This window comes from Geodermatophilus sp. SYSU D01105, assembly GCF_054050095.1.
Genome location: NZ_JBJGYR010000017.1, coordinates 1 through 55,775 on the forward strand (window position 1 = coordinate 1; position 55,775 = coordinate 55,775).

The 55,775-nt window shown below is 74.5% G+C and carries 54 protein-coding genes and 1 riboswitch (1 of these 55 running past the window's edge); of the genes, 22 read left to right on the plus strand and 32 right to left on the minus strand.

Features of this window, described 5'->3' with window-relative positions:
- Positions 1–113 precede the first annotated feature (113 nt).
- The 3 genes from ACI79I_RS16495 to ACI79I_RS16505 form a co-directional block, all read right to left on the minus strand.
- Positions 114–971 carry a DUF4191 domain-containing protein gene (locus ACI79I_RS16495; RefSeq protein ID WP_456993406.1) on the minus strand — a complete coding sequence of 286 codons (858 nt, stop codon included), beginning with the start codon at positions 969–971 and terminating at the stop codon, positions 114–116.
- Positions 972–1,027: 56 nt separating this feature from the next.
- A complete protein-coding gene (gene lipA / locus ACI79I_RS16500) occupies positions 1,028–2,002 on the minus strand; it encodes a lipoyl synthase (protein WP_456993407.1) in 975 nt (324 codons plus the stop codon).
- A 72-nt stretch (positions 2,003–2,074) separates the two neighbouring features.
- A complete protein-coding gene (locus tag ACI79I_RS16505; protein ID WP_456993408.1) occupies positions 2,075–3,187 on the minus strand; it encodes a hypothetical protein in 1,113 nt (370 codons plus the stop codon).
- A gap of 81 nt (positions 3,188–3,268) precedes the next feature.
- Between ACI79I_RS16505 and ACI79I_RS16510 the strand changes: the two genes are divergently transcribed.
- From ACI79I_RS16510 to leuS, 3 genes are all read left to right on the plus strand, one after another.
- Positions 3,269–4,198: an LLM class F420-dependent oxidoreductase gene (locus ACI79I_RS16510; RefSeq protein ID WP_456993409.1), complete on the plus strand. Its 930-nt coding sequence runs from the start codon at positions 3,269–3,271 to the stop codon at positions 4,196–4,198.
- A gap of 161 nt (positions 4,199–4,359) precedes the next feature.
- Entirely contained in the window at positions 4,360–6,063 is a 1,704-nt protein-coding gene (locus tag ACI79I_RS16515) for a glycoside hydrolase family 5 protein (protein ID WP_456993410.1), read from the plus strand.
- A gap of 165 nt (positions 6,064–6,228) precedes the next feature.
- Positions 6,229–9,120 (plus strand): leucine--tRNA ligase, encoded by a 2,892-nt coding sequence (leuS, locus tag ACI79I_RS16520; RefSeq protein ID WP_456993411.1) that lies wholly within the window; start codon positions 6,229–6,231, stop codon positions 9,118–9,120.
- 84 nt (positions 9,121–9,204) lie between these two features.
- Here leuS and lipB read toward each other — a convergent pair whose 3' ends face one another.
- Positions 9,205–9,852, minus strand: coding sequence for a lipoyl(octanoyl) transferase LipB (gene lipB / locus ACI79I_RS16525; protein ID WP_456993412.1), 648 nt, complete (start codon positions 9,850–9,852; stop codon positions 9,205–9,207).
- A 22-nt stretch (positions 9,853–9,874) separates the two neighbouring features.
- Positions 9,875–10,609: a Type 1 glutamine amidotransferase-like domain-containing protein gene (locus ACI79I_RS16530; RefSeq protein ID WP_456993413.1), complete on the minus strand. Its 735-nt coding sequence runs from the start codon at positions 10,607–10,609 to the stop codon at positions 9,875–9,877.
- Positions 10,610–10,772: 163 nt separating this feature from the next.
- Here ACI79I_RS16530 and ACI79I_RS16535 point away from each other — a divergent pair, with 163 nt between their 5' ends.
- The gene (locus ACI79I_RS16535; protein ID WP_456993415.1) at positions 10,773–12,398 is read left to right on the plus strand and encodes a protein kinase domain-containing protein; all 1,626 of its coding nucleotides are present in this window, start codon (positions 10,773–10,775) and stop codon (positions 12,396–12,398) included.
- Positions 12,399–12,400: 2 nt separating this feature from the next.
- On the opposite strand, the gene ACI79I_RS16540 is transcribed toward ACI79I_RS16535, so the two are convergent.
- The 3 genes from ACI79I_RS16540 to lpdA form a co-directional block, all read right to left on the minus strand.
- A complete protein-coding gene (locus tag ACI79I_RS16540; protein WP_456993416.1) occupies positions 12,401–13,309 on the minus strand; it encodes a TIGR01777 family oxidoreductase in 909 nt (302 codons plus the stop codon).
- A gap of 72 nt (positions 13,310–13,381) precedes the next feature.
- Positions 13,382–15,274: a 2-oxoglutarate dehydrogenase, E2 component, dihydrolipoamide succinyltransferase gene (sucB, locus tag ACI79I_RS16545; protein ID WP_456993417.1), complete on the minus strand. Its 1,893-nt coding sequence runs from the start codon at positions 15,272–15,274 to the stop codon at positions 13,382–13,384.
- 48 nt (positions 15,275–15,322) lie between these two features.
- Positions 15,323–16,702, minus strand: coding sequence for a dihydrolipoyl dehydrogenase (lpdA, locus tag ACI79I_RS16550; protein ID WP_456993418.1), 1,380 nt, complete (start codon positions 16,700–16,702; stop codon positions 15,323–15,325).
- Positions 16,703–16,860: 158 nt separating this feature from the next.
- Here lpdA and ACI79I_RS16555 point away from each other — a divergent pair, with 158 nt between their 5' ends.
- Positions 16,861–17,205 (plus strand): oxidoreductase, encoded by a 345-nt coding sequence (locus tag ACI79I_RS16555; protein WP_456993419.1) that lies wholly within the window; start codon positions 16,861–16,863, stop codon positions 17,203–17,205.
- A gap of 60 nt (positions 17,206–17,265) precedes the next feature.
- Here the strand turns inward: ACI79I_RS16555 and ACI79I_RS16560 are convergent, their stop codons facing one another.
- Positions 17,266–18,774: a leucyl aminopeptidase gene (locus tag ACI79I_RS16560; protein ID WP_456993420.1), complete on the minus strand. Its 1,509-nt coding sequence runs from the start codon at positions 18,772–18,774 to the stop codon at positions 17,266–17,268.
- Between the two features lie 179 nt (positions 18,775–18,953).
- On the opposite strand from ACI79I_RS16560, the gene gcvT reads away from it, so the two are divergent.
- A complete protein-coding gene (gene gcvT, locus ACI79I_RS16565; protein WP_456993421.1) occupies positions 18,954–20,072 on the plus strand; it encodes a glycine cleavage system aminomethyltransferase GcvT in 1,119 nt (372 codons plus the stop codon).
- Positions 20,073–20,161: 89 nt separating this feature from the next.
- Here gcvT and ACI79I_RS16570 read toward each other — a convergent pair whose 3' ends face one another.
- The 4 genes from ACI79I_RS16570 to ACI79I_RS16585 are packed head-to-tail and all read right to left on the minus strand — an operon-like array spanning position 20,162 to position 22,458.
- The gene (locus ACI79I_RS16570; RefSeq protein ID WP_456993422.1) at positions 20,162–21,292 is read right to left on the minus strand and encodes a YihY/virulence factor BrkB family protein; all 1,131 of its coding nucleotides are present in this window, start codon (positions 21,290–21,292) and stop codon (positions 20,162–20,164) included.
- Position 21,293: 1 nt separating this feature from the next.
- A complete protein-coding gene (locus ACI79I_RS16575; protein ID WP_456993423.1) occupies positions 21,294–21,569 on the minus strand; it encodes a DUF4235 domain-containing protein in 276 nt (91 codons plus the stop codon).
- Positions 21,566–22,024 (minus strand): DUF3618 domain-containing protein, encoded by a 459-nt coding sequence (locus tag ACI79I_RS16580; RefSeq protein ID WP_456993424.1) that lies wholly within the window; start codon positions 22,022–22,024, stop codon positions 21,566–21,568. The genes ACI79I_RS16575 and ACI79I_RS16580 overlap by 4 nt, the downstream gene beginning before the upstream one ends.
- Complete coding sequence (locus ACI79I_RS16585) at positions 22,021–22,458, minus strand: phage holin family protein (protein WP_456993425.1); 438 nt, start codon at positions 22,456–22,458, stop codon at positions 22,021–22,023. Before ACI79I_RS16585 ends, ACI79I_RS16580 begins: the two co-directional genes overlap by 4 nt.
- A 117-nt stretch (positions 22,459–22,575) precedes the next feature.
- Here ACI79I_RS16585 and ACI79I_RS16590 point away from each other — a divergent pair, with 117 nt between their 5' ends.
- The gene (locus tag ACI79I_RS16590) at positions 22,576–22,788 is read left to right on the plus strand and encodes a hypothetical protein (RefSeq protein WP_456993426.1); all 213 of its coding nucleotides are present in this window, start codon (positions 22,576–22,578) and stop codon (positions 22,786–22,788) included.
- 84 nt (positions 22,789–22,872) lie between these two features.
- On the opposite strand, the gene ACI79I_RS16595 is transcribed toward ACI79I_RS16590, so the two are convergent.
- On the minus strand, positions 22,873–23,856 hold the full coding sequence (locus ACI79I_RS16595; protein ID WP_456993427.1) for an aldo/keto reductase family protein: 984 nt from the start codon (positions 23,854–23,856) through the stop codon (positions 22,873–22,875).
- A 59-nt stretch (positions 23,857–23,915) separates the two neighbouring features.
- Positions 23,916–24,524: a DUF3043 domain-containing protein gene (locus ACI79I_RS16600; protein WP_456993429.1), complete on the minus strand. Its 609-nt coding sequence runs from the start codon at positions 24,522–24,524 to the stop codon at positions 23,916–23,918.
- Between the two features lie 145 nt (positions 24,525–24,669).
- Here ACI79I_RS16600 and ACI79I_RS16605 point away from each other — a divergent pair, with 145 nt between their 5' ends.
- Positions 24,670–25,017, plus strand: a complete 348-nt coding sequence (locus ACI79I_RS16605) for a HesB/IscA family protein (RefSeq protein ID WP_456948428.1) — start codon at positions 24,670–24,672, stop codon at positions 25,015–25,017.
- Between the two features lie 84 nt (positions 25,018–25,101).
- Here ACI79I_RS16605 and asnB read toward each other — a convergent pair whose 3' ends face one another.
- The 3 genes from asnB to ACI79I_RS16620 are packed head-to-tail and all read right to left on the minus strand — an operon-like array spanning position 25,102 to position 27,849.
- Positions 25,102–27,051: an asparagine synthase (glutamine-hydrolyzing) gene (asnB, locus tag ACI79I_RS16610; protein WP_456993430.1), complete on the minus strand. Its 1,950-nt coding sequence runs from the start codon at positions 27,049–27,051 to the stop codon at positions 25,102–25,104.
- A 56-nt stretch (positions 27,052–27,107) separates the two neighbouring features.
- On the minus strand, positions 27,108–27,494 hold the full coding sequence (locus ACI79I_RS16615; protein ID WP_456993431.1) for a DUF3817 domain-containing protein: 387 nt from the start codon (positions 27,492–27,494) through the stop codon (positions 27,108–27,110).
- Entirely contained in the window at positions 27,484–27,849 is a 366-nt protein-coding gene (locus ACI79I_RS16620) for a metalloprotease (RefSeq protein WP_456993433.1), read from the minus strand. The genes ACI79I_RS16615 and ACI79I_RS16620 overlap by 11 nt, the downstream gene beginning before the upstream one ends.
- 280 nt (positions 27,850–28,129) lie before the next feature.
- On the opposite strand from ACI79I_RS16620, the gene ctaC reads away from it, so the two are divergent.
- Positions 28,130–28,999, plus strand: a complete 870-nt coding sequence (gene ctaC / locus ACI79I_RS16625; RefSeq protein ID WP_456993434.1) for an aa3-type cytochrome oxidase subunit II — start codon at positions 28,130–28,132, stop codon at positions 28,997–28,999.
- 45 nt (positions 29,000–29,044) lie between these two features.
- A complete protein-coding gene (locus ACI79I_RS16630; protein WP_456948131.1) occupies positions 29,045–29,446 on the plus strand; it encodes a cytochrome c oxidase subunit 4 in 402 nt (133 codons plus the stop codon).
- 738 nt (positions 29,447–30,184) lie between these two features.
- On the opposite strand, the gene qcrB is transcribed toward ACI79I_RS16630, so the two are convergent.
- The 4 genes from qcrB to ctaE form a co-directional block, all read right to left on the minus strand.
- Positions 30,185–31,849 carry a cytochrome bc1 complex cytochrome b subunit gene (gene qcrB / locus ACI79I_RS16635; RefSeq protein ID WP_456993435.1) on the minus strand — a complete coding sequence of 555 codons (1,665 nt, stop codon included), beginning with the start codon at positions 31,847–31,849 and terminating at the stop codon, positions 30,185–30,187.
- Entirely contained in the window at positions 31,849–32,961 is a 1,113-nt protein-coding gene (qcrA, locus tag ACI79I_RS16640; protein WP_456993436.1) for a cytochrome bc1 complex Rieske iron-sulfur subunit, read from the minus strand. The genes qcrB and qcrA overlap by 1 nt, the downstream gene beginning before the upstream one ends.
- Before the next feature lie 70 nt (positions 32,962–33,031).
- Positions 33,032–33,919, minus strand: coding sequence for a cytochrome bc1 complex diheme cytochrome c subunit (gene qcrC / locus ACI79I_RS16645; RefSeq protein ID WP_456993437.1), 888 nt, complete (start codon positions 33,917–33,919; stop codon positions 33,032–33,034).
- Between the two features lie 7 nt (positions 33,920–33,926).
- Entirely contained in the window at positions 33,927–34,541 is a 615-nt protein-coding gene (gene ctaE / locus ACI79I_RS16650) for an aa3-type cytochrome oxidase subunit III (protein ID WP_456948127.1), read from the minus strand.
- A 131-nt stretch (positions 34,542–34,672) separates the two neighbouring features.
- On the opposite strand from ctaE, the gene ACI79I_RS16655 reads away from it, so the two are divergent.
- Together ACI79I_RS16655 and trpD are read left to right on the plus strand one after the other, a co-directional pair.
- On the plus strand, positions 34,673–35,089 hold the full coding sequence (locus ACI79I_RS16655; protein ID WP_456993438.1) for a hypothetical protein: 417 nt from the start codon (positions 34,673–34,675) through the stop codon (positions 35,087–35,089).
- Positions 35,086–36,141, plus strand: a complete 1,056-nt coding sequence (trpD, locus tag ACI79I_RS16660) for an anthranilate phosphoribosyltransferase (protein ID WP_456993439.1) — start codon at positions 35,086–35,088, stop codon at positions 36,139–36,141. Before ACI79I_RS16655 ends, trpD begins: the two co-directional genes overlap by 4 nt.
- A 57-nt stretch (positions 36,142–36,198) precedes the next feature.
- Here the strand turns inward: trpD and ACI79I_RS16665 are convergent, their stop codons facing one another.
- Positions 36,199–36,486, minus strand: coding sequence for an Lrp/AsnC family transcriptional regulator (locus tag ACI79I_RS16665; RefSeq protein WP_456948124.1), 288 nt, complete (start codon positions 36,484–36,486; stop codon positions 36,199–36,201).
- Positions 36,483–38,369, minus strand: coding sequence for a DEDD exonuclease domain-containing protein (locus ACI79I_RS16670; RefSeq protein WP_456993440.1), 1,887 nt, complete (start codon positions 38,367–38,369; stop codon positions 36,483–36,485). Before ACI79I_RS16670 ends, ACI79I_RS16665 begins: the two co-directional genes overlap by 4 nt.
- A 273-nt stretch (positions 38,370–38,642) precedes the next feature.
- Here ACI79I_RS16670 and ACI79I_RS16675 point away from each other — a divergent pair, with 273 nt between their 5' ends.
- The 4 genes from ACI79I_RS16675 (at position 38,643) to ACI79I_RS16690 (ending at position 42,997) form a co-directional block, all read left to right on the plus strand.
- Entirely contained in the window at positions 38,643–38,957 is a 315-nt protein-coding gene (locus ACI79I_RS16675; protein ID WP_456993441.1) for a hypothetical protein, read from the plus strand.
- A 187-nt stretch (positions 38,958–39,144) separates the two neighbouring features.
- Positions 39,145–39,343, plus strand: a riboswitch (cyclic di-AMP (ydaO/yuaA leader).
- Positions 39,344–39,359: 16 nt separating this feature from the next.
- Positions 39,360–40,445, plus strand: a complete 1,086-nt coding sequence (locus ACI79I_RS16680; RefSeq protein WP_456993442.1) for a C40 family peptidase — start codon at positions 39,360–39,362, stop codon at positions 40,443–40,445.
- A 156-nt stretch (positions 40,446–40,601) separates the two neighbouring features.
- Complete coding sequence (locus tag ACI79I_RS16685) at positions 40,602–41,870, plus strand: M48 family metallopeptidase (protein WP_456993443.1); 1,269 nt, start codon at positions 40,602–40,604, stop codon at positions 41,868–41,870.
- Positions 41,867–42,997 (plus strand): glycosyltransferase family 4 protein, encoded by a 1,131-nt coding sequence (locus ACI79I_RS16690; protein WP_456993444.1) that lies wholly within the window; start codon positions 41,867–41,869, stop codon positions 42,995–42,997. Before ACI79I_RS16685 ends, ACI79I_RS16690 begins: the two co-directional genes overlap by 4 nt.
- 39 nt (positions 42,998–43,036) lie before the next feature.
- On the opposite strand, the gene ACI79I_RS16695 is transcribed toward ACI79I_RS16690, so the two are convergent.
- Complete coding sequence (locus ACI79I_RS16695) at positions 43,037–44,830, minus strand: AMP-dependent synthetase/ligase (protein ID WP_456993445.1); 1,794 nt, start codon at positions 44,828–44,830, stop codon at positions 43,037–43,039.
- A 153-nt stretch (positions 44,831–44,983) separates the two neighbouring features.
- Between ACI79I_RS16695 and ACI79I_RS16700 the strand changes: the two genes are divergently transcribed.
- The 4 genes from ACI79I_RS16700 to ACI79I_RS16715 are packed head-to-tail and all read left to right on the plus strand — an operon-like array spanning position 44,984 to position 47,971.
- On the plus strand, positions 44,984–45,415 hold the full coding sequence (locus ACI79I_RS16700) for an SRPBCC family protein (protein ID WP_456993446.1): 432 nt from the start codon (positions 44,984–44,986) through the stop codon (positions 45,413–45,415).
- A gap of 7 nt (positions 45,416–45,422) precedes the next feature.
- Positions 45,423–46,583: an ArsA family ATPase gene (locus ACI79I_RS16705; RefSeq protein ID WP_456993447.1), complete on the plus strand. Its 1,161-nt coding sequence runs from the start codon at positions 45,423–45,425 to the stop codon at positions 46,581–46,583.
- Complete coding sequence (locus ACI79I_RS16710; protein WP_456993448.1) at positions 46,580–46,966, plus strand: hypothetical protein; 387 nt, start codon at positions 46,580–46,582, stop codon at positions 46,964–46,966. The genes ACI79I_RS16705 and ACI79I_RS16710 overlap by 4 nt, the downstream gene beginning before the upstream one ends.
- Complete coding sequence (locus ACI79I_RS16715) at positions 46,967–47,971, plus strand: ROK family glucokinase (RefSeq protein ID WP_456993449.1); 1,005 nt, start codon at positions 46,967–46,969, stop codon at positions 47,969–47,971.
- A gap of 19 nt (positions 47,972–47,990) precedes the next feature.
- On the opposite strand, the gene ACI79I_RS16720 is transcribed toward ACI79I_RS16715, so the two are convergent.
- The 3 genes from ACI79I_RS16720 to ACI79I_RS16730 all read right to left on the minus strand — a co-directional run bounded on the left by ACI79I_RS16720 (position 47,991) and on the right by ACI79I_RS16730 (position 50,869).
- On the minus strand, positions 47,991–49,229 hold the full coding sequence (locus ACI79I_RS16720; protein WP_456993450.1) for an ornithine cyclodeaminase, nickel-pincer nucleotide-dependent: 1,239 nt from the start codon (positions 49,227–49,229) through the stop codon (positions 47,991–47,993).
- Positions 49,230–49,382: 153 nt separating this feature from the next.
- Positions 49,383–50,060, minus strand: coding sequence for a hypothetical protein (locus tag ACI79I_RS16725; RefSeq protein WP_456993451.1), 678 nt, complete (start codon positions 50,058–50,060; stop codon positions 49,383–49,385).
- Positions 50,057–50,869: an alpha/beta hydrolase gene (locus tag ACI79I_RS16730; RefSeq protein ID WP_456993452.1), complete on the minus strand. Its 813-nt coding sequence runs from the start codon at positions 50,867–50,869 to the stop codon at positions 50,057–50,059. Before ACI79I_RS16730 ends, ACI79I_RS16725 begins: the two co-directional genes overlap by 4 nt.
- Positions 50,870–50,994: 125 nt before the next feature.
- On the opposite strand from ACI79I_RS16730, the gene ACI79I_RS16735 reads away from it, so the two are divergent.
- The gene (locus ACI79I_RS16735; RefSeq protein WP_456993453.1) at positions 50,995–51,759 is read left to right on the plus strand and encodes a lysophospholipid acyltransferase family protein; all 765 of its coding nucleotides are present in this window, start codon (positions 50,995–50,997) and stop codon (positions 51,757–51,759) included.
- 13 nt (positions 51,760–51,772) lie between these two features.
- Here ACI79I_RS16735 and ACI79I_RS16740 read toward each other — a convergent pair whose 3' ends face one another.
- Positions 51,773–52,081, minus strand: a complete 309-nt coding sequence (locus ACI79I_RS16740) for a DUF6221 family protein (RefSeq protein WP_456948109.1) — start codon at positions 52,079–52,081, stop codon at positions 51,773–51,775.
- Positions 52,078–53,553 (minus strand): glycerol kinase GlpK, encoded by a 1,476-nt coding sequence (gene glpK / locus ACI79I_RS16745; RefSeq protein ID WP_456993454.1) that lies wholly within the window; start codon positions 53,551–53,553, stop codon positions 52,078–52,080. Before glpK ends, ACI79I_RS16740 begins: the two co-directional genes overlap by 4 nt.
- Positions 53,554–53,628: 75 nt before the next feature.
- On the opposite strand from glpK, the gene ACI79I_RS16750 reads away from it, so the two are divergent.
- Positions 53,629–54,114: a polyadenylate-specific 3'-exoribonuclease AS gene (locus ACI79I_RS16750; RefSeq protein ID WP_456993455.1), complete on the plus strand. Its 486-nt coding sequence runs from the start codon at positions 53,629–53,631 to the stop codon at positions 54,112–54,114.
- 10 nt (positions 54,115–54,124) lie between these two features.
- Here the strand turns inward: ACI79I_RS16750 and ACI79I_RS16755 are convergent, their stop codons facing one another.
- Both ACI79I_RS16755 and ACI79I_RS16760 read right to left on the minus strand, forming a co-directional pair.
- Positions 54,125–55,333, minus strand: a complete 1,209-nt coding sequence (locus ACI79I_RS16755) for a cytochrome P450 family protein (RefSeq protein WP_456993456.1) — start codon at positions 55,331–55,333, stop codon at positions 54,125–54,127.
- Between the two features lie 131 nt (positions 55,334–55,464).
- Positions 55,465–55,775, minus strand: partial view of an MBL fold metallo-hydrolase gene (locus tag ACI79I_RS16760; protein WP_456993457.1) — the 3' portion only. 550 nt of this gene lie beyond the right edge of the window; only the last 311 of its 861 coding nucleotides appear in the window; the start codon falls outside the window, past its right edge; it ends in the stop codon at positions 55,465–55,467.

The window sequence follows — 55,775 nt, forward strand, 5'->3', positions numbered from 1 at the left end:
TCCCCCCCCCCAGCCCCCCCCCCCCCCCCCCCCGCCCCGCCCCCGCCCCCCCCCCCCCCCCCCCCCCCCGCCCCCCCCCCCCCCCCCCCCCCCCCCCCCCCCCCGTCGCCGTCCTACCTGCGGCGGACCTGGCGCTGGCTGACCGTCATCTGCCGGCCGCCGGGCAGCGGGCCGCCGGGGACCGGCATGCGTGCGCCGCCCAGGGCCGACAGCCGCTTGCGCAGGGCGTTGAGCTGGCCGCCGTCGAGGTTGCGGGGCAGCTTCATCACGTGCGCGCTGAGCTTGCGCAGCGGCACCTGCCCCTCCTCGTCGCCGACGAGGATGTCGTAGATCGGGGCGTCGCCGGCGATCCGCGCGACCTTCTTCTTCTCCTGCGCCAGCAGCGGGCGCACGCGGGCGGCAGCGCCCTCGCCGACCAGGATCACGCCGGGGCGGCCGATCACCCGGTGGACGGCGTCCAGCTGCGTGGTGCCGGCGACACCCGAGCTGACCTGCCAGTCGCCGCGCATGCCCTCCAGCACCCAGGCCGCCGCGCCGGGCTGGCCCTCGACCTGCCGGTACGCCGACCCCTGCGCGCGCCGGCCGAAGACGATCAGCGCGGCCAGCGCGCCGAGGATGACCGCCAGCGGGATGAAGACGAACGGGGAGCTCAGCAGGATGCCGATCAGCTCGACGACCGCGGCGACCGCCACGAAGGCGATCAGCATCACCCAGGGCAGCTTGGGGTCGTTCTTCCGGGTCAGCGAGTAGGCCTGCTTGATCATGCGGACCTGGTTGCCGAACTTCTTCAGCCGCCCGACCTTCGGCTGCCCGTCCTTGCCGAGCTTGCCGCCGCGGCCCTTCGGAGCCGACGCGGAGCCGGACGACGTCGCGCCGGCGGCCGTCGACCCGCCCCGGCCCCGGGCGGCGCTCGGCCCGCGACCGGCCTTGCCGGTCGGGGCGGGGGAGTCGGTGGACCTGCTGCGTGCCATACCCAGAGGATAGGGCGCGCCGCGGCCGGCCCCGGCGGAACCGGCCGGGACGTCCCTCAGACGGAGCGGCTCAGGCCCCGGGCCTCGACGGCCTGCTGGTAGAGGCGGCCGGCCCGGTAGGAGCTGCGGACCAGCGGGCCCGCGAGCACCCCCGGGAAGCCGATCTCCTCGGCCTGCTGCTGGAACGCCACGAACTCGTCGGGCTTGACCCAGCGGACCACCGGGTGGTGCCGCGGCGAGGGGCGCAGGTACTGGGTGATCGTCAGCAGGTCGCAGCCGGCCTCGTGCAGGGCCCGCATGGTCTCCACGACCTCGTCGGGCTCCTCGCCCATGCCCAGGATCAGGTTGGACTTGGTGACCAGCCCGGCCTCGCGGGCGGCGGTGAGCACCGACAGGGAGCGCTCGAAGCGGAACCCGGGCCGGATCCGCTTGAAGATGCGCGGCACCGTCTCGACGTTGTGCGCGAGCACCTCGGGCCGGGAGGAGAAGACCTCGGCGAGCTGGCCGGGGTCGGCGTTGAAGTCGGGGATGAGCAGCTCGACACCGCAGCCGGGGACGGCGGCGTGGATCTGCCGGACGGTCTCGGCGTAGAGCCAGGCGCCGCCGTCGGGCAGGTCGTCGCGGGCGACGCCGGTCACCGTCGCGTACTTCAGCTGCATCGTGGCGACGCTCTCGGCGACCCGGCGCGGCTCGTCGGCGTCGAACTCGGCGGGCTTGCCGGTGTCGATCTGGCAGAAGTCGCACCGCCGGGTGCACTGGTCCCCGCCGATGAGGAAGGTGGCCTCCCGGTCCTCCCAGCACTCGTAGATGTTGGGACAGCCGGCCTCTTCGCAGACGGTGTGCAGGCCCTCGCGGCGGACCAGCGACTTCAGCTCGGTGTACTCGGGGCCGGTCTTCAGCCGGGTCTTGATCCACTCGGGCTTGCGCTCGATCGGCACCTGGCTGTTGCGGACCTCCAGGCGCAGCAACTTGCGGCCGGACGGCGCGATCGGGGAGTCCGAGGAGGGGGTCGGGGCCACCGTCTCACTCATGATCGCCCACGGTACTCCGAACGACCGCCGCCCCCGCCGCGGGAGCGGCGGGGGCGGCGTGCACGGCTGGGGTCAGACCTGCTTGTCGGCGGGGCCGGCGGTCGGGCCCTGGTCGGAACCGCCGCGGCTCGAGAACGGCTCGGGCGTGGTGTCCTCCGGCGCCGTGTCCGTGTCGGGGCCGTCGCCCTCGACGAGCTGCGCGTCGCGCATCCCCATGTCGGCCTCGTTGGGGGCGGAGTCGCCGGCGACGAACTGGGCGTCGGAGACGGTCTTGCCGGAGTTGCTGGGTGAGCTGGGCACGGGGTCCTCCCGGTAGCTGGGCACGGGACCGTCGCCGGTGGGGGCGGGGGTCCACAGGTCGTCGTTCTTCCGCCGCCGGAGGACGGCGAAGGCGGCTGCGCCGATCGTGAGCACGGCCAGCAGCCACGGCCAGCGGCGGGGCGCGGAGTCCAGGCCCACCTCCCGCTTGGCCTTCGTCGTGGTCCGCGCCGCCTTCCTCTCCAGGGTGCGCCGCTTCTTGGCCGCCTGCTTCCTGGCCTCGGCGGTGGTCGCGGTGAGCTCCTCCCGCCGGGCGTCGAGCTGCTCGAGGGCGTTGTGCAGGCCCGCGGTGATGGACTCGCGGGTGTGCTCCAGCACGGGGGTGACCGACTCCCGGGCGGCGAGCACCTTCGGCGCGGCGTAGGCCAGGGCGGCCGCCTGGGCGGCGGTCAGCCTCGGGACGACGTCCTTCTCCAGCGTGTCCAGCGTCTTCTGCGCCGCCTCGCGGGCGGCCTCCACGCGCGGGCCGAGGTCGGCCGCGGCCCGGGTGGCCGCGGCCTGGGCGGCGGCCACCGCCGAGGTGACGTGGGGGACGGCGGACTCGTACCGCGGGCTCAGGGCGTCGCGGGCGACCTCGACGCGGGGCGCGATGGCCTCGCGGGCGGTCGTGACGGCCGGTGCGGCCGCGGCCACGGCGGCGGCGACCTTCGGCACGACGGCGAGCTTCGCGGCGTCGAGCGCCGGTCCGGTCGCCTCGCGGGCCGCCTCGACCCGCGGTGCGAGTTGTTCCGCCGCCGCCCGTCCGGCCTCCGCCACCGCCGTCCCGATGTGGGCGAGGCCCTCCTGGAGCTCCTCGCCGATGATCTGGCCGTGCGTCTTCTTGCGGAACACGGGATGCACCTCCGGGTTGATCGTCTCGGCGGTCATCCTGCCCGCTCGCCGCGACGGGCACACCCCGAGTGCGATCTCCCGACGACGACCGGCGGAGGGCCTCGATAGCGTCGCCGCGTGCAGTTGCGCATCTTCACCGAGCCCCAGCAGGGAGCCACCTACGACGACCTGCTGGCCGTCGCCCGGCGGACCGAGGAGACCGGCTTCGACGCCTTCTTCCGCTCCGACCACTACCTCGCGATGGGCGGCGACGGCCTCCCCGGTCCCACCGACGCGTGGGTGACCCTGGCCGGGCTGGCCCGCGAGACCAGTCGCATCCGGCTGGGGACGCTGGTGTCGGCGGCGACGTTCCGCCTGCCCGGCCCGCTGGCCGTCGCGGTGGCGCAGGTCGACCAGATGAGCGGCGGCCGCGTGGAGCTGGGCATCGGCGCCGGCTGGTTCGAGGCCGAGCACCGCGCCTACGGCATCCCGTTCCCGGAGGTCGGGGAGCGCTTCGACCGGTACGAGGAACAGCTCGCCGTGATCGCGGGCCTGTGGGGGACGCCGCCGGGGGAGACGTTCGACTTCCCCGGCCGGCACTACCGGCTCAGCGACTCACCGGCGCTGCCCAAGCCGGTGCAGGGGGGCGGCGTCCCGATCGTCGTCGGTGGCCGGGGCAGGCGGCGCACGCCGCGGCTGGCGGCCCGGTACGCGGCGGAGTTCAACGTGCCCTTCGCCCCGGTGGAGGACAACGCGCAGCTGTTCGCGGGGGTCCGCGCGGCCTGCCAGGAGGCCGGGCGGGACCCCGGCTCCATGGTCTTCAGCTCCGCCCTGGTCCTCTGCGTCGGGCGGGACGAGGCCGAGCTGGCCCGCCGCGCCGCCGCGATGGGCCGCGACGTCGGCGAGCTGCGCGAGCACGGTGCGGCCGGCACCCCGGCGGAGGTCGTCGACGTGCTGGGCCGCTACGCCGAGGCGGGCGCGACGCGGTTCTACCTGCAGGTGCTCGACCTCGCCGACCTCGACCACCTGGACCTCGTGGCCGCCGAGGTGGCCCCGCAGCTGGGCTGACCCGCCCGGTCAGGCGCTGGACCCCGGCCCGCCGGCCCGCATCCACCTCGACCTGAGGTCGAGCCTCGCCGGTCGCGGTTCCCCCGGGTCAGCGACTCCCCGGTGGGCGCCGCGGCGGCTACCGTCGCCCCCGGACAACGCCGAGTACCAGGAGGTCCGCTGTGCGGAGCACGACCCGACGCCGTCCCGGCCGTCGCAGGGCGGGGTGGGTGGTCGTCCCGCTGCTGCTGGCCGGTGCCTGCACCGCGGAGCGGGAGCAGGAGCCGGGGCCGGGGTCCTTCGTGCGGGCGCAGGGCAGCGGGCTGGTCCTGGACGGCGAGCCGGTGCGGCTCCAGGCGGTGAACTTCTCCAACGACTACCACCGCGACCTCGACGCCTCGCAGCTGCTGGACTCCCCGCACCACGCGGAGGAGGACTTCGCGCGGGTCGCGGAGATGGGCTTCACCGACGTCCGCTTCGCCTTCGACGGAGACTGGTACGCCCAGGACCGCGAGGTCTTCTTCGAGTGGCTGGACCGGAACGTCGGCTGGGCCCGCGAGAACGGGGTCCGGCTCGTCCTGGACCTGCACACCCCGATCGGCGGGTTCTGGCTGGACCCCACCAGCGACGCGGTCAGCTTCGACGTCTGGACCGACCCGGCGGTGCGCGAGCGGAACGTCGACATGTGGCGCGACATCGCCGAGCGGTACGCCGACGAGCCCGCCGTGGCCGCCTACGACCTGTTCAACGAGCCGGTCACCGTGGACTCCGACGGTCAGCAGTGGCGGGACATGGCCGCGGACCTGGTCGACGCCGTCCGCTCGGTCGACCCCAACCACCTGCTCGTGATCAGCTCCCTCTACGGCGTCGAGGGGCGCTACGGCACCGCGGGGGTCGAGCCCCACTTCCTCGTCGACGACGACAACGCCGTCTACGACTTCCACTTCTACGAGCCGATCGACTACACGCACCAGTACGCCGCATGGGTGGAGGGGCCCATCCAGGACGGCGGCTCCTACCCCGACCCCGAGACGATCCTGCCGACCGGCGAGCGGGTGCAGCTGCCCGACGCGGGCCTGTCCACGCCGCCGCTGGCTGCCGGGACCACGGACTGGCGGCTCTACGACAGCGGCATCGTCCCCATCGACGACCCGGCGGCCGTGGCGGCCATGCCGCTGGTCCTCGCGGGCGGGGGCATGACCGGCACCGCGGTGTTCGACGCCATCACCGTCACCGAGCACGGTCCCGACGGGGCGGTGCTGCGCGAGATCGTGACCGATCCCCTCGACCCCAACGGCACGCTGGACTGGTACTCGTGGACCAGCGGCGGCGACGGGACGGCGACCCGCTTCGACCGGCCCCAGAACGGTGTGGACGACGGCGCCAGCCTCGCCGTCACCGACCCTCCGGCCGGTGACGCCGCGGTCGCCGGCTGGAGCAACGACGGCCACCTCTTCCCGGTCACCCCCGGCAACAGCTACCGCGTCCAGGGCTGGATGCGGGGGGAGGGCGTCGGCGGTGACGGCGCGGCCACCATCGCGCTGGACGTGTACGGGCAGTCGCCCGGTGCCGCGGGTGGGGGCTTCCTCGGCCGCGACCGGACCTACCTCGAGCACGCGATGGAGCAGCACCTGCAGTTCGGGCGCGACAACGGCGTCCCGATGTCGGTCATGGAGTTCGGCGTCGTGCGGCAGGCCTTCGAGATGCCGGACAAGGGCGGGGACCGCTGGGTGGCCGACATGCTGGCACTGCTCGAGGAGAACGACCTGAGCTTCGCCTACTGGGAGTACCACGGCAGCCAGATGGGGATCCACCTGAGCCCGAGCGGGCCGCCCGGGGAGCTGAACACCCCGCTGCGCGACGTGCTGGTGCGCGAACTGGGCTGACGGCGGCCCGCCGCGGCACACCGGAGTAGGCTGCCGGGCGTGTCCGGCGGGTACCTCCTTCCCCGGCCGCGCTGATCCGAACCCGATCGGACAGCGTGGCGACCCCTCCTGCGTGAGGGGTCTTTTTCTGTCCGCCGCCGGGACGAGCACCCAGGAGCACCGACGATGAGCCAGACGGCCAGCCAGCCGACGACCGACCCCGCCGGCGAGGGCGTCCCCCCGCACCGGTACACCCCGGCGCTGGCGCAGCAGATCGAGCTCGCGTGGCAGGACCGCTGGGAGGCGGAGGGGACGTTCCACACCCCGAACCCGACCGGCCGGCTCTCCGCGGGCTTCGAGCGGGTCGCCGACCGGCCCAAGTACTTCGTGATGGACATGTTCCCGTACCCCTCGGGAGCGGGCCTGCACGTCGGCCACCCCCTGGGCTACCTGGGCACCGACGTGACCAGCCGGTTCCGCCGCATGGACGGCGACAACGTCCTGCACCCCATGGGCTACGACGCCTTCGGTCTGCCCGCCGAGCAGTACGCCGTCCAGACCGGGCAGCACCCGCGGATCACCACCGAGGCCAACATCGCCGCCATCAAGGCGCAGCTGCGCCGGCTGGGCGTCGACCACGACGACCGCCGCAGCTTCGCCACGATCGACCCGGGCTACTACAAGTGGACCCAGTGGATCTTCCTGCAGATCTTCGGGTCCTGGTTCGACGAGTCCGCCGGACGGGCGCGGCCGATCGAGGAGCTGGTCGCCGAGCTGGACGCCGGCACGCGGGAGCCGGCGCCGGGCACGAACCAGACCGGCCGGCCGTGGGCCGAGCTGGACGCGGTCGAGAGGCGCACGGTGGTCGACGCGCACCGGCTGGCCTACCTGCACGAGGCGCCGGTCAACTGGTGCCCCGGCCTGGGCACGGTGCTGTCCAACGAGGAGGTCACCCCCGACGGCCGGTCCGAGCGGGGCAACTTCCCGGTGTTCCGGCGCCCGCTGACCCAGTGGATGATGCGGATCACCGCCTACGCCGAGCGGCTGCTGGCCGACCTGGAGCGGCTGGACTGGCCGGACTCGCTCAAGCAGATGCAGCGCAACTGGATCGGCCGCTCGACCGGCGCCCGGATCGGCTTCGCGTGCGACGGTGAGACGATCGAGGTCTTCACCACCCGGCCCGACACGCTGTTCGGCGCCACCTACATGGTGCTGGCGCCGGAGCACCCGCTGGTCGAGTCGCTGACCGCGTCCGCCTGGCCGGACGGCACCGACCCGCGCTGGACCGGGGGCGCGGCCACCCCGACGGAGGCGTTGCGCGAGTACCAGCGCCAGGCGTCCCGCCGCTCGGAGCTGGACCGCCAGAACGAGGCCCGTGAGAAGACCGGCGTCTGGCTGGGCGTCACCGCGGTGAACCCGGTCAACGGCCGCGAACTGCCGGTGTTCATCGCCGACTACGTGCTGACCGGGTACGGCACCGGCGCGATCATGGCCGTGCCCGGCGAGGACACCCGCGACTTCGAGTTCGCGCAGGTCTTCGGGCTGCCCGTGGTCCGCACGGTGCAGCCGCCGGAGGACTTCGAGGGCGGCGCCTACACCGGCGCCGGCCCGATGATCAACTCGGCGAACGACGAGGTCTCGCTGAACGGCCTGGACAAGGCCACCGCGATCGCCCGGATCACCGAGTGGCTGGTCGAGCGCGGGTACGGCGAGGCGACGACGACCTACAAGCTGCGCGACTGGCTGTTCAGCCGGCAGCGGTACTGGGGCGAGCCGTTCCCGATCGTCTACGACGAGAACGACCTGCCGGTCGCCGTCCCGACGTCGATGCTGCCGGTGCTGCTGCCCGAGGTCGACGACTACTCGCCGAAGACGTTCGACGACGACGACGCCGAGTCCGCGCCCGAGCCGCCGCTGTCCCGCGCCACCGACTGGACGACGGTCGAGCTCGACCTGGGCGAGGGCCTGCGCAAGTACCGGCGTGAGACCAACACGATGCCGAACTGGGCCGGGTCGTGCTGGTACTACCTGCGCTACCTGGACCCGTCCGACGACGAGCGGATGGTCGACCCGGAGCTGGAGCGGTACTGGCTGGGCCCGCGGGAGCCCGGGGACGTCGGCGGTGTCGACCTCTACGTCGGCGGCGTGGAGCACGCCGTGCTGCACCTGCTGTACGCGCGGTTCTGGCACAAGGTGCTGTTCGACCTGGGCCACGTCTCCAGCGAGGAGCCGTTCCGGCGGCTGGTCAACCAGGGCTACATCTCCGCCTACGCCTACACCGACGAGCGCGGCTTCTACGTGCCCGCCGCCGAGGTGGTGGAGAAGGACGGCCAGTTCCTCCACGAGGGCAAGCCGGTCAACCGCGAGTACGGGAAGATCGGCAAGAGCCTGAAGAACATGGTCACGCCGGACGAGATGATCGGGGCGTACGGCGCCGACACCTTCCGCGTGTACGAGATGTCCACCGGTCCGCTGGAGCAGTCCCGCCCCTGGGAGACCAAGGCCGTGGTCGGCTCGCAGCGGCTGCTGCAGCGGATCTGGCGAGTGGTCGTCGACGAGGAGAGCGGCGCGGTCCGGGCCGCGGACGACGTGGCGCCGTCGGAGGAGACCCTCCGCGCGCTGCACCGGGCGATCGCCGGCGTCCGGGACGGCATGGCGACCCTGCGGTTCAACATCGCGATCGCCCGGATCACCGAGCTGACCAACCACCTCACCTCGGCCTACGGGGCCTCCTCGCCGGTGCCGCGCGCGGTGGCCGAGCCGCTGGTGCTGATGGTCGCCCCGCTGGCGCCGCACATCGCCGAGGAGCTGTGGTCGCGACTGGGCCACGATTCCTCGCTGGCGTGGGCGCCGTTCCCGGTGGCCGACGAGCGCTGGTTGGTCGAGGACACCGTGCAGGTCGCCGTGCAGGTGAACGGCAAGGTGCGCGCGCAGGTGACCGTGCCGGCCGACGCGGACGCCGCGGCGCTGGAGGCGGCGGCCCGCGCGGAGGAGAAGGTCGCCGGGCACCTCGCCGGGAAGACCGTGCGTCGCGTGATCGCCGTCCCCGGGCGGCTGGTCAACTTCGTCGTCGGCTGAGGCCGCCGTCCCGGCCTGCCTCCAGGAGGAGGCCGGGACGGCGGCCCTCCAGGGGGTGGCCGGGACGGCCGCTCTGCTGCGGGGTCAGGCGGCGGGGACCTCGGCGGGGGCCAGCACCCGCCGCATGGCGGCCTCCACCGCGTCGATCACCTCGGCGACGGGCACGTCCCGGCCCAGCTCGGCGCTCAGCGACGTGGCGCCGGCGTCGACGATCCCGCACGGGATCATGTTGCCGAACGCGGCCATGTCGGGGTCGCAGTTCAGCGCGAAGCCGTGCATCGTCACGCCCCGGGCCACCCGGACGCCGATCGCGGCGACCTTGCGGTCCGGACCGCGGTCGTCGGCGCGGACCCACACGCCGCTGCGCCCCTCGACCCGCTCGGTGGCCAGCCCCAGACCGGCGCAGACCTCGATCAGCGCGGCCTCCAGGCGCCGGACGTGGGCGACCACGTCGACCGGGTCGGGCAGCCGGACGATGGGGTAGCCGACCAGCTGGCCCGGCCCGTGCCAGGTGATCTTGCCGCCGCGGTCCACGTCGATGACCGGGGTGCCGTCGAACGGGCGCTCGTGTGGCTCCGTGCGCTTGCCGGCGGTGTAGACCGGCGGGTGCTCGAGCAGCAGGAGGGTGTCGGGAGCGGCGCCCTCCACCACGCGGGCGTGCAGCTCGCGCTGCTGCGCCCAGGCCTCCTCGTAGTCGGTCAGACCCAGCCGGAGGACCTCGAGCGCACTCACGACGCCCAGCCTAAGCCCGTGCTCACCGCAGCCGCCGGGGCTCGATGCGGGTCTCGACGGCTCCGCCGTCCGGGCTCCGCTCCACCCGGTAGGCGGCCTTGCCGGGACGGTCGGCAACCGCCTCGACCAGCTCGGTGCCCCGGTAGACCAGGCCCACCCCGTCGTCGGTGGCGTGCCCGGGCGGGAGCGTCCCGTCGGCCACCAGCCGGTGGTAGAGCGGCCGGCGCTGCTCCTCGGTGTCGTAGTGGACGCCGTTGGACGTGGGGATCAGCCCGAGCCCGTTGGTGACGGGGCGCAGCTCGGGACCGAAGGAGTCGGTGGTCCCGCCGACGTGCCAGCACAGCGACCCGGCCGACACCCCGCCGAGGACGACGCCGGCCGCCCACACCTCGCGGAACACCTCGTCGAGGCCGTGCACGCGCCACACCGCGAGCAGGTTGGCCACGCTGCCGCCACCGACCCAGACGACGTCCTGGGCGAGCAGGTGCGCGCGCACGTCGGGCACCGTGGGCATCGTGAACAGGCTGAGGTGGCTGACGTCGACGCCGCTGCCCGCGAAGGCGCCGTAGACCCCGGCGACCCGCACCGGGTCGTCCCCGGTCGCGGTGCCCAGGTAGCACAGCCTCGGCCGCTCCGGCGCTCCGGCGAGGGTGAAGGCGAGGTCGAAGACCGGGCCGGGCGCCCAGTCGTAGGGCCCCCGACCCCGGGACTCGAAACCGATGCTGGTCGCGAGGATGGTGGGCGCGGTGGCAGGCACGGTCAGGCAGCTCCTCGCGAGGGTCGGGCGGCGCGGGCGGGCACGGCACCGAACCTAGGCCGGGCCGCGGCCCGGCACGCGGCCGGGCCCGGAGCTGTGGACGGCGACCCGGCCTGTGGACGACGGCAGCAGGCACCGCGCTGGTCCGCCTACGGTGCCCGCCATGCCGACGCCCTCGCCCCGCCCCGCGCGCGGACCCGCGGACGCCCCCATCGTCCCGGGCTACCGGCTCGAGCAGCTGCTGGGTCGCGGCGGCTCCGGGGAGGTGTGGCGGGCCGTGCCGCGCAGCGGTGGCGATCCCGTCGCGGTGAAGGTGCTCGTCGCCGGCGACCCCGAACGGCAGGCGCGCGAGGCCGCCCTGCTCGGGGAGCTCGACCACCCGCACCTGGTGCGGCTGGTCGAGGTGGTGCACCAGCCGCGGCGCGGCGGGCAGCCCCGCGTCGCGCTCGTGCTCGACCTGCTGGCCGGGGGGAGTCTCGCCGCGCTGCTGGCCCGGCGCGGCCGCCTGCGCCCGGGGGAGGTGGTCACCGCCGTCGCACCGGTGGCCGCCGCGCTGGCCCACGCCCACGACCGCGGGGTCGTGCACGGCGACCTGTCGCCCGGCAACATCGTCTTCACCGCTGACGGCCGGCCGGTGCTCACCGACCTGGGCGTGGGCCGGGTCCTCGGGGAGGACGCCGCGGGCGAGGTCACCCCGGCCTACGTCGACCCCACGGTCGCCCGCGGTGGTGCCCCGGGCCCGGCCTCGGACGTCTTCGGGGTGGCCGCGGCGGCCTTCCACGCGCTCACCGGCGTCGCGCCGTGGAACGCCGCCACCCCGGCCGACACCCTGCAGGTCGCCGCCGCGGGGCGGCTGCCCGACCTCGCCGAGCTCGCGCCGGAGGCCCCTCGGGAGCTCCTGGCGGTGATCGGCCGGGGGCTGTCCCCCGAGCCGCACGAGCGCGGCTCGGCCGCGGCGTTCGCCCTCGACCTGCGGCATGCCTGCCGGCCCGAGCCGGTGCGGCTCCCGGCTCCGGGCGTCGCCGACGAGGACCTGGGCCGGACGGGGCGTGGACCGCGGACGGAGCTGACCCACCAGGTGCCGGGGCGGCACCGCCGTCCTCCCGAGCAGGAGCCGCAGGGGAGCCGGGGTCTCGGAGCCGTCCGGGCCCGGCTGGCGGCAGCCCGCCTGCCCTCCCGCCGGGTGGGGGTGCTCGCCGCCGTGGTCGTCGTGCTCGGCGGGACGCTGTGGCTCGGGCTGTCGTGGGGCGGGCCGTCGGAGTCCCCGACCTCGGCGGCTCCCACCGAGCTCACCGGCCGGGCCGCCACGTCCGACAGCACGACCGCAGTGCCGGGCACGGAGGGCCCCCCGGCGGAGGCCGAGCCGTCCGGCGGGGGTACGTCGCGACCGGCGTCCGACGAGGAGTGGACGGCGGTCCTCGCCGAGCTCTACGCCCACCGCGCCGCCGCCTTCCGGACGGGGGTGGCCGACCAGCTCGACCGGGTCCACGTCCCCGGTAGCGCGCTGCTCGCCACCGACCGGGACACCGTGACGGAACTGGCCGGGGCGGGGGAGCGGCTGCGGGGTTTCGCGCCGGTGGTGGTGCGGGCGTCGGTCGTCGAGGAGCCCGCCGACGACCGGGTGACGCTCCACGTGGTCGACCGGTGGCCGGCGTACGAGGTGGTCGGGGCCGAGGAGGAGGGCCCGGCGCTGAGGTCGGTGGAGGGGCGCGGCGAGGCGGAGGTGCGGATGGTCCTGCGGGAGACCGACCGGGGCTGGCGGATCGAGCGCGCCGAGAAGATCCGGTGACCTCAGCCCCGCTGCAGGGCCGCGCGCAGGGCCGCCTCCAGGTCCCGGTGGGTCCACCCGAATCCCGCGGCCTCCAGCTTCGCGGGGACCGCGCGCTGACCGGCCAGGACGCCGGTGCGGCCGAACTCGCCGAGGGCCAGGGACAGCGCGAACCGCGGGACGGGCAGCACCGCCGGGCGGTGGACGACCCGGGCCAGCTCGCGGACGAACTCCGCGTTGGTCACCGGGGTCGGTCCGGTCAGGTTGACCGGGCCGGAGACGTCCGCGGTGAGCAGGAACCGGATCGCCGCGAGCTCGTCGGTGAGGCTGATCCACGGCCAGTACTGCCGGCCGGAGCCCATCCGCCCGCCGAGGCCGGCCCGGAAGACCACACCCAGGATGCGCACCAGCGGTGCGCCGCGACCGACCACCAGGCCCGTGCGCAGCTGGGCCACGCGCACACCGGCGTCGGCCGCCGGTGCGGTCGCCGCCTCCCACTCGACGCACAGCCGGGCCAGGAAGTCGTTGCCGGCGGAGGAGTCCTCGTCGACGGTCCGGTCGCCGGTGTCGCCGTAGTAGCCGACCCCGGACGCCGACAGCAGCACCCGCGGGCGGCCGGGGTCGGCCGCGGCGGCGTCGGCCAGCGCCCGGCTGACCGTGGTGGTGCTGTCCAGGCGGCTGGTCCGCAGCTGTTCCTTGTAGCCCGACGTCCAGGGACGCGGACGGATCGGGGTGCCGGCGAGGTTGACCACCGCGTCGACGTCGGCGAGGAGGGCCGGGTCGATCCGCCGGTGCTGGGGGTCCCACCGGTGCTCGTCCGCCGTGCGCGGCGTCCGCCGGACCAGCCGGAGGACCTCGTGCCCGTCAGCCCGCAGGAGGGGGACCAGCTGGGACCCGATCAGGCCGGAGGAGCCGGTGACCGCGACCTTCATGACTCTCCTCCGGGACAGGGGGCGGAACGCGATCGGGGCCCCGGCGGTCGCCGGGGCCCCGATCGGTGTGGATCAGGAGAGGCCGAGCTCGCCGTGGAACTGACCGGCCTCCAGGCGCTCCTTCACCGTGCCGAGGAACCGCGCCGCGTCGGCGCCGTCGACGATCCGGTGGTCGTAGGTCAGCGCCAGGTAGACCATCGACCGGACGGCGATGACCTCACCCAGGTCGGGGTCCTGGACGACGACCGGGCGCTTGACCACGGTGCCGACGCCGAGGATCGCGACCTGCGGCTGGTTGATGATCGGCGTGTCGAACAGCGCCCCACGACTGCCGGTGTTGGTCAGCGTGAAGGTGCCGCCGCCGAGCTCGTCCGGGGTGACCTTGTTGCTGCGGGTCCGCTCGGCCAGGTCGGCGATCTTGCGGGCCAGCCCGCCGATGCTCAGGTCGCCGGCGTCCTTGATGACCGGCACCAGCAGCCCCCGCTCGGTGTCCACCGCGATGCCGAGGTTCTCGGAGTCGTGGTAGGTCACCGTGCCGGCCTCGAGGTCGATCGAGGAGTTCACGGCAGGGTGGGCCTTGAGCGCCTCGATCGACGCCTTGGCGAAGAACGGCAGGAAGGACAGCTTGACGCCCTCACGGGCCTCGAAGTCCCGCTTGGCCCGGTCCCGCAGCCGCGCGATCGCGGTGACGTCGGCCTCGACCACCGTGGTCAGCTGGGCGCTGACCGCCAGGGACTCGACCATCCGGCGGGCGATGACGGTGCGCAGGCGGGAGAGCTTCTCGGTGCGACCGCGCAGCTTGGTGTCCGGCATGGCTGCCGGCGACGGCTTCGCGGCGGCGCGCCCGGCGGCAGCCGGGGCGGCCTCCTGAGCCGGCGCGGCGGCCCGTTCGGCCGCGGCGAGGACGTCCTGCTTGCGGATCCGCCCGCCGACACCCGTGCCGGTGACCGTGCCCAGGTCCACGCCGTGCTCGGCGGCCAGGCGGCGCACCAGCGGGGTGACGTACTGGCCACCGCCGTCCCCGCCCTGCTGGGCAGGGGCGGCCGGTGCCGGTGCCGAGGACGGGGCCTGCGGAGCCACCGCGGCCGCCGGGGAGGGAGCCGACGTCGGCGACTTCGCGGGCAGCGCGCCGCTCGAGCCGTAGTCCGCGCCCGGGGTCTCGGTGGCGGGCTTCGCGGTCTCCGGCTCCTGCGGCTGGGCCGGGGGCTGCTGCTGGGCCGGGGGCTGCTGCTGGGCCGGGGCCGCGGGCTGCTCCTGGGCCGGAGCGGCGGGAGCCGAGGCGGGGGCACCGCCGCCCGCCGCGCCGGTGCCGATGACCGCCAGCTGGGCGCCGACCTCGACGGTCTCGTCCTCGTTCACCGAGATCGACAGCAGGGTGCCCGAGACCGGCGCCGGGATCTCGGTGTCCACCTTGTCGGTGGAGACCTCCAGCAGCGGCTCGTCCGCGGCGACCTCGTCACCGACCGACTTCAGCCAGCGGGTGACCGTGCCCTCGGTGACGCTCTCGCCGAGCGCCGGCATGGTCACCGGGGTGCCCTCGCCGCCGCCCTGACCGCCCCCGCCCTGAGCGCCGTCGCCGGAGGCCGACGCGGGCTCCGGCTCCGGCGCGGCCGGCTGAGCCTCCTGGTCGGGAGCGGGGCTCGCGTCCTGGACCTGCTGGACGGGGCTCTGGGGCGTGGTGTCGGCGTCCTCCGCCGAGGCGGGGCCACCGCCGCCGTCGCCGGCCCCGTCCCCGCCGATGACGGCGAGCTCGGCGCCGACCTCGACGGTCTCGTCCTCGGCGACGAGGATCTTGGTCAGGACACCGGCGGCCGGCGAGGGGATCTCGGTGTCGACCTTGTCGGTCGACACCTCGAGGAGGGGCTCGTCGGCCTCGACCTGCTCACCCTCCTGCTTGAGCCATCGAGTGACCGTGCCCTCGGTGACGCTCTCGCCCAGGGCGGGCATGGTGACGGACGTCGGCATCGGGGCAGGGCTCCTTCTCGCGCTGGGTGGATGTGGGGTGGTGCAGAGTCAGCCGTGCACGTGCAGGGGCTTGCCGGCCAGCGCCAGGTGTGCCTCGCCGAGGGCCTCGCTCTGCGTCGGGTGCGGGTGGATGAGGCTGGCGACGTCGTCGGCCTCGGCCTCCCAGTTGTAGATCAGCTGGGCCTCGGCGATGAGCTCGCCGACCCGGCTGCCGACCATGTGCACACCGACGACCGGGCCGTCGACGGCCTGGACGAGCTTGACGGCGCCTGCCGTCTTCAGGATCTGGCTGCGGCCGTTGCCGCCGAGGTCGTAGGTGAGGGTCTTGACCTCGCCGTACCGCTCCTTCGCCTGCGCCTCGGTGAGGCCGACGGAGGCGACCTCCGGGTCGGAGTAGGTGATCCGCGGGACACCGGCGTAGTCGATCGGCGCCGGGTTGAGCCCCGCCAGCCGCTCGGCGACGAGGATGCCCTCGCCGAAGCCGACGTGGGCCAGCTGCAGGGTCGGGATGAGGTCGCCCACCGCGGAGATGGTCGGCACGTTGGTCTGGCAGTACTGGTCGACGAGGACGTAGCCGCGCTCCATGGCGACGCCGGCCTCCTCGTAGCCCAGGCCCTGGCTCACCGGGCCGCGGCCGACGGCCACGAGCAGCACCTCGGCCTCGAACTCCTTGCCGTTCTCGAGCGAGACCTTGACGCCGTTCTCGGTGTTCTGCACGCCGGAGAACCGGCTGCCGAGCTCGAAGCCGATCTTGCGCCGGCGGAAGGCGCGCTCGAGGAGCTTGGAGGAGGCCTCGTCCTCGAGCGGGACCAGGTGCGGGAGGGCCTCGATGATGGTCACGTCGACGCCGAAGGACTTCCACGCGCTGGCGAACTCGCACCCGATGACGCCGCCACCGAGGATGATCGCCGAGGCCGGTACCCGGTCCAGGTTCAGGGCGTGGTCGCTGGTGATGACGCGGGTGCCGTCGACCTCGAGGCCGGGCAGCGAGCGCGCGTAGGAACCGGTGGCCAGCAGGACGTGCTTGCCCTCGTACCGCTGCCCGTTGACCTCGACAGCGGTCGGGGACACCAGGCGGCCCTCACCCTCGACGTAGTTGATCTTGCGGCTCTTGATCAGGCCCTGCAGACCCTTGTAGAGCCGGGAGATGACGCCGTCCTTGTAACCGTTGACGCCGTCCATGTCGATGCCGGCCAGGGAGGTCTTCACGCCGAACTGCTCGCCCTCGCGGGCCAGGTCGGCGACCTCGCCCGCGTGCAGCAGGGCCTTGGTCGGGATGCAGCCCCGGTGGAGGCACGTCCCGCCGACCTTGTCGCGCTCGATGAGGACGACGGACATGCCCAGCTCGGCCGCCCGCAACGCGGCGGCGTAGCCACCCGAGCCACCACCGAGGATGACCAGGTCGGCGGGGGAGGTGGGTGCGCTCACGAGATCTCCTCGAATGCTGGTGTCCCGTCCCGTTCACACGGGCGGGGGATGGTCCAGGGCTCATCCTGCCACTCCGGGAACGCGCGGGCTCAGAGCACCGTTGCCAGCGCGGACGTCGCGGCGCGAGGCGCGGCCGCCTCGGGGCACGAGGAGGACGGATGGGGCTGTTCGGGCGCAGGCGGGGCAGGGCGCAGCGCGGTGACGGGAACCGGCCCGCGACGCTGGACCGCGGCGCGGCGCGCGCGGACCTCGCCCACCTGGAGCAGTTCGTCGCGACCCGCCGCGGCGTGGAGGGGTACGTCGAGCCCCGCACCGCCGTCACCGAGACGACGATCGTGCTGGTCGCCGCGGACGGCGAGTGGACGCGGCGGCGGATCGACGGGCCCGACACCGCCCGGCGGCTGTCCCGCGACCTCGGCGTCCCGGTCTACGACGCGCAGGTCACCGGCTATCCGCAGCGCATGCGGGACTGGTCGGCGCGCCAGCGGGACGCACGAGGCTGAGCAGCGCGGTCACGGAGGAGTGCGGCCGCGGCCCGGTGTCCGGGCCGCGGCCGGCGGAGGTCACTCGGCGATGAGGTCCTCGATGGTGGCCAGCACCGTCCGCACGGGGACGCCCGTGCCGCCCTTGGGCGTGTAGCCCCACGGCGCCCCGGTGTTGTAGCTGGGCCCGGCGATGTCGATGTGCGCCCACGGCAGCCCGGCCGGCACGAACTCGGCCAGGAAGTGGGCACCGACCAGCATGCCGCCCATCCGGTCGAGGTTGGCGTTGACGAAGTCCGCGACGGGGGAGTCGATGCCCTTGCGCAGCTCCGCGGGCATCGGCATCGGCCACATGGGCTCGCCGCTGCGGCGGCTGGCGGCGACGACGGCGTCGCGCAGGTCGTCGCTGCCCATGACGCCCGAGGTGCGGGTGCCCAGCGCCACCATCTGCGCCCCCGTGAGGGTGGAGGTCTCCAGCAGGTGGTCGGGGGAGTCCTCGGCCGCGCGCGCGATCGCGTCGGCCAGCACGACCCGGCCCTCGGCGTCGGTGTTGGTGATCTCCGCCTTCTTGCCGTTGCGGAAGGTGACCACGTCGGCCGGCCGGTAGGCGGTGCCGCTGGGCAGGTTCTCCGCGATCGGCACGGTGGCGGTGACCTCGACCGGCAGGCCGAGCTCCGCGACCAGGCAGACGGTGGCGATGACGGCGGCGGCACCGGCCATGTCGCTGGTCATGTGGTGCATGTTCAGGGCCGGCTTGATCGACAGGCCCCCGCTGTCGAAGGTGATGCCCTTGCCGACGAGCGCGATCTTCTTGCGGGCCCGCTTGCCGGAGTAGGTGAGCCGGAGCAGGCGGGGCTTGCGCACCGAGCCGCCGCCGACGGCCAGGATGCCCCCGTAGCCCCCGGCCGCCAGCGCGTCCTCGTCGAGGACCTCCACCTTCAGGCCCGCCTTCTTCCCGGCGGCCGCGCCGCGGTCGGCCAGCTCGGCGGGGAAGAGGTCGTTGGGCGGGGTGTTGACCAGGTCGCGGACCAGGGTCACCGCGTCGGCAACGGCCCGCGCGCGGGCCATCGCGGGCCGGGCGTCCCCGGCGTCGGGCACGACGACGGTGAACTCCCGCGGCGGGGTGGGCCGGCCGTCGAGCGCGGACTTGTACGCGGTGAACTCGTAGGCCCCGAGCAGGTGGCCCTCGCCGACGGCGTGCAGGCGCAGCTCGTCCGGCGTCCCGCCGACGGCGGCGAGCAGGCTGACGACCGTGGCCCGGCCGCTCAGTGCCCGGCCCGCCGCGCCCGCGGCGCGGCGCACCGCCTCGGCGGGGTAGCCGCCGCCGGCCTGCGGGGAGCCCAGACCCACGGCGGCGATGACCGGGAAGGAGCCCTGCCCGAGGGAGGACAGACGGGTGACCTCGTCCTCGGCGCCGCGCGCCCCGAGGTCGGCCAGTGCCGTGAGCAGCCGGCCGCCGAGCAACCGGTCCACGGCCTCCGCACCGGGGGTGGGCAAGGGGCCGTCGGGCCCCTTGCCGATGCCGACGACGACGGCGTCGGCGGAGAGCTTCTCGAGCGGGCGGTCGGTGGCGGTGATCGTGGGCGGCACCGGTCGATCCTAAGAGGACCCTCCTGCTCCCCACCGTTCGCAGGCTCACGGTGGGCCCCTGCAGGAGGGCCGCCCTCGCCCCCCACGCCTCGCAGGCTCGGCGCGGGCCCTGCGAGGGGGCGGCCGGGGTCCCGCGGCAGGGCCGCCCGGTGCGTGCGACGAGCGCTAGCGTGCCGACCGTGACCCCGCGGACCTCCCCCCTGCACGAGCGGCACCTCGCGGCCGGCGCCAAGATGGCCGACTTCGGCGGCTGGACGATGCCGATCGAGTACGCCGGAGGGGGTGTGCTCGCCGAGCACGCCGCCGTCCGGACCGGCGTGGGGCTCTTCGACGTCTCCCACCTCGGGACGGTGACGGTGCGCGGGCCCGGTGCGGCCGGCTTCGTCGACTCCTGCCTGACCAACGACCTGTCCCGCATCGGCCCCGGGCAGGCGCAGTACACGATGTGCTGCCTGCCCGACGGTGACCCGCGGGCCGGCGGGGTGGTCGACGACCTGATCGTCTACCTGCACGGGCCGGACGACGTCCTGCTGGTCCCGAACGCGGCCAACGCCGCCGAGGTGGTCGCCCGCCTGACCGACGCCGCGCCCGCCGGGGTCACCGTGACCGACCGGCACACCGAGGTCGCCGTCCTCGCCGTCCAGGGGCCGAAGTCGGCGCAGGTGCTGTCGTTCCTCGGCCTGCCCGGCGAACTGGCGTACATGTCCTTCGTGACCGGCACCGGCGGCGGGCACACCGAGGTCACGGTGTGCCGGACCGGCTACACCGGCGAGCACGGCTACGAGCTGCTGGTCCCCGCCGAGCGGGCCGGGGAGCTGTGGGACGTGCTGGTCGACGTGGGTCGCGACGAGGGCCTGCGGCTGTGCGGGCTCGGCGCCCGCGACACCCTGCGGACCGAGATGGGCTACCCGCTGCACGGGCACGAGCTCTCCCCGGACATCACCCCGAGCCAGGCCCGCGCCGGCTGGGCGGTCGGGTGGCGCAAGCCGGCGTTCTGGGGCCGCGAGGCACTGCTGGCGGAGAAGGAGCGCGGGCCGGCGCGGCTGCTGTGGGGCCTGCGGGCGACCGGCCGGGGGATCCCGCGGCCGGGGATGGCGGTCGTCGACTCCGGTGGCGACCGGGTCGGCGAGGTGACCAGCGGGACGTTCTCACCCACCCTGCGCGCCGGCATCGCGCTGGCCCTGCTCGACTCCGCCGCCGGGGTGGCGGAGGGCGCCGATCTGGCCGTGGACGTGCGCGGGCGGCCGCAGGCCGTGGAGGTCGTGCGGCCGCCCTTCGTGCCCTCGCACGTCCGCTGAGGCAGGGACCCGACACCGCCACCGGGGGAGCCGGGGACGGGACCGCCGGTTCCCCCAGGCTCGGAGCGGGCCTAGACGAGGCCTCCCGGTCACTTCCGGGTCGGGTCCTTGTCCTCCTTGGTGGGCTCGGGCTTGTCGGGCAGCGTGTCGGCCACGACCGCGTCGCGCTCGCCCATGGGCCGCGGCTCCCCGGAGGTGGTGTCCTGGGCCGTCTGGTGCTCGGCCTCGGAGTTGATCTCCGCGCCCAGCAGGATGAGGTAGCAGGTGAGGTACAGCCACAGCATCAGGACGATGACGCCGGCGATCGTGCCGTAGGTCTTGTCGTAGGAGCCGAAGTTGTTCACGTAGAAGCTGAACAGCAGGCTGACGACCGCCCAGACGAGCGTCACCACGATCGACCCGAGGCTGACCCACCGGAGCCTGGGCGCGTCCCGGTCGGGCGCCACCCGGTAGAGGACGGCGAGCGAGCCGGCCATGACCGCGAGGATCAGCACCCACCGGATGACCTGCGCGAGGACGGTCCCCACGACCCCCAGCGGCAGCGCGTCCAACACGGCCGGGACGACGGCGACGAGGCCGAACGTCAGCAGGATGAAGACGATCGCCCCCAGGGTGAGGGCCAGCGACGTCGCCCGGAGCCTCACGAAGTTCCGGGTCTCGACCTCGTCGTAGGCCAGGTTCACCGCGGTGATGAGGTTGTTGACCCCGCCGGAGGCACTCCACAGCGCGCCGACGACGGAGAAGACCAGGCCGAAGGTCAGCGCGCCGCCGCTGCGCTCGGTGATCGACGTCAACTGCTGCCCGATCAGGTCCGCCGCGCTCTCGGGCAGCTGGGCCGAGAGGTCCTCGACCTGCCGGGCGACGGTCTCCGGCGAGGCCACCAGGCCGTAGATCGAGATCATCGCGATCAGGGCAGGGAAGACCGCGAGGAAGGCGAAGAAGGCGACGCCGCCGGCGATGATCGGCATGTTGTCGGCCTTGTTCTCCGCCCAGGCCCGCTTCACCACCTGCTTCCAGCCGCGCAGGGGGATCTGGGTCGGCTTGTCCGCGCCGATGCCCGGCAGCGACCGCTCGTCCAGCCCCCCGGGCGGCCGGGGGGAGGGGGCCGGCTGCCCGCCGCGCCGGGCCGCCTCGGCCGCGGCCGCACGCCGCGCCGCCTTCTCCTCGACGCGCTCGCGGATCCGGTCGACCGCGCTCTCGTGGTGTCGGGTGCCGGACACGTCAGTCGCCCGGCCAGCTGCCGGTCAGCTTGGTGAACCCTCGGGCGCCCAGCCGGTCGATGGCGGCCTTGGTGGCGGCGAAGATCGCGCCCTGCAGGGCGGCGGCCAGCACGACCTCACGCATCCGGTACTCGCTCTGCAGGGCGTCGGGTGCGTCCTCCTCGTGGGAGACCCGCTTCCACACCTGCTTGAAGATCGTCCCGGAGACCACGCCGGCGAGGACGCCGCCGAGCAGGCCGATCGGGCGGTAGGCCAGCTTGGCTCCCTTGCTGCTCACTTCGTCCTCCTCGCGGCGGCCCGGCGGGCCTTCTGTCGGGCCTTCTGCCGGGCCTTCTGCCTGGTCTTCGTCGTCTTCGCAGCCTGGCGAGCGGCCGTCTCCGCCGCGGCGCGGCGGGCGGCGAGCTGCTTGGCGGCCCGCTTCGCGTCGCGCTTGGCCGCGCGCTCGGCCCGGCGGCGGTCACGGGTCCGTCGCCGCCACACCAGCAGGCCGATCAGGCCGGCCAGCGCACCCCCCGCGCCGATCACCGTCGGTGGGCTCTCGCGGTAGGTCTCGACGGCGGTGTCCCGGGCGCGGAAGGCGCCCTCCTTGGCACGGGCCGGGACGTCGAGACGGTGGGAGAGCTCGTCGACCGTGCGGCTGAGCTGTTCCCGGGTGGCCTCGATGTCGGCCTTGATGGCGTCGGGGTCGCGCGGCGTGGTGTCGCCGGCTCCGGAGCTGGCAGGGGTGCTCACCGGCGGGCACTCTCCTTCACCGTCGCGATGTCGGTCCTGGTGCTGGCGATCGCCTCGGTCGGCACGGGGGGCGTCGCCTTCTGCACGTCCTTCTTGCCGATCAGGGCGAGGACCCCGGCGACGGCGAACAGCACGACGGTCACGATCAGCGCGGCGGCCCAGGCCGGCAGGGCCAGGTCCAGCAGGAGGATCGCGGTGGCGACCAGGGCCGCCGTCCCGAGGAACGCGAACAGCCCGGCGCCGCCGAACAGGCCCGCACCGACGCCGAGGCGCTTGGCCTTCTGCGTGACCTCGGCCTGCGCCAGCCGGGCCTCGTCACGGACCAGGCGGGAGATCTGCTCGGTGAGCTGGCCGATCAACTGGCCCGTCGAGGCGTCCTCGGGGGCTGGTGGTGGAGCGGTCGCGCGGCTCGCGCCCGCTGTGGGCTGGGTCATCGGTCCTCCGGTCCGGTCCTGGACGGTCGATGACCTGACATGCCCGCGACGCTCGCCGGGGTAACGCACGGCCGACTGTGACTCGGGCGCCGACGGCGCGGTCACTAGCCTCGGCACATGAGCTGGTACTGGCGGTTGGAGGACCCCTCGGGGGTGGAGGTCGACCCCGCGTCGGTGGGGGTCGAGATCCCGGAGGCGGAGAACCAGGGCGACGCGGAGTCCTGGCTGGGGGAGCACTGGCGGGTGCTGCTGGAACGCGGGGTGGCCACGGTGCGGCTCTTCGACGGCGACCAGGAGGTCTACGGCCCGATGGGGCTGGCAGCGACGTAGCCGGGGCGGACGGCGGGCTTCCGCCCCGGCGGCCTCCCTGCACGGGCCCGCCGGAGCCTGCGAGCGGTGGGGGGAGGTCCTCGCTCAGCCGCGGGCGGTCTTCGCCGGGTCCCGCTCGACCACGTCGCCAAGCACCTCGTCGATCCGCGCCAGGACGTCGGCGTCCAGCCGCACCCCGGCGGCCTGCACGTTGTCCTGCACCTGCTCGGGCCGGGTGGCGCCGATGATCGCCGCCGCCACGTTCTGGTTCTGCAGCACCCACGCCACCGCGAGCTGGGCCATGGACAGGCCCAGGTCCTCGGCGACCGGCCGCAGCCCCTGCACGCGGCTGAGGACGTCGTCCCGGAGGAACCGCTGCATGGACCCGCCGACCTCGGCGTGCCCACCGCGGCTGTCGGCCGGGGGTTGCTGGCCGGGCAGGTACTTGCCGGTGAGCACGCCCTGGGCCAGCGGGGACCACACGATCTGGGACAGCCCCTCCTTCTCGGAGGTGGGGACGACCTCGTCCTCGATCACCCGCCACAGCATCGAGTACTGCGGCTGGTTGCTGATGAGCTGGACGCCGAGGTCGCGGGCCAGGGCGGCGCCCGCGGCGATCTCCTCGGCGCGCCACTCGGAGACGCCGATGTAGAGCACCTTGCCCGCCCGCACGAGGTCGGCGAAGGCGGTCATCGTCTCCTCGAGCGGGACCGTGGGGTCGTACCGGTGCGCCTGGTAGAGGTCGACGTAGTCGGTCTGCAGCCGGCGCAGCGACGCGTGGCAGCTCTCCACGATGTGCTTGCGGCCCAGGCCGCGGTCGTTCCGGCCGGGACCGGTGGGCCAGTAGACCTTGGTGAAGACCTCCAGGCCCTCGCGGCGCTGCCCGGCCAGCGCCCGGCCCAGCACCGACTCGGCGCGGGTGCCGGCATAGACGTCGGCGGTGTCGAACGTGGTGATGCCGGCGTCGAGGGCGGCCCGCACGCAGGCGTGCGCGGCGTCCTCCTCGACCTGGCCGCCGTGGGTCAGCCAGTTGCCGTAGGCGATCTCGGAGATGGTGAGGCCGGAGCGGCCCAGTCGTCGGAATTCCACGGGCACCGACGCTAGCGGCCCCCTGCAGGGCCCGCCGCGAGCCTGCCAGGGGGCCTTCGTCAGACCTGGGCGCCCAGTGCCACCTCGGGCTTGGGGAAACGCCAGCGGCGGACCATCGTGGACCGGCTGATGCCGTACCAGACCAGCCCGCGCATCTTGTGGTCCTGGTTCGGGAAGCGCTCGAGCACCTTCTTCTTGATCCGCCGGCCGAGGAACACCGAGTCGACGATGATCACCAGGAAGAACAGGAACCAGATGAAGACCGTGTAGCTCTGCACCGCGGGGCTGGGCACGAAGTAGCCCGCGAGCACCAGCGCGGCCACGAGGAGGAAGAAGCTGCCGGCGTTGCGCCGGGCGTCGACGACGTCGCGCACCAGCTTGCGGACCGGCCCCCGGTCGCGGGCGGGCAGGTAGCTGTCGTCGCCCCGCAGCGCCCCGGCCCGCGCGGCGGTGCGCTGGGACGCCTGCTGCTCGCGCATCCGCTTGTAGGCCTCCTTGCGCGTGGTGGGAGGCGGCGGGGGAGGCCCGGGACGGCGTCCCTGGGCCTCGTTGCGCTTGGGTGTGGGCCGGCCCTTGCCGCCCGACTTCACCAGCTGGGTGGTCAGGTCGACGTCGGCGTCGGGCGCGGTCTCGGCGCGGTCCTTGCGCCCGGGCAGGCGGAGCTTCACGCCCGCGAGTCTACGTGTGACCTCGCCCGTTCCCCGCTCGCGTGCGTGGCTGCGCCGTACAGTGGGAAGAGGCTCCGCTCCGGCGGTGTTGGCCTGCTGCAGGACGTGCCGCAGCAGGCACCCTCGAACGTGGGAGGACGACAACATGACGGTGCAGGACACCGCAGCGACCGGCGTGGTTCTGAGCGAGCCCGCCGCCGCGAAGGTCAAGGCGCTGCTGGACCAGGAGGGCCGCGACGACCTGCGGCTGCGCATCGCCGTCCAGCCCGGCGGCTGCTCCGGCCTGCGCTACCAGCTCTTCTTCGACGAGCGCTTCCTCGACGGCGACCAGACCTTCGAGTTCGGTGGCGTCGAGGTCATCGTCGACCGGATGAGCGGGCCCTACCTGGGCGGCGCGGTGATCGACTTCGTGGACACGATCGAGAAGCAGGGCTTCACGATCGACAACCCGAACGCGCAGGGCTCCTGCGCCTGCGGCGACTCCTTCCACTGAGCGCCGCTCCAGCGCCACACGACAGCGCCCGGTCCCTCGGCAGAGGGCCCGGGCGCTGTCGTCGTCCGGGGCCGGGGCCGGGTCCTACAGCCTGACGGGGTAGACGGTCTCGGGGATCTGCGGGCGGATCCGCTCCTCGACGAAGATCCCGTGCCAGACCATGAAGACCAGCACCTCCCACACCTGTCGGGCGATCCGCTTGCTGGGCACCTCGGCCTCGCGCAGCCGGTCGAGCAGGCCGAGCACGTGGTCGCGGTCGAGCCACTCGTCGGTCTGGCTCTCGGTGACGACGTCCCGTGCCCAGTCGTGCAGCGGGCCGGCGAGGAAGTCCGCGGTCGGCACGGGGAAGCCGAGCTTGCGCCGGTGCAGGATCGAGGGTGGGACGATCTGCTCCATCGCCCGGCGCAGCGCGTACTTGGTGGCCCCCGCCCGGTCCCCGGAGCCGTTGCGCGGGACCCGCTGGTCCAGCGGGATGGTGCTGGCCAGCGCGAACACCTCGGGGTCGAGGAACGGCACGCGCAGCTCGAGGGAGTTGGCCATGGTCATCTTGTCGGCCTTGACCAGGATGTCCCCGCGCAGCCAGGTGAACAGGTCCACGTACTGCATGGCCGTCACGTCGTCGTAGCCGGCCTCGCGGGTCTGCCGGTAGAGGTCCTCGGTCACCGTCACGTGGGACAGGTCCGCGTCGTGGCCCCGCATCAGCGCCTTGAGCTCGGCCACCGAGAAGTTCCGGGCGTTGCCGTAGTAGCGCTCCTCCAGCGGGATCGAGGCCCGGCGCAGCAGGTCCTTGCCCCGCATCCCCTCGGGCAGCCGGCCGGAGAGCCCGGCCATCGCCCGCTTGGCGACCCGCGGCAGCCGCTCGGCCCAGGCCAGGCTCAGCGGCTCCCGGTAGATCGTGTAGCCGCCGAACAGCTCGTCGGCCCCCTCGCCGGAGAGCACCACCTTCACGTGCTTGCGGGCCTCGCGGGCCACGAAGTACAGCGGCACCAGCGCGGGGTCGGCCACCGGGTCGTCGAGGTACCAGACCACCTCGGGGATGGCGGCGGCGAACTGCTGGGCGTCGATGACCACGGGCACGTGCTTGACGCCGAGGGTCGCCGCCGACTCGGCGGCGATGTCCACCTCGGACGTCGACTCCCGCTCGAAGCCGACCGTGAAGGTCATCAGGTCGGGGTTGTAGCGGTGGGCCAGCGCCGCGATGGCGGTGGAGTCGATGCCGCTGGAGAGGAACGACCCCACCGTGACGTCGGCGCGCATGTGCTTGGCCACCGACTCGTCGAGGGCCGCGGCGATGCGGTCGTAGAGCTCCTGCTCGCGCCCGGCGGCCACCGGCTGCGGCCGGAAGGTCGGGTGGAAGTACCGGCTGGTGCGCAGCTCGCCGTCCACCACGGTGAAGCTGGTGCCGCTCTCGATGCGGCGGATGCCGCGGTGCAGCGTCGCCGGCTCCGGCACGTACTGCAGCGTGAGGTAGTGCTGGAGCGAGGCGGGGTCCACACCGCCGGCGGCCTCGCTGCCCCCGAGCATCTCCAGCACGGCCTTCTTCTCGGAGCTGAAGACCAGGCCGCCGTCGGCCAGGCGGGCGGTGAACAGCGGCTTGATGCCGAACGGGTCGCGGGCGCCGAACGCCGTCCGGGTGTGGGTGTCCCAGATGACGAACGAGAACATGCCGCGCAGCCGGCGGACGACGTCCTGCCCCCACAGGTGGTAGCCGGCGACGATCGTCTCGGTGTCGCCGTGCGTGGTCAGCTCTGCGCCCGCGGCGGCGAGCTCCTCGCGGAGTTCCAGGTAGTTGTAGATCTCGCCGTTGAACAGGATGCGGTAGCGGTCGCCGGCGTAGGGGAGCGGCTGCGGGCTGCCCTCGAGGTCGATGATCGACAGGCGGTTGAAGCCGAGCACCACGCGGGAGTCCGACCACACCGCGGTGTCGTCGGGACCGCGGTGGTGCAGGCAGTGCAGGGCGTCCTGGACGCCCGAGACGTGGGAGTCGCCGACCCGGTCGGCGTCGGTGGACAGGTAGGCCAGCAGGCCGCACATGAGGCGCAGGTCTCCGGGGGGTCGGCTCGAGTCCCGGCCGAGGGGCCGGGACGGGGTCAGACGCGCTCGCCGGCGCGGGTCTTGCGGGTGGCGATCCGCTCGGCGACGAAGGACACGATCGGGATGGTCCCCGCCAGCAGCACGAGGACCGTCCCCTTGAGCGTCCACCACGCACGCAGCGCGAGGTCGCAGGCGGTGAGGAAGAAGATGGCGTAGAGCCAGCCGTGCAGGGTGCCGATGACGGCGACCGGTGTGTCCGTGCCGCCGAGGTACTTCAGCGGCACCGCCACCAGGATGAGCGCGATGAGCAGCACCCCGACGACCCACGCCATCACCCGGTACCGGGTCAGGGCCGCGGGCACCCCCTGACCGACCCGGCGGGCGAGGGTGCGGGGCAGGCCGCGGCCGCGCGGGGACGACGCGACGTCGGGCTCAACGCCCATTGCTGCTCCGCCGGCCGAGGGCCTTCTCGTTCAGCTCGGCCAGGTAGGCGTTGTAGGCCGCCAGCTCGGGGTCTCCGGTGGTGTCGATGCGGGGCCGCTGGTAGAGGACCAGGGAGTTGCCCGGCTCGTCCTCGTCGGGGTCGCGCCGCAGCTCGTCACGGACCATGCGGATGTAGAAGAACAGGCCCATGCACCCGTACAGCGGCCACTGCAGGGCGTAGCTCCAGTTCACCGCTCCGCCGCCGGCCTCGGCCTTGGTCAGCTGCCAGTAGCCGAGGAAGAAGGTGGCCACGAACAGGGCGGCCACCACCAGGTGCAGCACCACCCACATCGGGGTCAGCAGCCGGGTCCACACGGCCTCGACTGTAACCGCCGCGACGCTCCGCACGGGGTCGCCGGTGAGGGGTCTCACCGGCGTGCCCACCGTGCGCGGACGAGCCGGCAGTGCCGCCGTCGGGCCGCGGCGCGGCGCGACCCGCCGGGACGCCGTCTCCGGTGGTCGGCCGCCATGCGGGGTCGGCTAGTCTCGCCGCAGACTGTGGTCGGCACAGAGGTCGTTCACCGCCTACCGGTGGACGGCGCGCCGGGGAAGACCGTCCGGGTTGTCCGGGCGGGGGACGAGGAGGCAGCGAGCAGTGGCTCGAGGCAGCAGGCTCGCGCGGGGCGCCGCGCTCGGTCTCCTGGGGGTGGTCACCCTCACCGGGTGCACGCCCAACAACGAGTTCTGGCGCTGGGGGTGGCCCGACGGGGTCACCGACGAGGCCTTCGCCATGCGGGACCTGTGGATCTGGTCGGTCATCGCGGCGCTGCTCGTCGGCATCGGCGTGTGGGCCCTGATCCTCTGGTCGGTCGTCCGCCACCGGAAGCGCGGCGACGAGCTGCCCAAGCAGACGGCGTACAACCTGCCGCTGGAGATCGTCTACACGATCATCCCGTTCCTCATCATCGCCGGGCTGTTCTTCTTCACCGTGGTGACGCAGAACAAGGTGATGGAGCGCAGCGAGGACCCCGACGTGACGGTCGCGGTCAACGCGTTCAAGTGGAACTGGCAGTTCGTCTACCCCGAGACCACCGGGCAGGACGGCGAGCCGGTCAACACGGTCGGCAACAGCGAGGAGATCCCGATCCTCGTCCTGCCCACCGACCAGACCGTCCGGTTCGAGGTCGCCTCGGCCGACGTCATCCACTCCTTCTGGGTGCCGGAGTTCCTCTTCAAGCTCGACGTCATCCCGGGCAACGAGAACGGCCGCGACAACGTCTTCGAGGTGACCATCCGCGAGGAGGGCGCCTTCGTCGGGCGCTGTGCCGAGCTGTGCGGCACCTACCACGCCTACATGAACTTCGAGGTGCGGGCCGTCTCGCCGGAGGACTACGACGCCTACCTGGCGGCCCGGGAGTCGGGGCTGAGCACCTTCGACGCGCTGGAGAGCATCGGCGTGCCCGGTGAGGCCCAGACCACGTCGCCCTGGGACCTCGTCGACGACGCGCAGCGGGCCGATGGCTGACCGGCGTCTCCGCCCGGGTTCCACCACGCAGCAGGAGGGACGGCCGTGAAGGTCGAAGCGCTCATCTTCAACATCATCGGGGTGTTCTGCATCGCGATGGCGATCGTCTACGGGGTGTGGTCCCGGGAGCCGATCGGTACCACGGCGCTCGTCCTCTCCGGCGGCCTGACCTTCCTCATCGGCGGCTTCTTCTGGTTCGTGTCGCGCCGCATCGACGCGCGACCCGAGGACCGCAAGGACGCCGACATCGCTGACGGCGCTGGCGAGCTGGGCTTCTTCAGCCCGGCCAGCTACTGGCCGTTCGGCATCGCCCTGTCGGCGGGTCTGATGGGTGTGGCGCTCGCGTTCTTCTACCCGTGGCTGATCATCCTGGCCGCCGCGGCGCTGCTGATCACCATCGGCGGGCTGCTGTTCGAGTACTACGTGGGGCAGAACGCGCACAGCTGACGCGCCTGCCGCTCGTCCACGAGGGCCCCTCCCCGCTCCGGCGGGGAGGGGCCCTCGTCGTGGTGCGGGTCCGGCGGGTCGCCGCGGCGTCGCGGGCCGCAGGGTGCGGCGGTGCGGTGCACGCGAACGTGATCCGCGACGTCCTCGGGGCTGCGGCGGTCGGCGGTGACGTCTCACGGGAGGGAGGGGATCGCCCGGCAGCCCCGCCGCCGGGTGACCGGGCCGGCCGCCGGCACCCATCCGAGGCACACCCTCGAGGGCACGGCGCGTGCCACGTCCTGCGCGGCGCGGGTGGTCGGTGTGACCGGGGCGGGCCACCGGCGTCCCGGTCGGTCCGCAGGCGTGGGGTGCCGGCGCGGGTGTCCCCCAAGGTCCCGCTGGGCGGTCGGGGCCGCCCACAGGGGCGCTGAGGGGGCGGCAGCCGCCGTCCTGCCCGCGCAGGGCCGGGCCTGGGTCACCCGTCGGCCGAGCCGCGCGGTGTGGCGCCCGTGGGCGACATCGGACGGCCGCGGTCGCCGGCGGTCGCCGGCCCCGCGCGCAGCCTGGTGCTGCGGGCTCCGTCGTCCGCGTGGGCGACGTCGTGGGTCCCGCGCTCGGCGACGCGGAGCCGGTGGTTCCACGCCCGTGGGCGACCGCTGACCGGCGTCGGCGGCTCGGCCGCCCCTCGCGGTGCACCAGGAAGCGCGGAGGGCCCCGACGGACGGATCCGTCGGGGCCCTCCGGTGAGGCGCGGTGCGGTCAGTCGCGCGGCTCCTGCGGCCGGCCACCCTCGGAGGGACGGCCGGAGGTGGTGAGCTCGCGGCTGGCCTGACCGGCGGCCTGGCCGTGCTCCTCCTGCCGCTGCTCGAGCTCGACCCGTGCCGGCTCCTCGATGGGCCGGAAGAACCCGCGGATGGCCCGGCGGGCGCCACCGACCTGGTTCATCCGCTTCGGCACCGGCGCGCCGCCGTAGGCGAGGGTGCCGTGGCCGTGCTCGTCCACCGGCCCGAGGGGCTGGTGCACCTCGATGAACTCACCGTGCGGCAGCCGCCGGATGACGCCGGTCTCGATGCCGTGCTCGAGCACCTCGCGGTCGTGCTTCTCGAGGCCGAGGCAGATCCGGTAGGTGAGCACGTAGGCGATCGGCGGGAGGATGATCACGCCGATGCGGCCGGCCCAGGTCATCGCGTTCAGGCTGATGTCGAACTTCTCGGCGATGACGTCGTTGCCACCCGAGAGCAGCAGCACCACGTAGAACGTGATGGCCATGACGCCCAGCGCCGTCCGCACAGGCACGTCGCGAGGGCGCTGCAGCAGGTGGTGCGACGCGGTGTCGCCGGTGAGCTTGCGCTCGATCATCGGGTAGAGCGCCAGGACCGTGAAGATGATCCCCGCGACGACGACCGTGGGCCAGAACAGCGCCGGGATCGTGTAGTCCCCAGGGAGGTTGAGGTCCCAGGCCGGGAACAGACGCGACGTCCCGTCCAGGAACATGACGTACCAGTCGGGCTGGGACGCCGCGGAGACCTGGGCCGGGTTGTACGGGCCCCACAGCCAGACCGGGTTGATCTGCACCAGCCCACCGAGGGCGGCGCAGACGCCGAACACGATGAAGAACAGGCCGGTCGCCTTGCCCGCGAAGGTCGGGAAGAGCCGGTTGCCGACGACGTTGTGCTCGGTCCGCCCGGGGCCGGGGAACTGGGTGTGCTTCTGCTTGACCAGGATCAGCAGGTGGACGGCGATGAGGGCGAGCATGATCGCCGGGATGAGCAGCACGTGGGCGATGTAGAGCCGCCCGACGATGAACTCGCCGACGTAGTCGCCGTTGAAGACCGCCCAGTGCACCCAGGTGCCGACGACGGGGATCGACAGGATGATCGCCGACATGATCCGCAGGCCGGTGCCCGAGAGCAGGTCGTCGGGGATCGAGTAGCCGGCGAAGCCCTCGCCGATGGCCAGGATCAGCAGCACGACGCCGATCAGCCAGTTGGTCTCCCGCGGCCGGCGGAAGGCGCCGGTGAAGAAGATGCGCAGCAGGTGCACGACGATCGCGGCGACGAACAGCAGGGCCGCCCAGTGGTGCACCTGGCGGATGAAGAGCCCGCCGCGGACGTCGAAGGACAGGCCCAGGGTGGACTCGTAGGCCGCCGACATCTCCACGCCGCGCAGCGGTGCGTAGCTGCCCTCGTAGACGACCTCGCGCATGGAGGCGTCGAAGAAGAAGGTCAGGTACGTGCCCGTGAGCAGCAGGATGACGAACGCGTAGAGCGCGATCTCCCCGAGCAGGAACGACCAGTGGTCCGGGAAGACCTTGTTGAGGGTCCGGCGGAGCGGACCGGCGACGATGAGGCGGTCGTCGAACTCGACGGCAGCCTTGCCGAGCCGCGAGGTGGGGACACCCGGCGCGGTGGCGGTGCGAGCCATCAGATGCGCTCCCGGTTCCAGTAGGTGGGGCCTACAGCCTCAATGTAGTCACTGCGTGCCACGAAGAAGCCCTCCTCGTCGACCGTGATCGGCAGCTGGGGGAGCGGCCGGGTCGCCGGGCCGAAGATCGGCTTGGCGCCCTGCGTGATGTCGAATTGCGACTGGTGACAGGGGCAGAGGATCCGGCTGGTCTCCTGCTCGTACAGGGACACCGGGCAGCCGGCGTGGGTGCAGATCTTGGAGTAGGCGACGTAGTCGCCGTAGCCGAAGTCGTCCTGACCGCGGCGGGGCCGGTCGACGGCCACCTGCTCCGGGCGGAGCCGGAAGAGCATCGTCGCGGCGTCGGACTCGCGGTTCCCGCCCGGAACGGCCGGGAAGACGGTCTCCATCGAGCCGGGCTGCTGGTCGCCGGGTCGGATGGGGGTGCCGTCGTCACGGACCAGGCGGACGCCGCGCGCCCAGCTGGTCTTCCCCAGCGGGTCGCCCGTGTTCGGGTTCTTGATCAGACCGCCCAGCGGCATGAGCAGCATCAGACCCAGGCCGCCGCCCATGAACAGGAGCGAGCGGCTGATCAGCTTGCGCCGGGCGAGGCCGCTGTTGTGCAGACCGCCGACGAGGGTCGCCCCGGTGGTGACCCGGTCGAAGTGGGAACCGTCGTGCTTGTCCTGCACCGCTGTCTCGTGCGGCAGCAGCTTCTTGGTGTAGAGGACGAGGCCGACGCCGACCAGCGCCAGGGAGAGCCCCATCAGGGCACCCAGCAGCGGGGTGAACAGGGCGCTCCAGCCGCGCTCGGTGATGTCCCAGTGCCAGTCCGGGAGGAACCACCCGGAACCGACGTAGACGACCACGAACAGGAGGGCGGCCACGCCGGCCAGGGCGAAGGTGAGGCCCACCTGGCGGACCGCGCGACGCTCCAGGGGCGAGCCCGGCTCGGGGCCCGGGTCGACGTGGAGGATCTCGACGTGGTCGTAGCTGGCGCCGAGGCGGTCGAGCTCCTCCCGCGGCATCGCCGCGAGCTGCTCGGGGGTGTAGAGCTCGTCCGGGCCGCCGACGTGCGGGCCGGGAGCGTCCGCGCCGCCGGCCGAACCGGGGCGGGTCTCGCGCGTGGTCACGCTTCCTCCTCGCTGACGGCCGTGGTCAGCGCTCGCTGGGCGGTCTTCGCTGCGGATCTCGCGGGGCCGCTCACGCCTTGCTCCCCATCCAGAAGATCCCGAAGAGCAGGATGCTGATGCCCACGGTCCAGATGACCAGTCCCTCGGCCGCCGGGCCGAGGCGGCCGATGCCGGCGCCGCCCGGGTCGGCCTGGGCCTTGATGGTCTGGACGTAGTTGATGATCGCCCGCTTCTCCTCCGGGGTGAGCTGGTTGTCCCCGAAGATCGGCATGTTCTCCGGCCCGGAGAGCATCGCGGTGTAGATCTCCATGTCGGTGGTGTCGTTCAGGCTCGGCGCCCGCTTGCCGGAGGAGAGGGCGCCGCCCTCGCCGACGAAGTTGTGGCAGGACGAGCAGTTGAGCCGGAAGAGCTCACCGCCCTGCGCCAGGTCGCCGTCGCGCAGGTCCCCGGAGGGCAGCGTCGGCCCGCCGCCGTTGGCCTGCACGTAGGCCATCAGCTGGTCGATCTCCTCCTCCGAGAAGATGGCGGGCTTGTCAGGTGCCTGGGCCTCCTGCCGGACGAGGGGCATGCGGCCGGTGTGCACCTGGAAGTAGACGGCCGCCTCGCCGACGCCGATGAGCGAGGGCCCCCGGTTCGGGACACCCTCGAGGTTCTCGCCGTGGCAGGTGATGCAGCTGCGTTCGTAGAGCTCGCGGCCGGCGGCCTCGGCCGAGGACTCACCGGCGGTGCCCTCGTCGGTGGCGTACGCCGGCGACAGCGCCGAGTACAGGGCGCCGGTCAGCACGAGGGCGGCCATGAGGCCGGCCACGTTGGCCACGCGGCGGCGGTGCTTGGACCGGCGGCGGGCGCGGGCCGCCGCGGCGGGCGTGCCGTCAGCGGAGCGGCGGGACCAGCGGGCGCGGCCGCGGGGCGACTCGGCGTCGGGCTGGGCGTCGGACTGCGGGTTCGTGGAGGACACCGGTTCCCTAGCGGATCAGGTAGATCGTGGCGAAGAGCCCGACCCACACGACGTCGACGAAGTGCCAGTAGTAGGAGACCACGATGGCCGAGGTCGCCTGTGCCGGCGTGAACCGGCCCATGGTGGACCGGATGAGCATGTAGACGAAGGCGACGAGGCCCCCGATGACGTGCAGCGCGTGGAACCCGGTCGTCAGGTAGAAGACCGACCCGTACGTGGAGCTGGAGATCGTCGTGTCGTGGTCCATGACGAGCACCCGGTACTCGTTGGCCTGGCCGAGCACGAACACCAGGCCCATCACGAAGGTGATCGTGAACCAGCGCCGGAGGCCGTACACGTTGCCGTTCTCCGCCGCGAAGACGCCGAGCTGGCAGGTCACCGAGGACGCCACCAGGATGATCGTGAAGACCAGCGCGTAGGGCAGGTTCAGCTCGGTCGGCTCCGGTGGCCACCCGTCGGTGGCCCGGGCGCGCGCGGTGAAGTACATGGCGAACAGCCCGGCGAAGAACATCAGCTCGCTCGAGAGCCAGATGATCGTGCCGACGCTGACCATGTTCGGTCGGGTCAGGGAGTGCACCCGGGAGGTGTCGAAGGTGCCGCTCGCCACGGGAGCCGTTGTCACGGGCTCATCATGGCATCGGCTCCGGCCAGCCCACGACCGCGGGTGCTGGGTGTGGCGGCCACCGTGACCTCCCCGATACCTGCGTGTGCACGGTCCCCGGGCGCGGGGGTCCCTGCCACTAGGCTGCGGCCGTGAGTGACGCAGCGGCAACCGTCCTGGTGTACAGCTCCCGGCCCGAGGTCCGGGCCGCCGTCCGCACCGCGGTGGGGCGCCGCCCGGCGGCCGACGTCGGCCCTGTGACGTGGGTGGAGTGCGCCACGGGCGAGGAGGTCGTCGAGGCCGTGGACGGCGGCGGCATCGACCTGTGCATCCTCGACGGCGAGGCGCAGCCGACCGGCGGGCTGGCGCTCAGCCGGCAGCTGACCGTCGAGGTGGCCGACCGGCCCGCGGTGTGCGTGCTCATCGCCCGGCAGCCCGACCGCTGGCTGGCGCACTGGTCCCTGGCGGACGCGACGCTGCCGTTCCCGATCGACCCGCTGACCGCCCCCGCCGTCGTCGCCGACCTGCTGCGGGACCGGGTGGGACGCCGCCCGGCCACGCGCCGGTGACCGCCCGCACGCCCACCTGGCCCGCGCTGCTCACCCGGCTGCTGGCCCGCGAGGACCTCTCCAGCGACGAGGCGGCGTGGGCCATGCGGGAGGTGATGGCGGGGGAGGCCACGCCGGCCCAGATCGCCGCCTTCGCCGTCGCGCTGCGCGCCAAGGGGGAGTCGCCGGAGGAGGTCTCCGGCCTGTCGGCCACCATGCTGGAGCGGGCCACGCCGGTGGACCTGCCGCTGGCCTGCGTCGACATCGTGGGCACCGGCGGGGACGGGGCGCACACGGTCAACATCTCGTCGATGGCCGCGGTCGTCGCCGCGGCGGCCGGAGCGCCGGTCGCCAAGCACGGCAACCGGGCCGCGTCGTCGTCCTCCGGGGCCGCGGACGTCCTCGAGGCGCTCGGGGTCGTCATCGACCTCCCGGCCGCGGCGGTCGCCGCCTGTGTGCGGGAGGCCGGGATCGGCTTCTTCTTCGCCCCGGTCTTCCACCCCGGTTTCCGGCACACCGCCGTCCCGCGGCGGGAGATGGGCGTCGGGACGGTCTTCAACTTCCTGGGCCCGCTGGCCAACCCAGCGCGCCCGGTGGCGGCCGCCATCGGCTGTGCCGACGCCCGCATGGCGCCGGTGCTGGCCGCCGTCCTCGCCGGGCGGGGCATGCGCGGCCTGGTGTTCCGCGGGGACGACGGCCTCGACGAGCTCACGACCACCACGACCTCGTCGGTGTGGGTCGTCCGCGACGGCGAGGTGGAGCCCGACCGGCTCGACCCGACCGCCCTGGGGATCGAGGTCCCGCCGCCCGGCGCCCTGCGCGGCGGCGACCCGGCCTTCAACGCCGACGTCTTCCGGCGGGTGGTGGCAGGGGAGCGGGGGCCGGTCCGCGACGCCGTGCTCCTCAACGCCGCCGCCGCGCTGGCCGCGTTCGACGAGCGGACGGGGCGGCTGCACGACGTCCTCGCCGGTGGGCTGGAGCGGGCCGCCGCGGCGATCGACGACGGGCGCGCGCAGGTCCAGTTGGAGCGGTGGGTGACCGTCAGCCGGTCGCTCCGCGCACAGGCCCCGTAGGCCCCCTGCAGGGTCCCGGCCGCGAGCGTGCGAGCGGCGGGGGCAGGGGTTCCTCCTTCAGTCGGCGGTGTCGAAGCCGATCGCGAAGGCCGCCTCGAGGTCGTGCCGGGAGTAGGCGCGGAACGCGATGTGGGTGTCGGTCTCGAGCACGCCGGGGACCTTGTTGATCCGGCCGGCCACGACGTCGGCGACCTGCTCGAACTCGCGGACCCTCACCACGGCGATGAGGTCGACGTCCCCCGCGACGGAGTAGACCTCGCTCACGCCGTCGAGGTCGGCGACGGCCTCGGCCACCTCGGGGATGGAGTCGGTGGCCGCGTCGATCATGACGATGGCGGTGATCACGCCGGGGATGCTAGCCGGGGTGTCGACCCGCCGACGGAGCCGCGCGGAGCGGGGGAGACCCGGTCGGGGCGGGCGCGGGTGCTCAGGGAGCGGCTGTCGGCGAAGGGGTCGCGGTCGGCGCGGCCGGCCTCGACGCGGTCGAGGAAGGTGGTGTAGCTCCCGGTGCCGGGGGCGGCGCAGGCGAGGGTCCCGGTCACCTGGACCAGCCGGGTGCCCGGCTTCTCCATCCAGCGCAGCACCAGTTCGGTCTCGTCGACCGAGGCGGCCAGCTCGTCCTCCGGGCCCAGGGGCGTCTCCGCCGTGGCCAGCAGCCCGGCCAGGGTGGCCCGTACGGAGGCGCCGCGGGGCGCGCAGCCCGCGGCCACCAGGCGGCCACGGCGGACGACGGACAGCTGCCAGCCGCCCTCGAACGCCGGCCGGGCGAGGACCATCTCGGGTACGGCGGCCAGGGACGCCAGCCGCTGCCGGCGGCGCACCGCCCGGACGAGGACGGCCACGCGGTCCCGCAGCACCGCCGCGTCCTCGTAGCGCTCCTGGGCGGCCAGCCGGTCGACGCGGGCCAGCAGCGGCGCCAGCAGGGCCTGGGGGTCGGCCGCGACCGCGGCCCGCAGCACCCCGGCGATCGCGGCGTACTCCTCGACCGACTGTGCGCCGGTGCACGGCGCGCCGCAGCGCCCCATCCCGGCCAGGGCGCAGGCGGTGCCGAGCACCTTCACCGACAGCCGGCCGGTGCACTGGCGCAGCGGCAGGGACTCGTGGATGGCGGCGACGGCGGCGTCGGCGGCCCGCCGGTCGGGGAAGGGCCCGAGGAACACCCCGGTGCCGGGCCGCACCCGGCGCACCACCGACAGGCGGGGGAAGGGCTCCTCGGTGAGCCGCACCCACAGCGCCCGCTCGGGGAACCGGGAGCGGCGGTTGTAGCGCGGTTTGTGCTCGGCGATGAGCCGCAGCTCGCGGACGGCGGCCTCGAGGTCGTGCGCGCAGGGGATCGCGTCGACCCGCTGCGCCAGCGCCACCATCTCGGTGATCCGGCTGCGTTGCTCGGCGGCGGTGAAGTAGGTGCGCACCCGGCTGCGGAGGTCGTTCGACGTCCCCACGTAGAGCGGCTCGTCCCGCGGCCCCCGGAACACGTAGACGCCCGGACCGGAGGGGACGCCGTCGGCCAGGTGCCGCTTGCGGAGCCGTTCCGGGTCGACCTGCCGGCTGAGGGTGGAGAGCTCCTCCAGGGTGGTGATCCCCAGGGGGCCCAGCCGCTCGAAGAGGCCGTGCAGCACGTCGACCGTGGCGCGGGCGTCGGCCAGGGCGCGGTGGCACGGCTCGGTCCGGGTGCGGAAGTACGGCGCGAGGGTGGCCAGCTTGCAGTTGGGGACCTCGTCGCGGGTCAGCAGCCGGCGGGCCAGGACGGCGGTGTCGACCGAGGCGGCCGCCGGCCACGGGATGGCGTTCTCCGCGCACGCCGCCTTGAGGAAGCCCAGGTCGAAGGGGGCGTTGTGGGCGACGAGGACCGCGCCCCGGGCGAACTCCAGGAAGCTGGGCAGGACCGCGCCGATCCGGGGTGCGGCCGCGACCATCGTCGTCGTGATGCCGGTCAGCACGCTGATGTAGGGCGGGATCTCGCAGCCGGGGTCCACCAGGGTCTGGAACTCGCCGAGGACCTGCCCACCGCGGACCTTGACCGCTCCGATCTCGGTGATCGCGCTGTCCTTGGGGGAACCCCCGGTGGTCTCCAGGTCGACGACGACGAAGGTGACCTCCGCCAGTGGGGTGCCCAGCTCGTCGATGGTGGCCTGCTCGTAGCGGGGGAGCGTGCCCGCGGCTCGCGCGGCCGTCCCGGCGAGGTGGGCGGGGGAGAGCGGCACCTGCCGGGGAAGGGAGGAGGGCACGGGCGGACGGTAGGTCGGCCCAGTGACAGTCCCGGGGACGCGCGCCGGAGGGCGGCCGGTGCCGGCGGGTCCGCAGCGGCTCGGGTGGCGGGCGCCACGGCGCGGGGCCTCCCGAGGGCGTTCCGGCCGCGTCCGGGGCCGTGCGCGCCGGGACCCGTCCCGCCGGGGCGCGCTCGCGCCGAACTGTCGGTGCCGGTCCCTAGCGTGCGAGCCGGACCGACCGGGGCCATGGAGGGCCTCCGCGACCGGGGTCGGCCAGCTGAGGAGTGGGCCATGTTGATCGACTGCGACACCTGCACCGTGCGCGGCACCGGCTGCGCCGACTGCGTCGTCACCGTGCTGCTGGGGGCGCCGCCGGGCTGGCGGGGCGAGGACCCGACCGTGGTGCCGATGACCGGCCGGCGCGAGGCCGGCGTGGCCGAGGACGCCGTCGTCCCGGGCCCGGGCGTGGTCGTGGAGTTCGACGAGGTCGAGCGCCGTGCCGTCCGGGCGCTCGCCGAGGGCGGCCTGGTGCCGCCGCTGCGGCACCAGGGTCAGCCGGGTGCGCGGGACGGCGGGGCCGCACGAGGCCGGCGGCGCACGGGGTGACCCGGTCCCCTGCGGGGCCGGGGCGCCCCGGCCGACGCGCCGCGGGTGACGCCGACCGGCGGTGTGTCGCTCCGCCGCCCTGTGGATGTCACCACAGTCCCCGCAGGCCCCATTTGTCACAACTTCATCACGCCCGTACGGTGAGCCGGTCCGACCGGGTGGTCGTCACCCGCAGAGAGGTGGCCTCGGCCGGGCACCGCCGAATCGCCCGACGTGCCCGTGCGGCACGGAGGGGGAACCGGGGACCCACCGCAGCACTGGGGTGAGTTCTCGCGTGCGCCGGTCCGCCGGGGCACACGCGCCGGCTCGCCGGGGCGCAGAGATAGGGCACGTCTTCCCAGCCCGAACCCGTCAGCTAACTCGGTAGGCGGTCGCTGAGGAAGAAACGGAGAGCCGCCGACCGTGGCGACCCCCCGCCCTGCCCTGGGGCATGCGCTCGACCAGATCGACTCCGACCTCCCGCTGGCGTTCCGCCGCCCGACCCTGCCCCGCCGCCTCGGCCGGGGGATCGTCGTGGGCGCCGTCGCGACGCTCTCCCTGACGCTGCTGCCGGGGACCGCTGCCGCGGACCCGGAGCAGGCCACCAGCGCGGCGCAGGCCGCGCAGCTCGTCGCGCGGGCCGGTCACGACCTCGAGGTCGTCACCGAGCAGGCCAACGAGGCCCGCGAGACCCTCGCCCAGCAACAGGCCGCCGCGGAGGCCGCGCACCAGGCCGCCGCCGCGGCCCGGCAGCAGCTCGACGCCCTCGACGGCCAGATCCGTCAGGTCGCCCGCACCGCCTTCACCGCTGGTGACGGGATGCCCGAGCTGGACCTGCTGATGACCAGCGACTCGCCCGAGGACTTCGTGTCCCAGCTGGCCATGCTCGAGGCGATCGCCGGCCACACCAACGAGGTGCTCGCCGAGGTCGCCCGGAGCGCGGGTGCCGCCGAGCAGGCCCAGCAGGACGCCGACGCCGCCGCGGCCCAGGCGCAGGCCACCCTCGACGACGTCACCGCGCGGCAGGAGCAGCTCGAGGCCGACATCGCCGACTACCAGGCGCAGTACGCCGCGCTGTCGGCCCCGCAGCAGCAGGAGGTCGTCACGGCGCACGCCGGCCAGGCCGTGGCCGCCGCCGCGCCGGCCCCCGCCAGCAGCGGTGCGGCCCAGGCCGCCGTCGACACCGCGCTCGCCCAGGTCGGGGACCCCTACGTCTGGGGTGCCGGCGGGCCGAACTCCTTCGACTGCTCCGGCCTGACCCAGTACGCGTACGCCGCGGCAGGGATCAGCCTCCCGCACTCCAGCCGCATCCAGTCGACGATGGGCGCCGCGGTCTCCCGCGCCGAGCTTCAGCCGGGCGACCTGATCTTCTACTACAGCCCGGTCAGCCACGTGGCGATGTACATCGGCAACGGCCAGATGGTCCACGCCTCGACGTCGGGCCAGCCGGTCAAGGTGGTCAGCGTCGACTCGATGGGCGGCATCACCGCCATGCGCCGCATCGCCTGATCGGGCGCCACCCCGTCACCGCTCGCGGCGGGGGCGCGCCGGGCCGGTGACCTCCACGGGGGGTCACCGGCCCGACCTCTGTCCCGTGCGTCCTGAGCCGGAGGAGGACGGGGTCCTTCTCGGGGTCCTTCTGGGGGCCCTTCTAGGATCGGGCGGGTGAGCGCCCGCCGGGCCGCGTTGCTGGTCGCGGTGGTCCTGGGGACGGCGCTCGTCCTCGTCATCGCCGTCCGCACGCCGTGGACGCTGCTGCCCGACCCGCCCGGGGGCCGCACGCCGGTCCGCCCCGGGGCCGGCCTGCCGCCGGGGATCGCCGAGCGGGCGGACTCATTCGCGGCGGCACTGCGGCCGGCGTCCCTGGTGTCGCTGGGGCTGGGCCTGGCGACCTCCGCGGTCCTCGCGCTCACCCCGCTGGGTCGCCGGCTGGTGCGGGCGGTCGCGCGGCCGCTCGGCGGCGGCTGGGCCTGGCAGGTGCTGCTGGGCACGGCCGCGCTCGTGCTGCTCGGGCGGCTGGTCACCCTCGCGCCGGCGGCCTACGGCGAGACGGTCCGGCACCGGTACGGGCTGTCCACGCGGAGCTGGGGGCTGTGGGCGCGGGACGTCGCGCTCTCCGCCGCGATCGACGCCGCGGTCACCGCGGTGGTCCTGCTCGCGCTGGTGTGGCTGGCCCGCCGCGCGCCGCGCACCTGGTGGGCCTGGGCGGCGGGAGTGGCGGCCGGGTTCGTCGTCGTCGGGTCCTTCCTCTACCCGGTCCTCATCGAGCCGGCGTTCAACCGGTTCGACCCGCTGCCGGCCGGGCAGCTGCGCACCGACCTGCTGGAGCTCGCCGAGGAGAACGGCACCCCGGTCGAGGACGTCCTGGTCGCGGACGCCTCCCGCCGGACCACGGCGCTCAACGCCTACGTCTCCGGCTTCGGGTCGACCCGGCGGATCGTCGTGTACGACACGGTCCTCGGCCGGCTCCCCGACGCCGAGATCGAGTCGATCGTGGCCCACGAGCTCGGCCACGTGAGCACCGACGACGTCCTCACCGGCACGCTCATGGGTGCGCTCGGCGCGGCCGCCTCGGTGGCGGCGCTGGGCTGGCTGCTGTCGTGGACCCCGCTGCTCCGCCGCGCGGGGATCGACGGCGCCGGCGACCCGCGGGTGGTCCCGCTGGCCCTGCTGCTCGTGGCCCTCGGCACGCTCGTGTCCACGCCGGTGCAGAACCTGGTCAGCCGGCACATCGAGGCGCGCGCGGACCTGCACGCGCTCGACCTGACCGGCGACGCCGAGGCGTTCGTCGCCATGCAGAACCGGTTGGCCGCGGCCAACCTCTCCGACCCCGACCCGCCCGCTGCCTGGCAGTGGTTCTTCGGCTCGCACCCCACCGGGCCCCAGCGGGTCGCGTTCGCCGAGGACTGGCAGCGGCTCCAGGAGGCCGGGTGAGGACGCTCGTCGTCACCAACGACTTCCCGCCGCGGCAGGGCGGCATCCAGACCTTCGTCGCGGCGCTGCTGGCCCGCCGGCCCCCGGACTCCCTCGTCGTGCTGGCCTCCCGGTCGCCGGGCTGGGAGGAGTACGACGCGACGCTGCCCTACCCGGTGGTCCGCCGGCCGACCGGCATGCTGCTGCCGACGCCGGCCACCGCCCGGGCCGCCGTCGACCTGGCCCGGCGGTACGGCTGCGACACGGCGTTCTTCGGCGCCGCGGCGCCGCTCGGGCTGCTCGCCCCCGCGCTGCGGGCCGCCGGCGTCCGGCACCTGGTCGGGGCCACGCACGGCCACGAGACCGGCTGGGTGGCCCTGCCCGGCGCGCGGCAGCTGATGCGGCGGATCGCCGGCGACCTCGACGTGCTCACCTACATCAGCGAGTACACGCACGACCGGCTGGCCCCGGCGCTGGGGCGGGTGACCCCCATGGCCCAGCTCTCGCCCGGGGTGGACGTCGACCGGTTCACCCCCGGGGCCGACGGAGCCGCGGTCCGGGAGCGGTACGCGCTGGGGGAGGCGCCGGTGGTCGTCTGCGTGTCCCGGCTGGTCGCCCGCAAGGGGCAGGACGTCCTGGTCGCCGGCTGGCCGCGGGTCCTGGAGCGGCACCCCGACGCCCGGCTGCTCCTGGTCGGCGGCGGCCCCCTCGAGGCGTCGCTGCGCCGCGCCGTCGCCGGGCGGGGCCTGGCGGGGTCCGTCGTCCTCACCGGGGCGGTGCCGCCGGACCGGCTGCCCGAGCACTACGCCGCCGGCGACGTGTTCGCCATGCCCTGCCGGACCCGTCGCCGCGGCCTGGACGTCGAGGGGCTGGGCATGGTCTACCTCGAGGCGGCCGCCTGCGGCCGGCCGGTCGTGGCCGGCACGTCCGGGGGCGCGCCGGAGACCGTGCGCGAGGGCGTGACCGGTCACGTGGTCGCCGACCCGCGCTCACCCGAGGCCGTGGCGACCACGATCACCGGCCTGCTCGACGACCCCGCCCGCGCCCGCCGGATGGGCGCGGCCGGCCGCGCGTGGGTGGAGGAGCGGTGGTCGTGGTCGACGATCGCCGAGACCTTCGCCGGCCTCCTGGACCCCGGACGGCCCTGAGCCCCGCCCCGCGCGCGGCGGGACGGGGCTCAGGGCGACTCACCTGCTGTAGAGCGCCTCGACCTCGCTGTCGAACTCCTTCATGACCGCGGCCCGCTTCAGCTTGAGGCTGGGGGTCAGCAGCCCGTTGCCCTCGGTGAAGTCGGTGGCGAGCACCCGGAACTTCTTGATCGACTCCGCCTTGGACACCGCCTTGTTGGCCTCGGTGACGGCGGCCTCGATCTCGGCGAGGACGTCGGGGTCCTCGGTCAGCGCCGCCACCGGGGTGCCGGCCGGCTTCCCCTTGGACTCCAGCCAGGCGGGCAGGGCCTCCTCGTCGAGGGTGACCAGCGCGCCGATGAAGGGCCGCTGGTCACCGACGACGATGCACTGGCTGATCAGCCTGTGGGCGCGCAGCCGGTCCTCGAGCACCGCCGGGGCGACGTTCTTGCCGCCCGCGGTCACCAGGATCTCCTTCTTGCGCCCGGTGATCCGGATGAAGCCGTCCCCGTCGATGTCGCCGAGGTCGCCGGTGTGGAACCAGCCGTCGGCGTCGACCACCTCGGCGGTGGCCTGCTCGTTCTGCCAGTAGCCGCGCATCACGATGCCGCCGCGGATGAGGATCTCGCCGTCGTCGGCGATCGCGGCGTCGACGCCGGGCAGCGGGCGCCCGACGGTGCCGATGCGGAACGCGGCGTCGTGGTTGACCGCGGCGGCCGCGGTGGTCTCGGTGAGCCCGTAGCCCTCGTAGACGGTGACGCCGATGCCGCGGAAGAAGTGGCCCAGCCGCTCGCCCAGCGGGGCGCCCCCGGAGACGGCGCCCTGGCAGTTGCCGCCGAGCGCGGCGCGCAGCTTGCCGTAGACGAGCCGGTCGAACAGGGCGTGCTGGGCGCGCAGGACCAGCCCCGGGCCGCCGGCGTCCTGCGCCCGCGACCAGTCGATGGCGACCTGGGCGGCGCGGTCGAAGATCTTCCCCTTGCCGTCGCCCTCCGCCTTGGCCTTGGCCTGGTTGTAGACCTTCTCGAACACCCGCGGGACGGCGAGGACGAAGGTCGGCTTGAAGGCGCCGAGGTCCTCGACGAGGTGGGACACGTCGGGGGTGTGGCCGATGACCGTGCGGGTCTTGACCGCCCCGACCTCCAGCACGCGGGCGAGCACGTGCGCCAGCGGGATGAACAGCAGCAGCGAGCCCTGCGCGTTGAGGAACCTGTCCAGCAGCGACATGCCGTTGCCGATCTCGAACAGGAAGTTCGCGTGGGTCAGCTCGCAGCCCTTGGGCCGGCCGGTCGTGCCGCTGGTGTAGATGATCGTGGCGGTGCTGGACGAGCTCAGCGTCGCGCGCCGGGCGGCGAGCTCGGCGTCGGGGACGCCGGCGCCGGCGGCGGTCAGGGTGCCGAGGGCGTCGTCGTCGATGACCCACACCGGCCCGAGCCCGGACGCCTGGTCGCGGACGGACTCGACGGCCGCGGCGTGCTCCGGACGCTCCACGACCGCGGCCCGCGCGCCGGAGTCGGCGAGGATCCAGGCGACCTGGTCGGGGCTGGAGGTCTCGTAGATCGGGACGACGACGGCGCCGGCGGCCCAGATGGCGAAGTCGAGGACGGTCCACTCGTACCGCGTCTTGGCCTGCAGCGCGACGCGGTCGCCGGCGCCCACCCCGGAGGCGACCAGGCCCTTGGCCACGCCGGCGACCTGGGCGGCGAACTCGCTCCACGTGACGTCCTGCCACCGGCCCTCGCGGCGGACCCGGAGCCCGACCTCTCCGCCGTGCTGGGCCACGTTGGTGGCGAGCAGGTCGGGCAGGGCCTCGTCGGGGCCCACCTCGGTCGTCGCCGGGACGCTGAACTCGCGCACGCCTGGTCCTCTCCTCGCGCCCGGCCACGGCACCGTCGCCTGCGGTCCGGGTCGCGGACGTGCCCCGAATCTAACCGCTGGCACCTACCCATGAGTAGCAGGCGCCCGTGCCACGAACGGGCGACACCACGGGGACCGGTTAGCCTGCTGCGCATGGCCGACCAGTCCACCCAGTCGATCACCGTCGACGCCCCGGCGTCGGACGTCATGGCGGTCATCGCCGACTTCCCGGCCTATCCGCAGTGGGTGGCGGCGGCCAAGCAGGTCGAGGTGGTCGAGGCCGGCCCCGACGGCCGCGCCCGGCAGGTGCACTTCGTGCTCGACGCCGGCATGGTCAAGGACGACTACGTCCTCGAGTACGACTGGGACGACGACCGCCGGGTGTCCTGGCACCTGGTCACCGGCCAGATGCAGAAGCGCCAGGAGGGCTCCTACACGCTCGACGAGCGCGGGGGCCGCACCGAGGTCACCTACCGGATCACCATCGACACCCACCTGCCGCTGCTCGGCATGTTCAAGCGCAAGGCGGAGAAGGTCATCCTCGACACGGCTCTCAAGGAGCTCAAGAAGCGCGTCGAGGGCTGACCGGGCCGTGCGGACGCTGCTCCTCACCGGGCCCGGTGGGGCCGGTACCTCGACCCTCGCCGCGGCGGCCGCCGTGCGGTCGGCCCGCTCGGGCCGGCGCACCCTGCTGCTGACCCGGTCCGGCACCCGGCCGGTGGCCCCGGACGCCGTCCCGGGCCTCGCCGTCGACGAGGTGGAGCCGCTCGGCGCACTGGAGGTCCTCTGGTCGGCGGTCGCCGAGCAGGTGGGCGACGCCGTCCCCGGGGTGACGCTGCCCCCGCCCAGCTCGGTGGTGCCCCTGCCCGGCTCGGGGGAGCTCGCGCTGCTGGCCCGGCTGGGGCGGGCCGTCCGCGGTGCCGAGGCCGACACGGTCGTCGTCGACGCGGGGCCCCTGCCCTCGGGTGCGGCGCTCGTGGCGCTGCCCGACGTGCTGGGCTGGTGGCTGGACCAGGCCCTGCCCGCGCGGCTGCGGGTGCTCGGCGCCGTCCGCACCGCCGCGGTCCGGTCCGGCGCGGTCCGGCGCGGCCCGGTGGACGCCGCCCTCGACGCCGTGCCCGTGCTCGAGGAGCTGGTCGGCCGGCTGGCGCTCACCGACCCCGCCACCACCGAGGTCCGCCTGGTGGCTCCGCCGCGGCCCGCTGCGCTGCCCGTGCTGCGGTCGGCGGTGACCGCGCTGGCACTGCACGGTCAGCGACCCACGGCCGTCCTCGCCCGCGTGCTGCCCGACGGTGGCGCGGGGGAGTGGTGGGGCCGGCGCGGCGCCGAGCAGGACGCCGTCCTCGCCGCACTGGCCGAGCTGGCCCCGGTGCGGCGGGTCCAGGAGGCGGCGGAGGCGCCGCAGGGCCCTCCGGCGCTGGCCGCGCTGCTCGCCGAGGACGACGACCCGGGGCCGGCCGAGCCGGTGACCCCGGTGACCGAGCGGGTGGACGGCGGACGGCGGCTGGTGCTGCCACTGCCCTTCGCCGAGCGCGAGGGCCTGGAACTGACCCGCTGGGGGGACGACCTGGTCGTGACCGTGGCCGGAGCGCGCCGGTCGATCCGGCTCGACGCCCTGCTGCGCCGCTGCCTGGTCACCGCCGGCACCCTCGCCGACGCCGGCACCGCGCGGGCACGGCTCGAGGTCACCTTCACACCCGATCCGCAGCAGTGGCCGGCCTCGCTGCTGGCCGCCGAGGGGAGCACGACATGACCGACGCACCCGACTGGGCCGAGCAGGCCCGCCGGCTGGTGGCCGGGCTGGGGCAGACCCTCGGCCAGACGCTGCGCGAGGGCGCCCGCGGGGCGGGTGACGACGGCCACCCGGCCGACTGCCGGTGGTGCCCGGTCTGCCAGGTGGCGGCCGTGGTGCGCGGTGAGCGGCCGGAGGTCACCGCCGCGCTGGCCGACGTCCTCGGTGCCGCGGCGGCCGCGCTGCGGTCCTTCAGCGAGACCGCCCCGGCCGGCGAGCAGACCCCGCCGGCCGGCGCCGCGGCGGAGCAGGCCGGCGCCGCGGCGGAGGCGACCGACGTCGCGGCGCAGCCGGCGCCGGCCGCCGGGACGACCCCGACGGTCCAGCGCGTCGAGATCGCCTGAGTGGCCGGGAGCCAGACCCCCCGGGACCCGGCGGCCGCCGGGCTGCCGGCACTGGGCATCGACATCGGCGGCACCAAGGTCGCCGGTGGCGTCGTGGCGCCCGACGGGACGGTCCTCTCCACGGCGCGCCGGGCCACCCCGGGGGCGTCGGTCACCGAGACCGAGGACGCCATCGCCGCGGTGGTCGAGGAGCTCGCGCTCTGGCACGGCGGACCGCTGGTCGGCGTCGGCGTGGGCGCGGCCGGGTGGTTCGACCGCACCGGGGACACCGTGCTGTTCAGCCCGCACCTGGCCTGGCGGAACTCGACCCTGCGCAAGGACCTCGCCGGGCGGCTGCAGCGGCCGCTGTGGGTGGGCAACGACGCCGACGCCGCCGCCTGGGCCGAGTACCGTTACGGCGCGGCCGCCGGCGCCGACCTCGCCCTGATGATCACCCTGGGCACCGGCATCGGCGGCGGGATCGTCATGGACGGCCGGCTGCAGCGCGGCTCGCACGGGGTGGCGGGGGAGTGGGGCCACATGCGGGTGGTCCCCGACGGCCGGCTGTGCGCCTGCGGCAACCGCGGCTGCTGGGAGCAGTACGCCAGCGGCACCGCGCTCGGGCAGACCGCGCGCGAGGTGGCCCGCAGCTCCCCGGCCGCCGCGGCGCGGCTGCTGGACCGGGTGGACGGCGACGCCGACCGGCTCACCGGCGAGGACGTCGCGCGCGCCGCCGCGGAGGGGGACCCGCTGGCGCTCGAGCTGCTCGCCGAGGTCGGCTCCTGGCTGGGGCAGGGCATCGCCGACCTGGCCGCCGTCCTCGACCCCGAGGTCGTGGTCATCGGCGGCGGGGTGAGCGTGCTCGGGGAGATGGTCCTGGGCCCGGCGCGCGAGCGGCTCGAGCGGGCGCTGCCCGGCCGCGGGTTCCGGCCCGGCCCGCGGGTGGTGGCCGCCCAGCTCGGCGCGCAGGCCGGCCTGGTCGGCGCTGCGGACCTCGTGCGCCGCGCCGTCTGCGAGGGCGAGTAGGACCTGGCCGCGAGGGCGCTCACACCCCGGTGAGCTCGCGGGCCAGCTGCTCGAGGAACAGGCCGATGTCGGTGACGATGCCCATCGCCTGGGCGCTGCCGCGGTCGGCCAGCTTGGTCACCGTCGCGGGGTTGATGTCCACGCACACCAGGGGCACCGACGCCGGGAGGATGTTCCCGGTCGCGATGGCGTGCAGCATCGTCGCCACCATGATCGCGAAGCCGACGTCGGGCAGCTGCGCGCGCATCGCCCGCTGACCCTCGATGACGTCGGTGTACACGTCGGGCAGCGGGCCGTCGTCCCGCACGGAGCCGACCAGCACGAACGGCTTGCCCGCGCGGACCATCGCGTGCATGACCCCACCGGTCAGGACACCGGACCCCACGGCTGCCGCGATGGAGCCCGCCCGCCGGATGGTGTTGATGGCCCGGATGTGGTGTTCGTGCCCGTGCGGCACGCCGGACCCCTTGGCCAGGTCCACGCCCAGCGAGGTGCCGTACAGCGCCGACTCGATGTCGTGGGTGGCCAGCGCGTTGCCGGCGAACAGGACGTCGACGTAGCCGGCGTCCACCAGGCGCACCATCGCCGGGGCCGCCCCGGTGTGGACGACGGCCGGGCCGCCGACCCAGAGCACCTTCTGCCCGGCCGCCTTCACCTCGCGCATCCGGTCGGCGATCTGGCGGACCAGGACCACCTGCGGCTTCTCGCTGGAGGCGATCGAGGACATGAACCCGAACGCCTCCTCCTCGCCGCGGGCCACTGCCGGCGGCATCTCCACCCGGACGCCGTGCGCACCGCAGACCACGAGCTCCCCGGCCCGCACGTCGCTCACCGGGACGGTGCGCACGACCGGCCGGTCACCGCCCCGGTCGACCACCAGCCCGCAGTCCATCTCGGCGCGGTCCACGGGCAGCCACTCCCGGTCCAGCCGGACGAAGGTGTCCAGGTTGGTCGTCGAGTAGAAGTCCTCGGGGAAGACGCCGTCTGCCGGCGCCGGGCGCAGGGTCGCCGTCCCCGGGTCGACGGTGTTGGCCCCGTGGGTCTGCAGCCGCATGACGATGCGCTCGAGCAGGTCGGGGTCGGGGGCCTTGACCTCCACGGTGGCGCGGGACTCGTCCTCGTGCTGCCGGCCGAGGTCGAGGGCCTCGATGCGGTAGTCGCCGCCGTACTCGAGGACGTCGTCGAGGACCCGGGCCAGGATGCCGGTGTCCATCAGGTGACCGGTCAGGCTGACGGTGGTGGAGTGGGGTGCGTCCACCTGCCGAGGCTATGGCACCCGTCGTCCTCCGGACGACACCGCGGCCAGGTGCCGCCCCCCGTCGCGTGGAGCCCACCCGCCGCACCGCGCCGGGGAGCCTCCGGCCCCCGCACCGCGGCACGGCCCCCGCACCGCGGCTCCCCTCGCGCCCCTCTAGACGACGGCGCCGTCGTCGCCGTCGTCGATGGAGCGGTCCCGCATCCGGGACACCAGCACGCCGACCCCGCCCACGACGGCGGCCACGCCCAGCACCAGGCCGACGTCCGAGGACAGCCCCAGCACGCGGGGCGCCACGATCAGCACCGCACCCGCCGCGATCAGCAGCACCGCGTACAGCGAGGCGGGCGCCGGGGCCGGCACCGGCGGGGGCGGCGGGGGCTCGTAGTGCTCCTCGGGGCGGTCCAGCACATCCGGCTCGGCGGGTGCCGGCGGCGGGGCCGGCGAGGGCTCCTCGTCCACCACCGTCCGGCCGTGCTCGGCCTCGAACGCAGCGACGATCCGGGCCCACTCGGCGTCCTCGTCGATGTCGCGCCGGGGCGCCCGCGCCGCGCGGGTCCGCTCCTGGACGTGCTCGTCGACGTGCTGCTCGACCAGGGAGCGGCCCTCCGCCGACCGCGCTCGATCCACGAAGATCCGGTCGGTGGGCGGGCTGGGCAGCGAGACCGTGCGCGTGTAGGGCTCGACGTCGGCCGAGGGCTCCAGGTAGGCGGCGATGCCCGCGTCCCGGAGCACGTCGAGCAGGTGCTCACCCACCCGCGGGTCGACGTCGCGCACCGGGGTCCAGAGCGCGGCGTCCAGGCCGTTGTCGCGCCGCCCCCGCCGGCCGGTCACGCGCCGGCCTCCAGCGCGGGCGTGCGCTCCCGGATCCAGTCCACGGACGCGGCGAAGACCCGCGGCGCGTCGTTGTCGAGGGTGGCGACGTGGTAGCTGTCCTCCAGGAGCACCTCGGTCGTGTCGGTGCTGGCCACGCCGGCGAGCAGCACGCGCACCGACGCGGGCTCCACCACGTGGTCGGTGACGCTGCGGAACACCAGCAGGGGCGCGGTGACCTGTCCGAGGTCGGCGCGGGTCGCCGTCCACAGCCGCCGCAGGCCGAGGACGGCGCGGGTGGGCAGCTTCGCGTACGCCCGCTCGTCGACCCCCGGCTTCTTGATGTCGTTGGCGATCGCCTTCCAGCTCGGCGTGAGCCGGGCCAGGACCGGCAGCAGCTTGGCGTCGAGGCGCTCGGTCAGCAGTGAGGGGTTGACCAGCACGAGGCCCGCCACCTCGCGCGCTCGCAGCTCGGCCAGCCGGATGGCGAGGGTCCCGCCCATGGACAGCCCCGCGACGACCACCCGGTCGCACTCGGCGGCCAGCGCGTCGAACGCCGTGGTGACGGCGTCCACCCAGTCCTGCTCGGTGGTGAGGTTGCAGTCCTGCCAGCGGGTGCCGTGGCCCGGCAGCAGCGGTGCCCGGACGGCGAAGCCCTCGGCGGCGAGGTGCTCGCCCCACGGCCGCATGCTGAACGGCGAGCCGGTGAAGCCGTGGACCAGCAGCACGCCCGTCCCCGCCCCCGCCGGTCCGCCGGGGAACGCGAACGGCTCGGCGCCGGGACGCACGGCGGGAGGTGCCTCGGCAGCGGGCACCGCGTCGTCAGGCACGGGGGTCCTCCTCGGCGTCGGCGGGAGTGCCGACCTGGCAGCGCGGGCGGGGTGCCACGGCGACGTGGGCCTGCGATTGTCCATCCGCCGCCGGGCTCCTTAGTCTGGCAGCCCCAGAGGGAGGCGTGTTGTTCTACTGGTTCCTCAAGTTCGTGGCGATCGGCCCGGTCGTGAAGCTGGTCTTCCGGCCGCAGGTCGAGGGTGTCGAGCACGTCCCGCGCACGGGCGCCGCGATCCTCGCGAGCAACCACCTGTCGGCGGCCGACTGGGTGTTCATGCCCCTGTCGCTGCGCCGTCGGGTCACCTTCCTCGCCAAGAACGAGTACTTCACCGGCACCGGGGTGAAGGGTTTCCTGCAGCGCGCCTTCTTCACCGGGGCCGGCCAGGTGCCGATCGACCGCACCAACGCCTCGGCCGCGGAGAACGCGATCCGCACCGGCCTGCGCATCCTGCGCGAGGGCAAGCTGCTCGGGATCTACCCGGAGGGCACCCGCTCGCCCGACGGGCGGCTCTTCCGCGGCAAGACCGGCGTGGCCCGGATGGCGCTGGAGACGGGGGCGCCGGTCGTGCCCGTGGCGATGGTCTACCGGCCGCGCGCCCTGCCCCTGGTGGGGCGCCGGCTGCCGAAGGTGTGCGTGCGCTTCGGGCAGCCGCTGGACTTCTCCCGCTACGAGGGGCTGGCCGGTGACCGGTTCGTGGAGCGGTCGATCACCGACGAGATCATGTACGAGATCATGACCATGTCGGGGCAGGAGTACGTCGACGTCTACGGCGCCATGGTCAAGAAGTCGATGGACGCCACCGGCGCCAGCGCCTCCGAGGTGGTCCGGCGGATGGAGCCGCCCGCCGACGAGGCCGGCGACCGCGCCCCGGAGTCCCTGGCCGGCTAGGCACCGTCCCCCGTCAGGGGCGCCACTCGTCGCGGTAGTGCGGGTGGTCGGCGTAGGTCTGGCCGATCAGCCGCAGCGCGTGGTCCATGGTGTCGCCGCGGCCGCCCCGTCTCTCCAGGTCCCGGAAGTACTCGACGAGCTGACGCTTGGCGGCGGCGTCGCGCAGCACGTGGGCGACCAGCGCGCGGTTGGTCGGCGCGGGGCTCGCCTGCACGAAGCGGGCGGCCTCCTCGTCCTCGTCGAACCGGGCGAGCAGGAACTCGACGAGGTCGCTGTCCCGCAGGGGCAGGTCGGCGGGGCGCTCACCCCGATCGGCGCTCACGCGGTCCAGCCGCCGGCCCGGGCCACCGCCGCGCGCCAGCGCTCGTGCCGGCCGTCGTCCCGCCGACCGGGCTCGGGCTCGAAGCGGCGGTCCAGCGACCAGGTGTCGGCCAGCTCGCCGGTGGTGCTCCAGACGCCGGTGCCGAGGCCGGCCAGGAACGCCGCGCCCAGCGCGGTGGTCTCGGTGACCACCGGGCGGCGGACCGGCACGCCGAGCTGGTCGGCCTGCAGCTGCATCAGCAGGTCGTTGGCGCTGGCGCCCCCGTCGGCCGACAGCTCGGGGACCGCCAGCCCCGCCTCGGACGCCATGACGTCGACGACGTCGCGCACCTGGAAGGCGATCGCCTCCAGCGTGGCCCGGGCCAGGTGCGCCCGGGAGGTGCCCCGGGTGATGCCGAGGACGGCGCCGCGGGCGTGCGGGTCCCAGTACGGGGCGCCCAGCCCGGTGAGGGCGGGCACGAAGACGACGTCGCCGGAGTCGGGCACCGTGCGGGCCAGGCCCTCGATCTCGGCCGCGGAGTCGATCAGGCCCAGCCCGTCGCGCAACCACTGCACCGCGGCGCCCGTGACGAACACCGCCCCCTCCAGGGCGTAGACCAGCCCGTCCCCGAGGTCCCAGGCCACGGTCGTCAGCAGCCCGGCGTTCGAGCGGACCGGCGCCGGTCCGGTGTTCTGCAGCACGAACGAGCCGGTGCCGTAGGTGCACTTGCTCATGCCGGGGGAGTAGCAGGCCTGCCCGAACAGCGCCGCCTGCTGGTCCCCGGCGATGCCGGCGACCGGCAGCTCCAGGCCGAGGAACACGTCGGGGTCGGTGGTCCCGACGACGCCGGAGCTGGGCACGACCTCCGGCAGCGCGGCCCGCGGGACGTCGAACAGGGCGCACAGCTCGTCGGACCAGGTGCCGCGCTCGAGGTCGTAGAGCAGCGTGCGCGAGGCGTTGCTCGGGTCGGTGACGTGCACCGCCCCGCCGGTCAGCCGGTGCACCACGAACGAGTCGACGGTGCCCAGCACGAGGCCGCCGTCCCGGACGCCGCTCCACAGCGCCGGCTCCTCGGCGGCCAGCCAGCAGTACTTGGTGGCGGTGAAGTACGGGTCCAGCCGCAGGCCGGTGAGCTCGGCGACCCGCGGCTCGTGCCCGGCCTCGCGCAGCCGGTCGCAGATCCCGCTGGTCCGCCGGTCCTGCCAGACGATGGCCGGCCGCGGCGAGCGGCCGGTGCGCCGGTCCCACACCACCGCGGTCTCGCGCTGGTCGGTGAGGCCCACGCAGGTCGGCTGCTGGTCGGTGCCGGCCAGCGCCTGGCGGCAGGCGGCCAGCGTCGCCGTCCAGATGTCCTCGGGCTCGTGCTCCACCCAGCCCGGGCGGGGGAAGAGCTGGGCGAACTCCCGGTAGCCGCGGGAGAGGACGTCGCCCTCCTCGCCCACGACCAGCGCGGTCACCCCTGTCGTCCCCGCGTCGATCGCCAGCACCGGCATGAGGGCAACCTAACCGAGGGTCCCCCCGGGGCAGCAGCACGGCGGCCTGCACGAGGGCCGCCTACGGTGATCGGCGTGCGGCGGTTCTTCTACGACACCGAGTTCATCGAGGACGGGTCCACCATCGACCTGGTGTCCATCGGCGTCGTCGACGAGGCCGGGCGCGAGTTCTACGCGGTGAGCACCGAGTTCGACCCCGGCAAGGCGATCCCGTGGGTGCGGCGCCACGTGCTCGACCAGCTGCCCCCGCCGGCCGACCGGGCCTGGCGCAGCCGGCAGCGGATCCGCGACGACCTGCTGGCCTTCCTGACCGGCCCGGGGGATGAGGTCGAGCTGTGGGCCTGGTACGCCGCCTACGACCACGTCGCGCTGTGCCAGCTGTGGGGGGCGATGCCGGCGCTGCCGCGGCCGATCCCGCGCTTCACCCGGGAGCTGCGGCAGCGCTGGGACGACCTGGGGCAGCCGCCGCTGCCGCCCAAGCCGACCGGCACCCACGACGCGCTGGTCGACGCCCGCTACAACCTCGCCCGCTGGCGGGCGATGGAGGGCGCCCGCCGCTGAGGCCGCCGGCTCAGGCGGCCCGCGCGGGCGTGGGCGTGAACGTCACCGGCAACGCCCGGACGCCACGGAGCACGCCGCTGGCCGACCACCGCAGCTCGTCCTCGGGCACGGCCAGGGTCAGGTCGGGCAGCCGCTCGAGCAGCGCGGTGAAGGCGATCTGCCCCTCGAGGCGGGCCAGCGGCGCGCCCAGGCAGTAGTGGACGCCGTGGCCGAACGCCAGGTGCCCGGGCCCGGCCGCGTCGACGTCGAACCGGTCGGGGGAGGGGAAGCGGTCGGGGTCCCGGTCGGCCGCGGCGACGGCGAGCAGCACCATCTCGCCGCGGGGGATCCGCACCCCGCCGATCTCGACGTCCTCCAGCGTGTAGCGGGTGAGCCCGGGGTTGACCGGGCCGTCGTAACGGAGGACCTCCTCCACCGCCTGCGGCACGAGGGCCGGGTCGGCGCGGAGCCGGTCGAGCTGGTCGGGCGAGCGCAGCAGCGCCAGCGTGCCGTTGCCGATGAGGTTCACCGTGGTCACGTAGCCCGCGATGAGCAGCAGGAAGGTCATCGAGAGCAGCTCCTGCCGGTCGAGCCGCTCACCCTCGTCGGTCGCCTGCACCAGGTCGGTGAGCAGGTCGTCGGCGGGCCGGGCGCGCTTGGCGTCGACGAGGTCGGCGAGGTAGCCGTACATCTGCTCGCGGGCGGCGGTCACCAGGGCCATGTCGGTGTTCGGGTCGAACGGCCGCTCCAGCATCTCGTCGGTCCAGCCGCGGAAGCGCTCCCGGTCGGCCTCGGGGACGCCGAGCAGCTCGCCGATGACGGTGATGGGCAGGGGCAGGGCGAAGGCGCCGATCAGCTCCGCGGAGCCCCGCGGGGTGATGCGGTCCAGCAGCGCGTCGGTGATCTGCTGGACCCGCGGCCGCAGCCCCTCCACCCGGCGCGCGGTGAACGCCTTGGACACCAGCCGCCGCAGCCGGGTGTGCTCGGGCGGGTCCGTGCCGATCATGCTGCGGCTCAGGAAGTCGCCGTCGAGGAGCTCGGTGAGGGCCGTGGCGTGGTGCGGGTCGTTGCTCAACCGGGGGTCCGACAGCGCCGCCAGGACGTCGTCGTAGCGGGCGACCACCCACACGGGCAGGCCCAGGCGCTCGTCGACGCGCCGCACGGGACCGCTCTCCCGCAGGGCGGCCAGCGCGGGGAAGGGGTCGGCCAGGTCGGTCAGCGGGCTCGTGGGCACGGTCATCGCCGTCGTCCTCCGGTCGTGCGGCCCCCGTGCAACGGCACGAGCGTCGCACCGCGGGACGGCGGGCAGAAGGGCGCAAGGCCACCCCGCGAGGCCACCCTCCGCGCCCGCGACGCCTCGCCGGTCGGCCGTCAGCCCGGGCGGGCGGGGCTCGGCTGCGGTGCGGACTCGGTGCGCGGTACCGGCACCCCGGCCCGCTGCATCTCGGTCAGCGCGTCGATCATCCGGGTGAACTCCTCGGCGTCGGGCGGGATGAACCGCTCGGCGGCCGGCACCCGCTCCAGCACCGCGAGGAACTCCTCGAGCTCGGTGCCGTCCGCGGCGGGCAGGTGGGCCGAGAAGATCCGCGTGGGCCGCAGCTGACGGACCCGGTCGAGCACCTCCCCGAACACGGCGGGCTGGGTGAGGTGCACCCACGGCGAGTCCGACGTCGCCCAGCCGA

Bases quoted from the DNA above. Each gene is read 5' to 3' on its own strand.
- ACI79I_RS16495 (WP_456993406.1), bottom strand. From the start codon at position 971: ATGGCACGCAGCAGGTCCACCGACTCCCCCGCCCCGACCGGCAAGGCC.
- ACI79I_RS16615 (WP_456993431.1), bottom strand. From the start codon at position 27,494: ATGGGCGTTGAGCCCGACGTCGCGTCGTCCCCGCGCGGCCGCGGCCTG.
- ACI79I_RS16540 (WP_456993416.1), bottom strand. From the start codon at position 13,309: ATGAAGGTCGCGGTCACCGGCTCCTCCGGCCTGATCGGGTCCCAGCTG.
- ACI79I_RS16535 (WP_456993415.1), top strand. From the start codon at position 10,773: ATGCCGACGCCCTCGCCCCGCCCCGCGCGCGGACCCGCGGACGCCCCC.
- qcrB (WP_456993435.1), bottom strand. From the start codon at position 31,849: ATGGCTCGCACCGCCACCGCGCCGGGTGTCCCCACCTCGCGGCTCGGC.
- ACI79I_RS16755 (WP_456993456.1), bottom strand. From the start codon at position 55,333: ATGACCGTGCCCACGAGCCCGCTGACCGACCTGGCCGACCCCTTCCCC.
- ACI79I_RS16505 (WP_456993408.1), bottom strand. From the start codon at position 3,187: ATGACCGCCGAGACGATCAACCCGGAGGTGCATCCCGTGTTCCGCAAG.
- ACI79I_RS16585 (WP_456993425.1), bottom strand. From the start codon at position 22,458: ATGACCCAGCCCACAGCGGGCGCGAGCCGCGCGACCGCTCCACCACCA.
- ACI79I_RS16700 (WP_456993446.1), top strand. From the start codon at position 44,984: ATGGCCGACCAGTCCACCCAGTCGATCACCGTCGACGCCCCGGCGTCG.
- lipA (WP_456993407.1), bottom strand. From the start codon at position 2,002: ATGAGTGAGACGGTGGCCCCGACCCCCTCCTCGGACTCCCCGATCGCG.
- ACI79I_RS16710 (WP_456993448.1), top strand. From the start codon at position 46,580: ATGACCGACGCACCCGACTGGGCCGAGCAGGCCCGCCGGCTGGTGGCC.
- ACI79I_RS16590 (WP_456993426.1), top strand. From the start codon at position 22,576: ATGAGCTGGTACTGGCGGTTGGAGGACCCCTCGGGGGTGGAGGTCGAC.
- leuS (WP_456993411.1), top strand. From the start codon at position 6,229: ATGAGCCAGACGGCCAGCCAGCCGACGACCGACCCCGCCGGCGAGGGC.
- glpK (WP_456993454.1), bottom strand. From the start codon at position 53,553: ATGCCGGTGCTGGCGATCGACGCGGGGACGACAGGGGTGACCGCGCTG.
- ACI79I_RS16605 (WP_456948428.1), top strand. From the start codon at position 24,670: ATGACGGTGCAGGACACCGCAGCGACCGGCGTGGTTCTGAGCGAGCCC.
- ACI79I_RS16675 (WP_456993441.1), top strand. From the start codon at position 38,643: ATGTTGATCGACTGCGACACCTGCACCGTGCGCGGCACCGGCTGCGCC.
- sucB (WP_456993417.1), bottom strand. From the start codon at position 15,274: ATGCCGACGTCCGTCACCATGCCCGCCCTGGGCGAGAGCGTCACCGAG.
- ACI79I_RS16555 (WP_456993419.1), top strand. From the start codon at position 16,861: ATGGGGCTGTTCGGGCGCAGGCGGGGCAGGGCGCAGCGCGGTGACGGG.
- asnB (WP_456993430.1), bottom strand. From the start codon at position 27,051: ATGTGCGGCCTGCTGGCCTACCTGTCCACCGACGCCGACCGGGTCGGC.